Here is a 57,671-nt window from a genome sequence, read left to right on the forward strand (position 1 = left end):
TGCTACAGCAGCTGCTGCTACATATGTCATTGCTGCCGCATTTAATACTTTACGTGCAGAACGTTCTTCCGTATTGTTAATAATCCCTAAAGAAACGACTTCGTTCATAGCTCGTTTCGATGCATCAAACTCGACTGGTAACGTAACTAATTGGAATACAACACCTGCTGCTAATAATGCAATACCTAGCAATAGGAAACCTGATAAAGATGAAAAAATACCAATTAACACGAAAATCCATGACATATTTGAAGAGAAACTAGCCAATGGCACTAATTTTGAACGTAATGTTAAAAACGAATATGCATCCGCATGTTGCATCGCATGACCTACTTCGTGCGCTGCTACAGCTGTACCTGCGATCGAAGAGTTGTAATAGTTGTCTTCTGATAACGCAACTGTTTTAGTTGCGGGATTGTAGTGGTCCGCTAAATAACCTTGTGTTGGTACGACACGCACATCTGTTAAGCCGTGCTGGTCTAAAATGTAACGTGCTACTTGCGCCCCTGTCATACCCTTTTCAGCAGACACTTTTGCAAATTTCTTATACGTACTTTTTACCTTCATTTGTGCGTACAACGGCAATAGCATAATGATGATAAAATAAACGATATACATTCCCATTTCCGAACTCCCTTTCTATATCTTCAATTCTCTTTAATTTTAAAGGCTTTTTACTGTTGTTGCAAATATTCGCGCTTGCGACTTTCTAAAAAAGCGAGCATTATACATGCAATAGATAGCCAAAATGTGAAGTAGCCAATTTCACTTGGATATTGGTTGATCACACGGTAAAACGGCATTTGACCAAATAAATAGTCAATCACGTCATTATGCAGTGTCCAAATGGCCCCAACCATCACGTGCCACATTTTAAAACGATATTTCGGTAAATATAAAACTGCCTGAACAGCCATTAAGAAATGTGATGCTACAAGCATCCACCCAACTGCACCTAATTCCCCGGTTTCAGCCAATGTAAGAAGATTCATTACAACAGCCCATAAGCCATATTTAATGAGCGTAATAAGTGCTAGCACTTCCATTAGTTTGTAGTTTTTCCCTAATAGCCACCCAATAATGGCAAAGCAGAAAAATAAACTCGCAGTTGGAGAATCTGGAACGAAAATGTAATAAATCGGATCTGTAGCTGCAAGCTGCCCTTTATACCAATAGTATCCGTAAATTGTACCGAATAAGTTAACAACAAGCAATAAGCTTAAAAAGGCACGGTGGTTCATTAAATGCCATAATTGCATAATATATGCTTTCATTTTTTCTCCTTCTTTTCATAATAAATCTTCATTTCATATGTATTTTGTGCAACTTACATAAACAATGTACGTCTTTTATTATAAACATGCTTTAGGCGAGAAGCAAAATTTTCCTTTAATTTTGAACATAGAATCTTTGTTGTCAAATAATGAAAATCTTTGACTCTAATTAATATATTTCTAGTAATCTATCAAAAAAAGAGAGTCAGAATTCTGACCCTCTCTAAATTAAATATTATTATTCTGCTTCTTTTAATCCAGCAATAAATTCAGCTAAAACTTGAAGCTCTTCATCAGTACCTGTAAAAGTTCCTGCTGGCATACCACCACGACCATTTACAATTACTTCTTGTACTTCTTCTGCTGTTAATTCATTACCTAAAAGCATTGGACCTGATACACCAGCTAAGTCTCCACCGTGACAGCCAATACATGAAGCTTGTGCTTGGTAAATTTCATAGCCTTCAGAAGTTTCGTCGACTTCAACATCAGGTAATAGTCCTAAGTGTTTATCCGTAATTTCACCTTGTGCATCAACCGCATCCCAATCAGTTGCGTCTACAGATTCCCAAGTTGTATAAATAAGTGCTGCTACTGCTAACAACATGAAAGCTGTCGGTAATGGACGTTTTGACGGACGACGTTCAGGTGTTGTATCTAAAAATGGTATTAATGCTAATGCACCGAATGCAATACCTGGAATAACCATAGCTCCAATTACATTATATGGACCAGATGCATAAGTATATTTTAATAATTGGTACATCGATAAGAAATACCAGTCCGGTAACGGAATATAAGATGCATTAGTTGGATCTGCCGGACCCTCTAGTGGTGAAGGATGTGCGACAGTTAATAGTAAATAACCGATTAAGAAAACTGCTCCTACCATCCACTCTTTTAATAAGAAGTCAGGCCAGAAAGCTTCTGTTTTCCCTGGATATTCGGTATAATCTTTCGGCACGTTCGGCATACGGTTATTCGCTTTAACACGTGAATCCCCTACGAACTTCATACCTTTTCCGCGTTGCATAGTGTCCCCTCCTTAAAAAATCATACAATTAGTTTCAGATCATAGAGGTCCTGAAATACCTTGGCGGCGGATCATAATAAAGTGAACTGCCAATAAAGCAAATAGTGCTGCTGGTAAGAAGAATACATGAATTGCAAAGAAACGAGTTAATGTTTGCGCACCAATAATTGTAGAATCCCCAGCTAAAAGTGTTTTTATTATTTCTCCTAAAAACGGAACAGATGCAGCAATTTCGATACCTACTTTAGTTGCAAATAACGCTTTCATATCCCATGGTAATAAATAACCTGTGAAGCCTAAACCTAACATAATTGCAAAAATACCTACACCAACTAACCAGTTTAACTCACGAGGTTTTTTATACGAACCTGTGAAGAATACACGAAGTGTATGTAAGAACATCATAACGATTACTAGAGATGCCCCCCAATGGTGCATACCACGAACGATTTCACCGAATGCTACTTCGTTTTGTAAATAATAAACTGATTTCCAAGCATTTTCTACGTCTGGTACATAGTACATCGTTAAGAACATACCTGATAGAATTTGAATAACTGTAATGAAGAAAGTTAATCCCCCGAAACAGTAAACGAATGCTGAAAAGTGATGGGCAGGGTTAACGTGCTCTGGCACTTCGTGGTCGGCAATATCACGCCAAATAGGAGTAATATCTAAACGTTCATCGACCCAATCATAAATTTTATTTAGCACTGTGTCGTACCCCCTAACTTATTTAGTTACTGTGTGTGTTTGCGATTTTTTTCCCAAGCATTAAGAAACCATCATTTTCTGACACTTCAAACATATCTAGTGGTCCAAGTGGCGGTGTACCTTTTACGTTTACACCTGATTTCTCATAACGTCCCGCGTGACATGCACAGAAGAACTGATCTGGGTGTGTTGGATCACTTGCCCAGTTTACAGTACAACCTAAATGCTTACATACAGGTGATATTGCGACGATTTGATCGCCTTCTTTGTAAACCCAAGCTGCATCAGAAACTTCTGATTTATACCAACCATCTGTTTGTTCATACGAGAAGTCAACTTTTACTGGAACTTCTGTAATTTCAGCAGCTTTTTGGCTTGTTTGTACAAAATCTCCTTCTTCTTTCGTTTGAAGAATTGGGTCAATCGCAAAACGAACCATTGGCATTAACATACCTGCAGCCATAAATCCACCTACGCCAGTAATCGTATACGTTAAAAATTGACGTCTTGTAACTCGATTCTTACTCATCCTTTTCCCCCCTCTTACTAAAAGGTCAGTCCAACGGACATATACTTTTAAAAATAGTAAATAACTAGGACATATCTATGATATATCAACTGAATAAGTTGGTCAATATAGCATTCATTTCCATATGTGTAGATTGTGAACATTTAATGAAACAAATAGAGTGCAATTATACCCAAATATTTGTCAAAGTTGGAATAACTTGTTTCAATTGATCTTCCAATATACGTTGTTTTACTGATTTATCCATAGATTCAAGGGGGATTGAAGGAAGCCAAATAATATTTAAAAATTCTTTATATTCTGTCCAACTATGGTCACAAGTTACAAAAATGATAGATTTAAATCCCGCATTCTTTAATTCTTGTTCGATTGATGTAGGCAAAGTTTTAGATTTTGTGTTAACCGTATAGGAAAACGGGGGGAAGAGCATAAGACGTCCTTTGAATTGCTGTTCTATAAAATTCGTTAAAGACATTAAATATTCTGCAGCAGAACTGCTTTGTTTCATTCCTTGTTCTGTAAAATCCAATTGTAAAAGAGGAACAATAGCGGTATCAATAAATTGCTTTTGTGCTTGAAATTGTTCTATATCAGTTACTTTAAAATTCATTTTCATTCCTCCTGGGTCTTTTGAATACTACGAAAATAGGCAATAAGTATTTTTTTAATAGTTATATTCACTTCGTATATTTCAACGCCTGCAGTAAATTTGATAACTCAAAAAAGCGGTCTTTATCTCCTGCATCCAGCGCCTCATCAATCTCTTTTAAAAGCTGTTGTTCCTGAAACTCCAATACGCTATTCTCCAGCAATCGCTGCGCTGCTAAACGGTCTTTTTCACTTATAAACAAGTCTTTAGGTACATATGGATTTTCTTCCAGCACCGCCAAATATAAAGGCTCTGGCGGAATGCTAGGAAAATTCAGTTGAAAATAAATAGATTCATGTGCATTAATACGTAAATCATGAAAAGCTTTCTCTGCATCGGATGTCATAATATTTTCTTTATAAAATCTAAAAGGGATACTCGTCGTTTCAATTGTCGACATAACGATAGACCGTGGACAATAGTGTGCTTCATCAACGAAGTGAACATTTTCCAACAATTCATCATTACTTAATAAGTAATTTAAAATCCATACCCCTTCACGCCTTTTTAATTGGAAATTTTTCAAAAACCATCTGATGAATAGCTTTTTATCATTCAGTGGTACGAAATAGGTCAACATGCAATCCTCCCTTTACTCAAAGCGTTCTAATAAATCAGTCCATTGCTGTTCTGAAGGTTGTAATTGTACAAGTCGCTCCACAACTTTTTTTGCTTCCTCACGCTTACCATCCTCAACTAAAAACAGATAATATTTCTCCAAGAATTCAACATCATCTTTAAATTCAGTATATGCCTCTTTATAAATTTCGTATGCTTTTTCAAACTGTTCTTCTTCATTATAGGCATTGGCAACAAACGGATAGAGCGAAACCCACTCAAATTCATTTTGCTGTAGCTGTTCATATAGTGCAATAATTTCTTCAAAGCGCTGTTCTGTACTATAGACAGACATTAATATTAAAATTGCCTCCATATATTCAGGATCCAGCGCAATTGCTTCATGCAGATATTCAGTAGCTTCCTGTATCATACTGTTTTTTATCGCCATCTTTCCGGCAAATAAATACAATGACTTATCATACTCATCACGTTTCAAGCCCTCTTTGATTGCTTTTAGAGCTCGCTCATTGTCTTCAAGCATTGCGTAGCTTTCCGCCAATAATAGGTAGGCGGAGAAATAATCTGGATCAAGCTCTTTTAGATCTTCCAGTTGTTTTATAGCCAGTTCATATTTTTCTGTTTGGAATGCTGAATAAGCTGAACCAAACAGTAAATCTGCAGTTACTTCTTCTTCCAATGCCTCCATATAATAATCTAACGCTCTTTCATACCCCGCTCCGGCACGGTAAACTTCTGCAAGGCGTTGGGCTAATATTATACCAGCAAATTTTTTGTCAACTGTATAGAGTTCTTCATATATACGTACTGCTTCAGAAAATCTCCCAGTTTCGAATAATAATTCTGCTTTTGCAAATTGTAATAAAGGCTCATGAGGCAAAATCTGTAAAGCTTCATTAATACGTTGTTCTGCTACTTCAAATAATCCTTGCATTTGATAGTAATCCGCTAAAACTAAAAGCGCTTGTGGATATTCTGGTGCATCATCTGCAATACCCATTAACAAATCGAGCGCATTATCCTCTTCTCCTATTTCAATTAAAACACTTGCGCGATCAATTGAAATCTGAGCTTCCTCGGGAAATAAAAATTGCAAATGCTCGAAGACTTTGTCTGCTTCATTTAAAAATCCATAATGCATAAGTGCCTCGGCAATTTCATATTGTGCTGCTGGTTCAGCCTCCATTAAAAATGATTCAAGAAGAGTATTTACTTGCTCCAAATTACCTTCTTGAATCGCCTGTAGTAATTGTTCCATAAGTCGTTCACCTTTTTCTTTTGTTTTCAATATTTATGCTACATGACTGATTCGCGGTTCTCAAGGAAAAGCTTTAACATATATCATTATTTATTGAAAACAAGCATTTAAACCTTCCTAAATATCATGTTTGTAAAAAAATTGCCTCTAGCTATGCAACTTAAACTAGAGACAACACAATGTTATTTTAATTATTTTCATATAGTATACACGCCACTTCATGATCCTCTGACAGTTTTGTCATTTCAATGCGTTCTTTCTTGCAGTCTTCCATGGCAAATTGACAGCGTGTATGAAATGGACACCCTTGTGGCGGATTTGATGGATCCGGAATCTCGCCTTTCAATAAAATTCTTTCCACTGTATCATTTGGATGGGTTTTAGGAATAGCAGAAATCAAAGCCCGACTGTATGGATGTTTTGGGTTTGAAAATAATTGCTCTTTAGTGGCCACTTCTACGATATTTCCTAGATACATTACCGCTATTCGGTCACTTACATGTCGAACTACATTTAAATCATGAGATATAAATAAGTACGTTAAATCATACTTTTTCTGAAGATTATCCAATAAATTCAATATTTGCGCCTGAATGGATACATCCAATGCTGAAACAGGTTCATCCAACACGAGAAATTTCGGCTTTAAAACGAGTGCACGTGCAATGCTTATTCGTTGTCTTTGCCCTCCTGAAAATTCATGTGGATATTTTGTTAAACTTTTTTCTGTCAGTCCAACATTTTGAATAATTTCTTTTATCTCCTGCTCCGCTGCTTTTCCATTCATTAGTTTATGTGTCAAAAGTGGCTCCAAAAGTAACTGTCTAACGGTCATACGGGGATTTAGGGAGCTATACGGATCTTGAAAAACAATCTGAATATCGCGACGCAATTCTCTAAATTGAGAGTTAGATAACTCCACAATGTTTTTTCCGTTGTAAATTATCGCTCCATCAGTAGGTTGAATTAATCTCAAAATCATTTTGCCTGTAGTTGATTTTCCGCAGCCACTTTCACCTACTAATGCAATTGTTTCATTTTTGTAAATGGATAACGAAATCCCGTCTACCGCTTTTATATGTCCTACAGTTTGCTTAAAAAGCCCCCCTTTAATAGGAAAGTATTGCTTTATATTTTTTAATTGCAAGATTGGCTGCTCATTCATGATTTTCGACTCCTTCTACAAATAACCAGCATTTCGCAAACTGTGTTTCTGTAATTCGAATTGGTTTAGGGGAGGTACTCCAGCAAGTTTCTAGCACATGAGGACATCTTGATGCAAAGCGACATCCTTTAGGGAACTCATCTGGTGTTGGGACATTGCCAGGTATTGAATATAATTCTGCTGATTGATCACCTATACTGTGAACGGCTTTTAATAGTCCCTTCGTATATGGATGCTTTGGCTGATCGAATATCTCTTGAACCCTACCCTGTTCAACAATTTCACCAGCGTACATGACCGCAACATCTTCACAAATTTCTGCAATAACTCCTAAATCATGTGTAATGAGCAGAATCGTTGTATTATATTGCTGTTTCAAATCTTTCATCAAATCAAGTATTTGCGCTTGAATCGTTACATCCAATGCCGTAGTTGGCTCATCTGCAATCAATAATTTCGGTTTACATATTAATGCCATCGCAATCATGATTCGCTGACGCATTCCCCCGGATAGTTCGTGGGGGTAGTTATTCAGTACCTTTTCAGGTCTGGATATACCAACTGATTTCAGCATTTGCAAAGATTGTTCATACATTTCATCTTTTTTAAGCTTTTGATGAAACTTTAATACTTCAAACAGTTGATACTTTATAGTATACATAGGATCAAGAGCAGTCATAGGCTCTTGGAAAATCATCGAAATTTCATTTCCTCTAATTTTACGTATATGATTTTTTTTTAATTCCAGTAAATTTCCCTTTGATAAAAAATTGATTTCTCCATTAATAACGGATAGCTTATCTGCAAGTAAATTTAATATTGCCAATGAAGTTAAACTTTTACCACTGCCAGATTCCCCCACAATACCGTAAGTTTTTCCTTCCTTCAGTTTTAAACTTATATTTTTAACAAGGGGTTCAATATTATTATGTTTATCCAATGAAATGGTTAAGTTTTCAATTGATAATAGATTCTCCACTGTACTCACCTCTCAATCGTTCAAATCGTTTCCACGGATTTCCATCGGAAAATGCCACTTTTCCCATTACGACTTCCCTTTTTGCCCCCGTAGCGATTGGTAACTGATTTGGTATTCCCAGCATTGTGTTATATCCGAAAATGGCAAAACCAATCGCTTCTTTCCAAACGCCAGGAACACCAATTTCATCTAATCTAGAAACCTTAATATGAGGAAAAGCTTCTTTTAATAGCTGCATCAAACAAGAGTTTAGGCTTCCACCACCATTAATATAGATTTCCTTTAGCTCATCCATTGGGAGGTAACTTTCATAGCTTCGTTTTATTGTTTGCACTGTATAGGCAGTTAAAGTTGCGATACGATCTTCGACAGAATAATTTCCCATCAATTTTAAACAGTCATTTAAGTAATCTTCGGTATAAAGCTCTCTACCCGTTGTTTTTGGCAATGGCATTGAATAGTAAGGGTGTTTCAACCACTTTTCAATAATCTCGTATCTTACCTCTCCTTTACTTGCGATTAACCCATCATCGTCAAAGTTTTTTTGACCATCTGTTAATATTTGAACTGCTCTATCGAGCAAAACATTTCCCGGACCTGTATCAAATGAAATAACTTCACCACTACCGCTTGGAGGCAAGTATGTTACATTTCCAATTCCTCCGATATTTTGAATGGCTCTCCCTACGCGTTCATCCTGTAGAAAAACAAAATCAAAATAAGATAATAATGGTGCCCCCTGCCCGCCTGCTGCCATATCCGCAGTTCTGAAATCACCGATTACAGGTAGTCCCGTTAGTTCAGAAATATATGAAATGTCTCCAATCTGCAATGTAGATGGTATTTCATAAAACTCTGTTCCGCCTACTGGTTCATGAAAAATAGTTTGACCATGTGAACTGATAAATGAAATCAAATTTTTATCGACATTATGACGATTAATAAAGGCATTAATATGCTCACCGATAAATTTCCCTAAATAAGCATTCATCATCGTGATTTTTGATATAGTGGCCGTATTTTCATGACAAATTTCACTTAACTTTCTTTTAAAATAAATCCCATAGTCAACCATATCACTGGCTACTATATGTATCTCTTTCTTTTCATCATATAATTTTAAATCTATCATTACGATGTCTAAACCATCTAGAGAAGTGCCTGACATTACACCAATTCCGTACATAAATCATTCCTCCTTAAGAAGTAAATTGATGGCTTTATCGATTTGTTGATTGGAACTAATCAGTGCTTCCTTACATTTTTCTATTGAAGCATTTGATTTGTAATGAACGATGGATAATCGAATGTTATAATCCGTTTCTTCCAATAATCGTATCCCTTTACTATCATCTATATTTGTGAATTTCTTCAAAATTGTTAAGGCACGTCTACGTAACTTTTCATTTGTCGCCTGTACATCGATCATAATATTACTGTACACTTTATTGTATTTAATCATCGATGCTGTACTTAGCATGTTTAACACCATTTTTTGCGCTGTTCCTGCTTTCATTCTTGTTGATCCAGCAATGACTTCCGGACCCGTATTTACTTCAATTACCGTATTGGCAAATTGAGCAATTTCACTATTGGTGTTACAGGCAAGTGAAACTGTATAGGCACCTAATCTATGGGCATACGATAGTGCAGATTTCACGTAAGGTGTACGGCCACTGGCTGCTATCCCTACCACTACATCTTTAGCCGTCAAACCTTTACTAACTAAATCATTAATGGCCTCCTGTTCACTGTCTTCTATATTTTCGACTGCATTTGTCAAAGCATATGCCCCACCGGCAATAATCCCCTGTACTAGTGTATTTGGTACATTAAATGTAGGCGGGCATTCCGAAGCATCCAAGACACCTAATCTGCCACTCGTCCCTGCCCCAATATAAATTAATCTACCTCCATTTTGAAAAGCTTCAACGATTTTTTCAACCGCCTTACTAATAGAAGGAATTTCGTTCCGTACTGCATTTGCTATAGTCGCATCTGCATCGTTTATCCACTGCAGTATTGTTGTTACGGATTGTTTATCAATCCATTCAGTTGCAGGATTTAATGCTTCTGTAGTAAGAAAATCAGTCATGTCAGCACTCCTTTATTTCATCTTAGGATCTAAAATATCTCGTAAACTATCACCTAACAGGTTGAAACAAAATATTGTAAATACGATTGCAACCGTTGGAAATACTATTGTCCATGGAGCAAATTCCATATATGTTCGACTTTCATTTAACATACTTCCCCAAGATGGATTTGGTGGTTGGACACCTAAACCTAAAAAGCTTAATGCAGCTTCCGTTAAAATGGCACCCGACAATGCTAGTGTCACCTGAACGATAAACGGTGCTAAAATATTCGGTATTACGTGTCTTATTATTATTTGGAACGGCTTTACACCAATAGCAACAGCGCCCTGAATATACTCATTTTCTTTTACCGAAATCGTTGCTGCCCGTACAGTTCTCGTAAATACCGGTGTAAATACTATCCCAATTGCTATCATCGTATTCGTAATATTCGCCCCAAGTACAGCTACAATTGCAAGAGCCAGTAAAATATCCGGAAAAGCAAACAGTATATCCATAATTCGCATAATGATATTATCTACTTTCCCTTGGAAATAGCCACTGAGCAACCCGAAAATCAACCCTAGCGACGCCCCGATTCCTACCGCGATGACACTTACCTTTACAGATACTTGTGCCCCGTACAAAATACGTGAAAATATGTCTCTGCCAAATTCATCCGTTCCAAAAAAGTAAGTACTATTAGGTGACTCTAAAATATGTTTTGTAAACATTTTATCTGGCGGGAAAGGTGCAATAATTGGCGCAAATATACTGATAATAACTACAAGAATGATTCCGATTGCTCCTAATAGCCCGATTCGATCTTTCACTAATCGATTTGCAAATCCTTTCATGTTTTCACCTCAAACCATTATTTGTAATTTATTCGTGGGTCTAAATAAGCGTATAATATATCCACGATTAAATTGACCATAACAAAGACGAATGATATAAATAGTACACTTCCCTGTACAACGGTTAAATCGCGTTGTGTGATGCCTGTTAATACATATTGCCCTAGCCCCGGTAAAGAGAAAATCTGCTCAATAATGACCGCACCACCAAGCAATGTACCGATTTGCATACCGATAATTGTTAAGATAGGAATTAGCGCATTCCTTAATGCATGATTTAAAATGGTTACGCGTTCTTTTGCACCTTTTGCACGGATTGTTCGGATAAAATCCTGTCGTAATACCTCTAAAACTGTGGATCTAGTCATTCTCATAACTGCCGCTGCCATCGTCGTACCAAGTACCAATGCTGGAATAAGCATGATTTCCAAGTTTTTCATTGGGTCTTCGAATAATCCAACATAACCTATAGGCGGACTGTAATTGAAAAATAAAGCCAAAATCAAAATTAATACAGTAGCAAATGCAAAGTTTGGTATCGAAACACCTAATAATGAAATCGTACGCACTGTAATATCTGTCGCACTATTTCGTTTAACCGCTGCCAATAAACCGAGCGGTATTGAAATCAACCAAGATATAATGGCCGCTAAAATTGTTAATTCGAATGTCAATGTAAATCGGCTTAAAATTTCAGGGAACACATCCCGGCCATTTCTCATCGACTCACCGAAATCTCCCGTAAGTACTCCACCCATCCAATTCATATATTGTTTAATGTACGAATCATTAAGTCCAAATTCATTTCGTAATGTTTCTAAAGATTCCGGTGTTGCATCCGTACCTAATATTGTTTGCGCTACATCTCCCGGTACGACACGCATCATTAAGAAAATAAAGATAGAAACACCAAACAACACAGGCACAAGCATGAATAAACGTCTTAAAATATAGCTTGTCATGTATCGATTTCATCTCCTTATTAAAAAATAGAGTGCTAGGGTATTCCCTACCACTCTATTCATAGCTTATTTTATTCTTTTTGTGCTGAATTGAAATCTGATGCATTATGTGGATATGGCGTATAACCCGTAACACCTTTTCGAACAGCTACATAGTTTTTTGGAGAAACTAAAAATAAATTCGGCGATAAATTAATTAACATTTCCTGTGCTTCTGTATAAATGGCTTTTCGCTCTGCTGGATCAGTAGCTTGCAATCCTTTTTCTACAGTTGAATCATAGTCCGCGTTTGCGAAGTTCCATACGTTTGCAGAACCTGTTGAGCTGAAGAAGTAATTCAATGCACGGTCAGGGTCAATACCCGATGAGTTACGCCCAATTAAAATATCAGCAGTTTTATTGCTCCAAGTATCAATATACTCGCCCCACTCAATTTGCTTAATCGTGGCATTTACACCGATTTCTTTCCATTGCTGTTGCAATAATTGTGCTGTATCTACCATATCCGGATAACTTGAAGCCGTTGTAATGGTAATATCAAAGCCATTTGGATGACCTGCTTCAGCCAATAAAGCTTTTGCTTTTTCAATATTTCGTTTATAAAGATCTAGTGATTCCACATCTACAGACCAATCTCCCATCGATGGTGCCACCGGACCTGAGATTAACCCTTCACCACTCCAAACAATATCAAGAATTTCTTGACGATCTGTCGCTAAACTTAGCGCCTGTCTTACTTTTTCATTATCCAATGGTGCCTTTGCGTTATTGAAGCCGACATAGCTATATTCCAAAGATTGATATGGAATAATTGATAAATCCTCATTATTTTCTAGGAGTTTTGTAGATTTGGCTGAAATCGTCGTAAAGTCAATTTCACCTGTACGTATTGCTGATAAACGAGCCGACTCTTCCGTCATTGTATAAAATGCCAATTTCGCAGCTTTTGGTTCGCCTTCTACATGGTAATCTTCATTTTTAACTAATGTGACATTGTTGTCCGGCACCCATTGTTGAAGTTTGAATGCACCTGTTCCATCAGCATTTTGTTGTAAATCTCCATTTGCTTCAACTGTTTCCTTTGGTACTACTACAGCACTTCCATGCGTTAAGTTGGATAGGAACGTAGCTTGTGGTTTATTTAAAGTAAATTTCACTTCATAGTCTCCTACAGTTTCAATGGAAGCTACATCAGCAAAATATGAACGAATATGGGAAGCAGTATTTTCATCCATGATACGCTCAAAACTATATTTCACGTCTTCAGCAGTCATTTCACGGCCATTATGGAATTTTACGCCTTCCTTTAATTTAAATGTATACGTTGTGTCATCTTCTAGATTCCACTCTGTTGCTAAACTTCCGATAATATTCATATCTTTATCAAACGTTAGTAAGCCTTCATAAATTTGTGAATAAATTCGTGAAGATGATGCAGCTGGTACTTTATGTGGATCTAAACCAGCAGGCTCTTGGTCGTTTGCAATTTTCAGTTCACTCTCTGTTGCTGTTTCTGTAGTTGTTCCACCATCAGTAGTAGGTTCTGATGATTCTGTTGAATTATCTGCATCATCGTTTGAGCATGCCACTAAAACGATCGTCAATAACATAGTGACAAAGAAAAATAAGTACTTCTTCATTAAAATTCCTCCATTAACGTACATAATGAATTACTTCGTTTCGAATTTCATACATGTCTTTTGGATTTTCAACATGCAGTCGATTCGCTAAAAATGTAATGACTCTCTTTGTTTTTGGCTCAATGTACAACATAGTTCCGGTAAAACCTGTATGACCCAGCCCGTTCATAAATAATCCACTTTTGCTAAAACCTAATGTTCTCTCATTCTCATTAAGCTCCAGCAAATATTCTACAAGTTCAGCGTCTAAGAGCGAACCACCTCCTTTAATGTATAATTGTCCTAACTTACTAACCGTTTTATAACTTCCAAATAATCCGGCATGTCCAGAAACCCCTTCAAAAAAATAATAGGCATTACCGTCATTAACGTGACCAACTATAGGCTGTTCAGGTGACCGCCAATTTGAGAATGTTAAGCCCCTCTCCTTGCACATCTCATGTTCGATTTGATTCCCATACTCTGTTGCAGCAAATTCGGATTTCGGGCGGTTCAATAAAAAGCCACCATCGTCATCACCAATTTCATTTAGAATAAATTGAATCTGCTGTTCAAAAGTTCTAGCATCAATGCATTCACAGATAAAGCGTAATAGCATAAAATTTAGGTCGCTATAGGTCACTTCATTGCGTTTCGAATCTTTTGTCACATCAATATCATTTAGTATCATTTCAAAGCTTTTGCCATACTGATTATCGTTATAAAATGGATACCAGCTAGTAATACCTGATGTATGAAGCAACAATTCACGAACCTTAACGTTACCAATTACTGGTGGGCCTATCTTAAAATCTCCCAGGCGGTCATCTAAAGACAGTCGCTTATTTGAGATATGATGAAGTACCAGTGTCGCAGTATATAACTTTGTTAAACTAGCTAAATCGAATAGCTTTGTTAAATCCATTGGGATTTCCCTATCTTTATTTGCCCAGCCTAAAGCAATAGTTTCGTAATCTTTTCCATCCTCCCAAATATTACAAATACCGCCTGCATAATATTGTTCGTCAATGCCTCTTTGGATAATTTTATGAAGCAAATAATCACACCCCTTTTTGAATAACTGCTTTAGTCTCTTTAAATAACTGAACAGATTTTTCAAAATCTTTCCGAGCGATACAAGTAAATAAAATATCAATCATATTTAGTTGTGAAATACGTGAAGAAGTTGCTCCTATACGCTCATTGGCTTCAGTAGCTGATACATACAAATTAATATCAGCCAATGATTGAACTGTATTATTAATAAACGTAGTCAAGGCAATAATCGTTGTTCCTTTTTCCTTTGCTAACTTTGCAAATTCAACTATTTCCTTCGTCTCTCCTGAGTATGTCACTAGAAATACGATATCGTTTGGCTTTAAATGAACAGATTTCACAAGCATTTGATGACTGTCCGTCAAAGCTTCGCAACGTTTATCAATCCTTTGGCATTTCAGCATAAAATCCTGTGCTACTAATGCCGATGCCCCTACACCTGCAATAAAAATGGAATCGGATTTATACAGCATTTCAATTGCGTCATTAAGCTTCCCATAATCAATCAGCTTTACCATCTCCAAAATCGCATTTTGATTGTTGTTAGAAATAATGGATACTGATTCCTCCAATGACGAATCTTTTAGTAGTTGCTTGTAAATGCCCTGCTGTTGATGTTCCATTTGCATATTTAAAGATGTTAAGATTCCCATCTTTAAATCCTTGAACCCTTCAAATTCCAATTCTTTGCAAAATCGCACAATTGTTGCTTCACTTTTTTTGCTCGCCTGTGCCACTTGTTGGATGGAATTATTTATTACAAAATTAGGGTTATGCAGAATAAATTTTGCAACTTCTTTTTGAGTAGGTTTTAAATTATTAAAAATCATTTCAATTCTTGTAATGGCATCTTTCATTTCAAACATCCTTTTATGAAACTTTATTTCATAATAAACCAAATAATCAGAAATTTCATTACATTTTTAAAATTTTTCCTTTAAAGGGAAAAATAAAAAGAAAGCGACAATTATGCCGCTTTCCTTTTTATTTCGATAAACTATTAAGATGTTCAAAAAATGTTGGATACGAAACCGCGATACAGTCTGCGTCATCCAGTGTAACTTCTCCGTCTGCAATTAATGCAGCGACAGCCCCCATCATACCGATTCGGTGATCGCCGTATGTTTTTAAGGAAGCACCTGCTAATTTTGTAGGACCTTCAATAATCATTCCATCATCTGTTGCTTCAATATTCGCACCTAGTTTTTTCAGTTCATTCACAACGGCATCGATGCGGTTTGTTTCTTTTACCTTTAGTTCTTCGGCATCCTTAATAATCGTTTTACCTGTTGCTTGTGTTGCCAACAGAGCGATAATTGGGATTTCGTCGATTAGTCGAGGAATAATTGCCCCCTCAATTACTGTGCCTGTAAGTTGAGATGTTCCAATTATAATTGTTGCAGTGGGCTCCGCTGCGTTTGCATCATCAATCTCGATTGTCATATTGGCACCCATATTTTGAAGCACTTGTAGGATGCCATCTCGCGTATCATTTACACCTACGTTTTCCAATACGATGTGACTATTATTAGTAATGGCCCCTGCGACTAAGAAAAAGGCTGCTGATGAAATATCACCTGGTACGTTCACATGTGTTCCCGTTAGCTCTTGTCCACCTTCAAATGATACAACCCCGTCTTTCACCGTTACATTTGCACCAAACTGACGTAGCATACGCTCTGTATGGTCACGTGATACTTCGCTTTCTCTTACAATAGTTGTACCTTGCGCGCGAAGCCCTGCCATTAGGATGGCTGACTTTACTTGTGCACTTGCTACAGGCATAGTGTAATCAATCGCTTGTAGTGGACCACCTTGAATGGCAAGTGGTGTATATTGCCCATTTTCGCGACCAGCAATTTGTGCACCCATTAAACGAAGCGGATCGGCTACACGGCGCATTGGACGCTTGCCAATTGAAGCATCACCCGTCATAACTGTATGTAGCGATGTACCTGATAAAATCCCGAGCATTAAGCGAGTAGTTGTTCCGGAATTCCCTGTGTATAATACTTCTTTTGGTTCCATCCAATTATCAATACCTGGGCTATCAATCGTGACATTTGTTCCGTCCACTTCAATTTCAACACCCAACTTTTTAAAGCAGTCAATCGTGCTTAGGCAATCTTCGCCTAATAAAAATCCAGTTACCGTAGTCCTTCCTTTTGCGATTGAACCAAACATAACCGAGCGATGTGAAATGGACTTATCCCCCGGTACTGTAATATTCCCTTTTAATGCCACCTGTTCGTATTGTAACGTTTTTGAACTCATGCCCGAACCCCTCCTTAGAAAAATACATCCCGCCTTCAAAAAGCGAGATGTGTCCTTTATGAAATATACGTATCGTACTTTGCCTTATGTGCGATACATTGTGCTGCACGCTCACGGTCTTCATTTGTCTGGAAGCTTATCACTAAAATACCGAATACGTCTACCCTTGTTTCGACAATACGTATATTTGTAATACTAATATTATCTTCTGCCAAAAAGCCCGTCACTTCCGAAATAACACCTGGATAATCCGGAATATCTACATATAAATCATAAGGCATATATAATGCGCCGTTAGCGATTGGCAGGCTGTCACGAACATCCCGCGCATCGCTAAAATATGCTTCAATTGCCTTTTCATCACCATTATCCAATAATTGACGAACACGATTCATTTCTTCAAGCCATGTATCGAGCTGACCGACAAGCTCTTTTCGATTTTGCAGTGTAATATCACGCCATAATGCAGGATTGGATGAAGCAATACGCGTAATATCACGGAAACCTCCCGCTGCCAATGAAGATGTCATCGGATAGGCCTTCTTTTCAAAATTCAGTTGATGTACAAGTGAAGCAGCTATGATATGTGGAAAATGGCTAACAACAGCAGTCATATGATCATGGATTTTAGCATCCACAACAACCATTTTCCCTAACGTAAATTTCAGCAAATTATCAAGCATTGCTAGCTTTTCGATTTCTTCGCCTTCATTTGGTGTTAGCATATAATAGGCATTTTCCAATAAATAAGGCTTCGCAGCAGTAATCCCACTTTTATGCGAGCCTGCCATCGGATGACCGCCGATAAACGTAATGCCTAGTTCTTTCAGTTCTTTTGCCTTGTCCATAATTTGTGTCTTCGTACTACCCGTATCAGTAATAATGACACTTTTTTTCAATTCCCATGATTTTAACTGCTCCATAAACTGGAGTGTCACGTTTACTGGTGTACCAAAAATAATAACATCTGCCTCTTTTGCAAATTCAGCTGGATCTTCTACAACTTCGTGTACAACCTTTAATGTGCTAGCTAATTGTCTCGTTTGTTCATGGTAGTCATAGCCATACACTTTCGTACGCGGAGCCTTTTGAAGAGCTAACGCAACTGAACCGCCGATTAGCCCTAGTCCGATTACGAAAACATTACGTGTCATGCAAATACTCCTTGTTCTGTTAATACATCTTCAAGCAACTGTAAAAACTTCGCATTTTGAGCTTCAGTCCCAATCGTAACTCGTATATAACCTTCTAAACCAAGTGCAGCACCACTACGGATAATAAATCCGCGCTTCATCATTTCTTCAAAGACTACGTTACTATCAGCCTTCACTTCAAACATAATAAAGTTCGTTTGAGACGGGAAATAGTTTAATCCATGACGCTCACAAAATGCCACATACTGTTTTTTACCGATTTCATTTGCCACACGACAGCTTTCAATAAACTCCTGATCTTGTAAAGCAATTTGCGCAACCTGTTGGCTTAACACTGTATTGTTAAATGGTGCGCGTACTGGATCCAACTTTGCAATAACTTCCGGCTGTGCAATGCCATATCCCACACGGAATGATGCCAAACCGTAAGCTTTTGAAAACGTGCGAAGTAAAATTAAATTCGGATATTCACGGAAATAATGCAGTGTATCCTTATAAGATGGATCATTGACATACTCAATATAAGCCTCATCCAACACTACAAAAACATCTTCAGGCACTTTTGCTAAAAATGCACTTAGTGCTTCGTCTGACACAATTGTTCCTGTAGGATTATTCGGATTGCATACCCAAACGACTGATGTTTTCTCATCAATGGCCGCCAGCATCGCATCCAAGTCATGCACACCTTCTTTTAAAGGTACTTTACGTACTTCGGCTCCTTCAATATCTGCGTTATGCCAGTATTGGGAAAACGATAAATCCGCCATCACGGTATTAACGCCTGGATATAATAATGCACGCGTTATAATAGCAATTAAATCATCGGAACCATTCCCTAAAATCAATTCATTTTCCGCAACACTATAAAATTTCGCTAAAGATGTGCGTAAGCTTTGTGCATAGCCATCCGGATATATCGCATGATTTGTTTGTTGCTCCTGTAAAAATTGTTGCACCTTTGGGGAACTGCCAAAGGGATTTTCGTTGGAAGCAAGTTTAATAACTTCATCCAATCCGAAAATTTTTTTTACTTCTTCAATCGGTTTTCCCGGTTGATAAGCTTTCATGCCAAATAACTGTTGTTTCCACTTCATCGTTAACGTCTCCTCTAACTGGCGATTATTTCACTAAATCTGGTCTTAACTTTACCGCATCCTCTAAATAAACATGACGGACTTCATGTTGCGGTATATCTGTATTAACATGCAATAAAACACGTATACATAATGGCAATGCACCAGGTACATCCATCTCGTGCATACACATGATCGGTACATACTGCCACCCTGGCATTGTGCGTACTGACTTTGCAGGAAAGGCAGAGTGGATATCGGGTGTTGTTGATATTGTAACGGATGCAATATTTTCCGGTTCAATATTGTTTTGCTTAGCAACTTCTTTTACAAGTCTCGCTGTTTCACCCCATACGTATTCAGCTTTATCTTCAGCAATCGTTATTGCCCCACGTATTCCACGAATCATTTTTGCACCTCCGCCAGTAATGCTCTTAATTGTTGGTCAATTTGTTCACATTTTTCAAGTTCAACTTTCTGAACGAATGGATGACCGATTGTATCAAGTAATACGAACTGTAATTGTCCGTAGTCTGCTTTTTTATCTTTTAATAAATACTCAGTTAACTGTTCGAATGTAAAGTCATGAACCGCTTCAAAAGGATAACCGTTTTCTAGGGCAAAATGTAAAAAGCGCTTCGTAAATTGATGGTTTACCTTACCGTATTGTTCACTTAAAAGTAACGTATACAGAAGACCAATCATGACTGCTTCGCCATGTGCCACTCGACCATAGCCTGCTGCAGCTTCAATTGCGTGCCCATAAGTATGGCCTAAATTTAAAAATTTACGTACAGATTGTTCCGTCTCATCCTGTTCTACAATCGTTGCTTTTACTTGGATGCCGTGCGCTAAATAGTTAACTAACGTCTCCTCTGGAAGTTTCGTTACAAAATCGCCTTCCAAAAGTTCCTCAACCCATTGCGCATCTGAAATTAAAGCATGCTTAATTACTTCTGCCATCCCTGAGCGTACTTCTTTTTCACTCAAACTATGTAAAAACGTAATGTCATAAATGACAGCGTCCGGCTGATAAAATGCACCAATCATATTTTTCCCGAGAGCATGGTTAATGGCTGTTTTCCCGCCAACCGCTGAATCATGCGCCAAAATCGTAGTCGGCACTTGGACAAACGGAATGCCCCGCATATAAGTCGCGGCAACAAATCCTGCCAAATCACCTACTGCACCGCCACCAAAAGCAATTATAAGAGACTTTCGTGTACATTTTTGTTCCAATAAAAATGTTTGTACGGCATTATAGTTTTCAAAGCTTTTGCACGTTTCCCCGGCAGGCATTACATGGAGGTGGTACTCATACGGGAAATTAGCTTCAAAATAATGCTGCTGTGAACTCCAAACATTTTCATCTGTCAGCACTACAATTTTATCTGTTTTTGCAAATAAGTAGTTAAGTGCTGTCACTGCTTCTTTCAATATGCCTTTCCCAATCGTTACATCATACGAATGAGATGCAGCCCGAACTGGAATCTTCATATTAAAACCCCTTTGTATACTGACGCATTTCATCTAATTGTGCTTTTAGCTGTGGCAACTGATCACTATGGAACTGTTCTACAATCGCCTTCGCGATTTCCCAGGCAATAACATGTTCAGCAACAATTGAAGCTGCAGGTACTGCACAGCTGTCAGAGCGCTCTACACTTGCTTTGAAAGGCTCTTTCGTTTCAATATCAACACTTTGCAATGGTTTATATAATGTAGGAATTGGCTTCATTACTCCTCTTACAACAATCGGCATTCCAGTAGACATACCACCTTCAAGACCGCCTAGACGATTTGTTGCACGAGTATAACCTTTTTCTTCATCCCATAAAATTTCATCGTGTACTTCAGATCCCTTTTTACGTGCCATTTCAAAACCGATTCCGAACTCAACACCTTTAAATGCATTGATGCTTAACATAGCTCCTGCAAGCTTTGAATCCAATTTACGGTCATAATGTACATAGGAACCGATACCAGCTGGCAACCCTTCTACGATAACTTCAACGACACCACCAATGGAATCACCTGCTTGTTTTGCCTCATCAATCGCTTCCACCATTTTTGCCGAAGCTTCCGGATCTACACAATAGCATGGATCCTGCTCAACAATTGTGCGTATTTCGTCTGCTGTTTTGCCTTCCAATAAGTTCTGATCCGCTTTAATGCCGACAATTTCAGTTACATGTGCAACAATCGAAATGCCTAGTTCATTTAACAATGCTTTTGCAACAGATCCAACAGCAACGCGCACCGTCGTTTCCCGGGCACTTGAACGTTCTAATACGTTACGCAAATCTCTGTGACCATATTTCATTCCACCTACTAAGTCCGCATGTCCTGGACGTGGACGTGAAATTTGGCGTTTAATTTCGGATGGATCAATATCTTCCGGCAGTTCTTCTGCCCCCATGATTTTCGTCCAATGCTTCCAGTCATCATTCGTTACTACTAATGCAACGGGAGATCCCAACGTCTTTCCGTGACGAACCCCAGATACAATTTCTACAGTATCTGTTTCAATCTGCATGCGGCGTCCACGACCGTGGCCTCCTTGACGACGTTTTAAATCATAATTGATCTTTTCTGCGGTAATCGGTAATAATGAAGGCAACCCCTCAATAATTGTTGTTAGTTGTGGTCCGTGTGACTCACCTGCTGTTAAATAACGCATTAAACACTTTCTCCCTTCAACTCGCTAAAGTATGTATTTTTCACTATAACATATTTTATACTAAATAACAGTACTGATTCACCTAACTAATATGTCATTTTAGAATATTCTGAACGTTCCAACTAAGAAACGGCACAATTATAAGCAAATAAAACAAAAATACACTTTTCGCTATTTTATACGAAAAGCGCATTAGTATGTAGCTTTTAAAGTATTTCACAGCAGTCTTCCTAATTTTTAAAAAGCTATATTATTTTTTGCGGTAAAAGAATGTATCCTCAACTTCAAAGTCATATCTGGCAGGATTAAAGATTTGCTCCGTTGACCCGACAAATAAAATTCCACCAGATCGCAATGATTTACTGAAGTTCGCATAGATTTGATCTTTAGCTTCCTCTGTAAAATAAATCATCACGTTTCTACAAACTATTAAATCAAAATTTGATTCGTAACTATCCTTCAATAAATTATGCTTCTTAAAAGTGACCGTACGTTTAATCTCATCTTTAACTTTATAGAATTGTTCTTCCTGGTTAAAGTACTTAGCTTGTATCGGCTTTGGCACCTCTGCAAGAGAACGTTCAGGATAAAGACCTAATTTTGCTTTTTGGAGTACATTCTCATCCAAGTCCGTTGCCAAAATATTTATTTGGGATAAAGGCAGATGATGGGATAGTACCATTGCTAGGCTATAAGGCTCTTCGCCTGTAGAGCAGGCCGCACTCCATATTTTTAACCGTTTATTCGATTGCAGCAGTAAAGGGAAAATCTTATTTTGTAATACTTCCCAACGCTTTCCATTTCGATAAAATTCAGAAACATTGATTGTCATACGATCTAGAAATTCATTCATCAAATCTCGATCTTTTTCCAGAGCCGAAAGAAAATCAACGAAATTACCGAAACCTTTCTTTTCATATAACGATGTTAACCGGCGTTTCATCTGCGCTTCTTTATATAGAGCTAGATCAATGCCCGTCTTGCGCTTAATGCCATTTATAAATTGAACATAATCTGACATTGTCCATCTTTCCCCTCATCTAACGTATGCCTATTATAGCCGAAAATTTCTGAATCTGAAATAGTTTTTACCTATAAAGGTTATTCAGTGCGTCTGTCCAGCAAAAGCTGTTTTGACTGTTCAAGCTCAAGCTTCATTTTTTCGGTTTCTGAATCATAGCTTTGTAAACGGATTTGTTCAAGCTGTGTCTCTTTTTCCAGCATCTTTATTTGTAATTTTAAACTCGATCGTTTATGGGCAGTTAATATTGCTGTAAGTGCAATAACGGCTCCAGAGCCAAAAATAATAGAGATAATAAGAATATCTTCCATACGGTTTAATACGCTCCCCTGATTAATATTTTACTTGCCTGATTGACTTGTTGATTGTGTATCGAGCAGTAACTGTTTTGTATGTTCCAATTCAAGCTTCATCTTTTCTGTTTCTTTATCGAAATTTTCAAGTCTTAGTTTTTCTAGCTCGATTTCCTTATCAAGACGTTTTAAATCAATTTTTTTATTTCTAGTATACGTATCTGTTAGAATTCCTACTACAGCGATTATTGTAATCATTATCCAAAACATGAATGTCACCCCTTCTAAAAAAAATCGCTATTGGTTAAATAAATACTTACTTTTGTTTATGTTCTAATAATAATTGCTTTGAATGTTCTAATTCCAAACGCATCTTTTCTGTTTCTTTATCATAATTTTCAAGACGCAATTTTTCCAACTCGATTTCTTTCGTTAATTTATTTACATCGATTCGTTTGCTTTCATTGCGCGCATCGGTAATGACTGCAATCGCTCCCACTGCCATTACTGAAATAACGGCTAAAACCCACATAAACATCCCCCTAATTTCACTCAGTATTTTTTATACGTATGTATCCCAAAAATAGTTTCATTATTCGGATTTTATTATACCATTAATAGGTAATATTTTTCGTGTTGAATATAAAAAAAGCTACCACTTTAAAAGTGATAGCTTTTCAAAAATATCAATTATTCAGCTAAGCCTTCTGGGAACCATAAACCGATTTCACGTTCAGCAGAAGCTAAAGAGTCAGAACCGTGGATTACGTTGTGAGATAAAGTTACAGCGTAGTCACCGCGGATTGTACCAGGAGCTGATTCTTCTGGCTTTGTAGCACCCATCATGATACGTGATAATTGGATAACGTTTTCGCCTTCCCAAACCATACCGAATACTGGACCTGAAGTAATGAAGTCTACTAATTCACCGAAGAAAGGACGCTCAGCGTGCTCTGCATAGTGTTTTTCAGCTAATTCACGAGTTGGTGACATTAATTTTGCTCCGCGCATTACGAAACCGCGACGCTCAAAACGATCTACGATATCACCAATCACTTGACGTTCTACGCCATCTGGTTTAACCATTAAAAATGTTTTTTCGATTGCCATTATAAACACTCCCTAAATTTGAGTAAAAGGTTTTACACCTACCGATAAATATTACCAAAATCCTACTCAAACTGCAACAAATATTAGATTTTGCTATATATTGGCTGTTGTAATCAAGATTTTCGCTTACCCATAAAAAGAGCAATATCACGCAATTTTTTCTTCATCGGATGATCGGGTAATGCTTCCACTTCTTTTAAAGCTTTTTTTAAGTATAGATTGCTGATTTTAGTTGCTTCTTTGATGGCATCCGAATTGCGTACGAGTGCCAGCATATTTTGACGTTCCTGCTCCGATAGTCCCGTTGTTGACACTTTTGCTAAGTATGGGGCAAGTAATGGATTGTCCTTCATTAATAAAATCGGCAATGTAACATTTCCTTGCATTAAATCACTTCCAGCCGGTTTTCCAAGCTGCTTGTCTGTTGCTGTGAAATCTAAAATATCATCTACTATTTGAAAGCTCATCCCTACAAAATATCCGTATCGCTTTAAGTGGCGCACTGTTTTTTCATCAGCACCGCTCACTACCGCACCTAATTCACAGCTTGATTCGATTAACAACGCTGTTTTTCGTTTAATACGGCGGAAATAATCTTTCAAATTTTGATCTAAACGAAACTTATCCTCGATTTGAATGACTTCACCATTTACTAGTTCTACCATTGTTTTAGCTAATATTTGATGTGCTCTCGGATTTTCAATGCTTGTTACGTATTCCAGTGCACGTGCAAATATAAAATTCCCTGTATACATCGCCACACGGTTGTTCCACTGGGCTTTTACCGTTTCCCGTCCGCGACGCATATCTGAATCGTCAATCACATCATCATGTACTAATGAACCCATATGAATTAATTCCAGTGGGACGGCGATATTTTTCATTCGCTCAATATTATAGTCACCAAATTTAGCACTTAGTAACGTAAATACTGGTCGAATTCGTTTACCACCAGCTTGCAGTAAATGAATAGAGGCATCATTCAATAAGTGTGAAGATGAATTCAACGCTTGTTCTAATTCGTTTTCGATGATTTCTATATCTGATTTGATATCCGCATATAGCATTTTGATTTTCATCTTTTCCACGCGTCAAAACCTACTCCCACTATTATTTCTTTTTAAAACCCATGTGCATAGCTGCTGCCCCACCGCTATATGGTTTATATGTGACATTTTCATACCCGGCTTCACGGAACATTTGCGCTAGCTTTTTCATACCCGGAAAGTCTTTCGCCGACTCTTGAAGCCATGAATATTCTTTATAGCTTTTTGCAAATAATTTTCCGAACATTGGCATGATATAGTTAAAGTAAAAACGGAAAAGTTGACGATATACCGGAATTTCAGATTGGGATGTTTCAAGACAAACAACCATGCCACCTGGCTTTACAACACGATTCATTTCACGTAATACTTTCATATAATCAGGTACGTTTCGCAAACCAAAGCCAATCGTTACATAATCGAATGTATTATCTTCAAATGGAAGCTCCATTGCATTCCCATGAATTAACTCTATGTTTTGAATATTTTCTGTTTTTTGCTTGCCGACTTTCAGCATGTTCTCACTAAAGTCCAGCCCTTTTACAATACCTTCATCACCTACTGCCTTTGATAGGGCAATAGTCCAGTCAGCAGTACCGCAGCAGACATCCAAACATGCGGAGCCCTTTTTAACGGCCATACGCTTCATCGTATCATCACGCCATCCGACATGCATTTGAAAGCTGATAACGGAGTTCATTTTATCGTAGTTTTCTGAAATGTTTTCAAACACTTCATGAACATGTTCTTCTTTCGATTTTGCCATTTTTTCAAAACCTTTCTAAATTCACTACAAAGTGATGTATTGCTCAATGGAATGTTTTAAATCTTCATGGATATGGCTTCGCTTCACAACTTCCAACACCTGCTGTTGTCGGATAATCAGTTGTTCATGCAACCATTCCATTGTTGAGTCAAGAATAGTTGGATTATCAGCCAATGCCAACGCTTTATATAAGAAACCTCGTTTTGCATCCTGTATCAATCCATATTCTTTTTTCAAACGAATAAATGTCAATGTGTTTTCCATAAGTTCAGAATAGGCATTGTAACCGTATACATCATAGTATTGCGAAATCAATGCGCTTTCAATTACCGTTAAACTATGAATCCATTGCTCAACGGAACGGGTTTGTGTCTCATAAATGCGAATTTGATGCTCACAGCGATTTACAATCCCTTTAGACAGTTTCTGAATTAATCTAATATTTCCGGACTGTGCAAGAAGTTGATAATAGCGGCCGCTATAATAATCTCCCGACAGGACAATGAGTTGTTGCTCCTTACTTGTAGCATCTACTTCCAATACTTTTTCGTGCTCCAGAAGTGATGCATGTACAATTCCAACAGTTATTGCACTTACTTTATGGTCGTCAGTCATTTCAGCCCCATTCAAAAAAGGCAACTGAATAAAAAACAATTGTTCTTCTTGTAACGTAGGTTGTCCAACATTTTGAAGTAATGCTCTATGATGAACATGCTGTAGAATATTTGATTGTAACGTTTGAACCGATTGTATAATAGATGTTGCACTCATAGAAATTACTCCATTTCAATGTTTTAAAGCATTTAATCAAAATTTTTTATGATATATAGCTTGTGCTTTTGTATTCATTATTTTTTACTTTGGATTGTTCCATGGGCAGAATGAATTTTAGCTTTTCCGCGAATTTTCATTGCAGACGTATGCTCAGTAAACTGGGCAATCATTACTTCGCCAGCATCCAACTTTTCAGAGTGGTGAAATTTTGTATCAGTGCCACGAGTTAGACCAATTACATGTACACCATCTTCTTCTGCTTCAATAATAATATAATCTGGTTGTGCCATTTAATAATCCCCCCACCTGTTAATTTCTTTGTTTATAATACCATATTTGTCCGGCTTATTTCATTTGGATGAAAGTAATCACTTCGTTGCGCTTTGTATCATCTTCTTCATAAATACCGCGCGCGACAGCTGTCACCGTTTTAGAACCAGGTTTCTTCAACCCGCGCATTGTCATACACATATGCTCGGCCTCGACAACAACATAAACTCCTTTAGGGTTTAACATTTCCATAATAGTATCTGCTACTGTAGAAGTAATGCGTTCTTGCAGCTGTGGACGGCGTGCAACAGATTCCAGGCAGCGTCCCAGTTTGCTTAAACCGGCTACTCTACCGTCTTTTGGTATGTATGCTATATGTGCTGTGCCATAGAAAGGAACTAAGTGATGCTCGCACATAGAGTAGAACGGAATATCCTTTACTAATACAAATTCTTCGTGGTCTTCATGAAAAACCGTACTAAAATAATCACGTGGATCTTCATTTAAACCACTGAACATTTCTGCATACATTTTTGAAACACGTTTTGGCGTATCAAGTAATCCTTCACGCTCTACATCTTCCCCTACTGCTTCTAAAATCATTTTTACTGCGTCTTCTATCTTTTTCAAATCGACATTTGCCATGGAAATCAGGTCCTCCTACAAACCAAAACGTTTTTATGTATACGTCTATCTATATTTATTCTCATTAAATGCTATTATTTTCGTTATAAAATACACTCTTGAATCGTAGCACATTAAACGCGTAAGTTCAAAAGAGTTCTACTTTTTTTAGCATAGTTATTCAAAAACAAAAAGAAATGAACCAGAGTGCTAAATTCACAGTTCAATTCAGGTACCTTTTCGGTAGTCCAAAGCGATAAAACAGAGGTCTATGCGCTTTAGCCAGGACAAATGCCAAACTTAGTATACGGTTATTAAAAAGCACGCCACCCTATCAGTTTCCAGGCATCAAAAAAGAGCAGCTCTCAGTTAGACTGAGAGCTACTCTATGTACTTCTAGAGGCTGATTTATTTTACAGCGTCTTTAAGTGCTTTACCTGGTTTAAAAGCAGGTACTTTCGAAGCAGCGATTTCGATTTCCTTACCTGTTTGTGGGTTACGACCTTTACGCGCTGCACGCTCACGAACTTCAAAGTTACCAAAACCGATTAATTGTACTTTGTCACCCTTTGCAAGAGCATCTTGAATTGTATCAAATACAGCTTCAACTGCTTTAGAAGCGTCTTTTTTAGAAAGACCTGCAGCTTCAGCAACAGAGTTTACTAATTCTGTTTTATTCACACCATTCACCTCCTCTCAAAGGGTCATGAATCTAAATCCTGTAAAAAGATTAACATACAGAAAACCGCTACGCAACTGAATTCATTCAGGTTTTGCTTATATTTTAACTTTTTTTGCAAAAAAACAGAAATTACAGGACAATTCACCTATAAAAGTGAACGGTCCTGTAATTTTTCAATCATAAATTTATATTGAAATTTAAATAATAAATGTAATTAAACCTCTTTCTCCTTCATTTATTAATCTTTCCAACATTAAACGCATTCTGTTTTTTGCATGAGTTGGAACACCACTCATTTTATAGCGGATACTTTCTGTTAGTACTTCATGTAAAGGTGTACCGAATAATTGAGTTTGCCATAATGCCTGGCGATCATATTCATATGCATGCTTCAGATCCTTCAGCAAATGCTGACTATGAAACTCTGAGCCAATTAATGGCGAAAACTCCGCTTCCATATCAATTCGAATAATATGGTAGGATGGGGCAGTTGCTTTCATTCGTACACCGTAGAAATTATTTTGTTCAATCAATTCAGGCTCACTTGGAGTAAATTCGTCCATTGCAGGCAATGTCACACCATAACCATCTTCTTTCGCCTGTTCAATGGCTTCACGGAATCTGCTTTGCGCCGCTTTGGCTTCTGCTGCCTCCTTTATAAACAAGAGCCATTCTTTTTTCGATTCAACTGGTTTATCGAGCCATTCTGCACATGCTTCTTTATAATAGTCATTGTGGATATTGACACGCAACGTTGCAATACCTTGCCCGGCATCAATATTTTCCACTGTACAGCTTTCTATAAAATCAATTTCACGGAGCAATTGACTTGCTGCTTCTACATCACGAATTTTCATCGCATCATCTTGTAATTGTGACGTAGCAAATGATAATGTTTCATTTAAATGATGATGCTCATCCAACACATCCAACCAATCCGGTTTCTCTACTTGAATCTCATTTACATTGAATTCAAATAAGGCTTCTTGCAAAATCATCATAACATCGTTTAATTGCATCTGTTGAATCGAAGTTGGGATTACAGGTACATCATATTTTTGAACGAGTGCTTGTTGTAGATTCTGTGTTTCAGCCGAATGTGGGGCTGTACTATTCAGCACAATTACGAATGGCTTTCCGATTTCCGTAAGCTGATCTATAATTTGCTGCTCCGCTTTTTCTACAGCAGCCCGTGTCATTCCATTTACCGTTCCATCCGTCGTTACGACAATTCCGATATTGGCATGGTCACGAATAACTTTATCTGTCCCAATTTTCGCAGCTTCCTGAAACGCAATTGCTTCATTATGCCATGGTGTTTGCACATATTTTGGTCCTGACTCGTCTTCATAACCCTTTGCTCCCTCAATTACATATCCGACACAATCAACAAATCGTACACGGAAAGGTATTGCGCTTTCTCCAAATGCAACAGTTGTACCTTGAGCAGGGACAAATTTCGGCTCTGCCGTCATGATCGTAGGTCCAGGAGAACTTTGAGGAAGCTCATCCATCGCACGCATACGGTCTTCCGCATTTTCAATATTAGGCAATATTACGCCTTCCATGACCTTTTTAACAAACGTCGACTTACCAACACGAACTGGTCCTACTACACCAATATAAAGATCACCATTCGTACGTTCCGCCAGTTGCTGAAAAATATGCTCGCTAATCGTATTGCCTCCTTTATATGCCTTAATCTTCTGTTTCCAGTTAAAGTATTCATTATCAAAACACTATATGTATATTCGTTTTTAAATATGAAAAAAGGTGTACTAAAAGTTTCACCTTTTTGTACACCTTTTCTGTTATTTTTCTTTTTTTGTTGGATCATACCAAATGATTGGTTCATTGTTTTCATCTACTGTGTATGGAAGTGAATATGCTGGTACTACCGGAAAATTATCCACTAGTATTTCCCGAATGTCGTCACCAGGCTGCGCGACAATATCGTTATCTTTCATATACGTATATAAATCAATCGAATAATCAACGTATAAATCCCCTTCAGCCGATACAACAATTGGTAATTGATTATTCGAATAAGGACTCTGAACTGTCACATTTTCTTTATAACCAATATTTTCAAAGTTAACTGTATAAACATGCTCTGCCACTTTATCTTTAAACTGTGGATATTTCGTCCCTTTAAATCGAATATTGATTTCACGTATACGTTCAGGCGTACGTAAATCAACAAGCTTCACAGTTGGGTTTTCTTCCGGATTCCAAATAATATACTGAAAAATTCCACCCTTTTCATATGCATTCCCCGGCGGCGAACCAATATATTTCGGAACAAGTTTTTCAAAATCAATTAAATATTTAATAAAAATGTCTGTGTCCTGATCGCGCGTTTTAATTGGCAATACCCCTGTATCTTCACGGTACTCATTAACAGCCCGCTGGACACCCGCAAGCATATCGACATCAGGTCTTAGGCTGGATTGATCGAAGTTAGACGAGGAGCCACACCCTGATAAAAGCAACGTGATGATGGATAAAAGCACAAACCATTTTGAAAATTTCATAATATGTATTCCCCCTACCTTAGTTCGGCCATGTTAATATGACAAGTACCATCAATAATGTGCCGATAAAAAACATTACATAGGCAACAAGTTTAATTAAAAACGATAAAAACGTATTATGTATCCATTTACGGACTGCTGTGATAATTAATAATGATGCTAATAATAAGCCAATTGAATAAAACGAAACCCACATAACATCCAATGCATGCATAGAAGCTAAAGGTCCACGTGCAGAGTTTAATAGTAGATTTGACATCGGATTCATCAATAGTAGAACGTGTTGCAATGCTAAAACCGCCTTCCTATAAATTTTCACGGATATTCCGCTAATAATTATAGCCTTTTCAGGTAAAAAAAAACAGGAGGCATACAAGTATCCCTCCCTATTTGTGACAAATTATTAAATTTTATAGATTTACCGACCTTAAAATAAGCCGATTAGCTCATTTCATCGATTTCGCTTTTTTTCGTTCGTAACATTAAAGACTCTACTAATGCTTTTGGTTCCATATCATTAAATAACACATCGTATAATGCTGATGTAATAGGCATTGAAACTTCGTATTTTTGTGATAATTGATAAGCTGCCTTTGTCGTACGTACACCCTCTACAACCATCCCCATCTCTTCCAGTACTTGATCAAGCTTCATTCCCTTTCCAAGCATATTACCAGCCCGCCAGTTACGTGAATGGACACTTGTACAAGTTACGATTAAGTCGCCCATTCCTGTCAGTCCTGCAAATGTAAAAGGATTACCGCCCATTTTTACACCGAGACGTGTAATTTCTGCTAATCCACGTGTAATAAGAGCTGCCTTTGCATTATCTCCAAAATTAAGACCATCCGTCATACCTGCTGCAAGAGCAATTACATTTTTAAGTGCCCCACCTATTTCAACACCAATCACATCATCATTCGTATACACACGTAAATAATGGTTCATAAACAGATCCTGCACCTTTTCCGCTGCCTTTAGATTTTTGCAAGCTGCGGTTACCGTTGTAGGATGCTGCAACACTACTTCCTCCGCGTGCGAAGGTCCTGATAGAACGACGATGTCACTAACAGCATCAGATGCCAGGCTTTCTTTCATCAACTCAGAAATACGCATTAAAGTATCCGGTTCTATTCCTTTTGAAACATGGACAAATAAAGCCTTGTCTGTAATATAGCTTGAAATTTCTCCGCAAACTTCGCGGATTCCTTTTGTTGGTACAGCCATGACGATTGTTGAGCCATGCTTTGCGGCTGTTTCTAAATTAGCAGTTGCCTTTAAATTCTGCGGCAGTACTGTATTAGGTAAATATTTTTTATTCGTATGTTGCTCATTTATTTCGTTCGCCTGATCTTCACGATGAGACCAAATTAACGTATTGTGTCCGTTTTCCGCCAAAACGATTGCAAGTGCAGTCCCCCAGGAGCCTGCGCCTAAAACTACTACATTTTCCATTAATAAACCCCCAAATCTACTTAAAGTTTCTTAATATCATTTACTTCAAGCTAAATTCCCTTTATGTACAAAAACGCTAGTTCATTTTCATAAACTAGCGCTCTGTACATTTAATTAGTCACGAGCACGTGTAATAAGACGTATTGGAGTACCTTCGAAATCGAATGTCTCACGAATACGGTTTTCTAAGAAGCGCTCATATGAGAAGTGCATCATTTCAGGTTCATTTACGAATACAACGAATGTTGGCGGTTTAATTGCCACTTGTGTTGCGTAGTAAATACGTAAACGACGCCCTTTATCTGTTGGTGCTGGATTACGTGCAATGGAATCTTCAATTACTTCATTTAAAATAGATGATTGAATACGCATCGCATGATTTTCACTAACACGTTTTATAATAGGTAAAATATTGAGTACGCGTTGTTTCGTTTTTGCTGAAACAAAAACGATTGGTGCATAATCCAAGAATAAGAAATGCTCACGAATTTGTTCTGTGAATAAATTCATCGTTTTCTCGTCTTTTTCAATTGCATCCCATTTGTTTACAACAATAATTACCGCTTTACCAGCTTCATGTGCATAGCCTGCGATTTTTTTATCCTGTTCTTGAATGCCTTCATCTGCATTCAGAACAACTAAAACAACGTCAGAACGTTCGATTGCGCGCAGTGCACGTAGCACAGAATACTTTTCTGTTGTTTCATAGACTTTCCCTTTTTTACGCATACCCGCCGTATCAATAATGACATAATCTTGCCCATCATGTGAGTACGGAGAGTCAATTGCATCACGAGTTGTCCCTTGAATTTCACTTACAATAACACGTTCCTGACCTAAAAAGGCATTTACAAGTGATGATTTCCCAACATTTGGTCGACCAATTAATGAGAATTTAATCGTATCTTCATCATATTGCTCTTCATCAGGTTGCGGGAAGTGTTTTGCACATTCATCCAATAAATCCCCTAAACCTAAACCGTGCGAACCTGAAATTGGCCAAGGCTCACCAAAACCTAATGAATAGAAGTCATAAATCATATGACGCATATCCGGGTTGTCGATCTTATTAATTGCCAATACAACCGGTTTTTTTGTTTTATATAAAATTTTTGCTACTTGCTCATCCGCAGCGGTTACACCTTCACGACCATTTGTCATGAAAATAATAACGTCCGCCTCATCAATAGCGATTTCTGCTTGCTGGCGGATTTGCTCTAAAAATGGCTCGTCCCCAATTTCAATACCACCAGTGTCGATAATATTAAATTCATGTGCTAACCAATCAGCCGAACTATAAATACGGTCACGTGTTACACCGGGGATATCTTCCACGATCGATACACGTTCTCCGACAATTCGGTTAAAAATTGTCGATTTACCTACGTTCGGACGTCCTACGATGGCGATTACTGGTTTTGTCATCTGTACTTCATCCTTCCAAACTCTTGTCTTTCCGTATTATACACGAATTTGACTATTATATCATTTTTTCACAACATTCTAAATGGAATTATTGAATAGAAGACATTCTTAGGAAATCAAGTTAATAAAATTAATTTGGAGTTAAATGCAATTACTAGGAAATTATTTCAGAAATATATTGTATTTTCTGAATATTTTGCATACTATAAAACTGAGAGGTGATTCATATGTCAGAAATTATAAATTTGTCTTCTAATAATCCCCAACCACTTACAAAGAAGGGAGAAAAAACACGTCAACATTTACTAAATATTGCTGAAGAAGTTTTTGGTGAAAAAGGTTATTTTAATGCCTCCATTGTTGATATTACGCAAAAGGCAAATGTAGCCCAGGGAACATTTTATAATTACTTCCCTTCTAAGCAGTCCATTTTCGAAGAACTTGTGCGTAACATGAGCCACACATTTAGAAGTGAAATTAGAAATGCTATTAAGGCGGCAGATAGTTTTGAAGAGTCCCAAAGAATTGGCTTCCGTACATTCTTTTCCTGGGTAAAAAATCATCGGAATTTGTACAGTATTATTCAGCAAACTGTTCTTGTGGATGAGAAACTTTATCGCTGGTATTACGAGCGCTTAGCATCGGGATACATTAAAGGATTGGAAGAAGCAATTGGTAAAGAGGAAATAAAGAAATACGATTCCGAAACAATTGCTTATTGTTTAATGGGTATTAGTCAGTTCTTAGGGATGAGGTGGATTTACTGGGAAGATAAAGACGTACCAGAGGATTTGTTAGAAGATGCAATAGCCCTTATTTTCCAAGGTTTACGAAAATAATTGCAGGAGTGATGTCAATTGAAGGGAATATCAAATTGGATTGATCAGCGTTCCATTATTACACCAAGTAGACTAGCTTTAATCGATGTCCAGAGAAAAATTACTTATCTGGAAATGAGCAGCATGGTTAACCGATATGCCGGCGTATTACAATCTACTTACTCTATTAAAAAAGGCGATCGGGTGGGTATATTATCGATGAATAGCATTGATTTTATTATTTTATTATTTTCATTGGCAAAGCTCAATGCTGTTGTTGTTCCACTTAATATCCGCCTAACTGAAGATGAGTTAGAATATCAGCTTAAAGATAGCGGCCTTCAAACACTCATTGTTGACCATGACAACTATGAAAAAGGTAAAGAATTGTTAACCCGAACAAACTTTCTTTTATTAACATTTAAAACGATTAACATCGCACATCCAGAGCCGCTCACACCTATAGAAATAGATTCATCAGCTCCCTATATTATCTGTTACACATCTGGTACAACTGGCAGACCTAAGGGAGCTGTTTTAACCCAGGAAAATATGTTTTGGAATGCAATCAATAATACGTTAAGTCTCGACATCACTTCAAAAGATAAAGTTATAACTTTATTACCACTTTTCCACATTGGTGGAATTGGATTATTCACATTACCCGTTCTGTTAGCTGGAGGAACAGTTATTGTACCGGAGCGATTTAACCCTGAGCAAGCACTGGAGTATATAGAGAAATATAAAATAACCATTATTATGGGCGTTCCAACTATTCATGATACCTTACGGAAAAGCCCTACCTTTGAAAAAACAAATTTGACCTCTGTACGTTTTTTTTATAACGGAGGTGCTCCCTGTCCTGAAGAGCTAATCCATTGGTATATACAAAAAGGCATTAGCTTTGGGCAAGGTTATGGTCTCACTGAAACATCCCCTACTGTATTTTTATTATCAGAGGAAGATTTCCATCATAAAGCTGGCTCCATTGGAAAACCAGTTATGTTTACAGAAATCCGAATTGTGGATGAAGATGCAAAAGATGTTTCACCTGGTCAATATGGTGAATTGCTTGTAAAGGGACCGAATGTCATGAAGGAATACTATAAACTTCCTGATGAAACAGCAAAGGCAATTCAGAATGGTTGGTTTGCAACGGGTGATATTGTCAGACAAGACAAGGAAGGCTTTGTCTACATTGTTGGCAGAAAAAAGGAAATGATTATATCAGGTGGTGAAAATATTTATCCATTAGAGATTGAAAAAGTCATTTATGAGATTAGTGATGTTGTGGAGGCAGCAGTTATCGGAGTTCCTCATAATAAATGGGGCGAAACACCAATTGCTTTTATTGTATTAAAAGAAGAGACAACCTTAACTGACGAAAAGTTAAAAGAACTATGTACTAAAAAGTTAGCAAGTTATAAAGTTCCAAGTCTTTTTAAAATTGTAAGCGCTTTACCAAAGAATGCGACAGGAAAAATCGATAAACCAACATTAAAAAAATATTACGTAGAAGAAGCGGTGAATTAACGATGAATTTTTTTGTTGGGCAGAAAGCGGCTTTTAGCAGAACTGTTACCGAAACGGATATTGTCATGTTCGCTGGTTTAAGTGGTGACTATAACCCTGTTCATGTTGATCAGGAATATGCTGGAGATACAAGATTTGGACAGAGAATTGCGCACGGTTTATTAACTACTTCATTTTTATCCAGGCTCTTAGGCATGGAACTTCCTGGAAAGGGATCGGTTTATTTAGAGCAAACGCTAAAATTTCTAAAACCTGTTTTCATAGGAGATACGATAACTGCTAGTGCCGAAATTTTAGAAATCGATCCAGAACGGGGAATCCTTCGGCTCGAGACGATTTGCCGAAAACAAGATAATACTGTTGTGTTACAAGGAGAAGCAAAAATGATGATGCCAAAGGAGGGTACAAAAATATGATACAAATCGTTCATACAAGCACATATTTTCCACCCGATGTTGAAACAGCTCGGATACTAGAAAAGAAAACAGGTATTCCAGAAGATGTAATAATACAGAAATTCGGTCTCTATGAGAAACATGTGGCGGACTCTTCCACGCATGCTTCCGATATGGCGATTAATGCTGCATTGCCAATACTAGAGAAGGTAAACCCGCTGCTTATAGACGTGGTTATATATTTTGGAAGTCCGTATAAAGACTATGGAGTTTGGTCCAGTGCACCAAAAATTCAACATAAGCTTGGCGCAAAAAATGCTTATGCCTTTGAAATAATGAATGTAAGCTCTTGTTTCCCTATCGCACTTAAAGTTGCAAAGGATATGTTAACTTCTGATACGACTATTAACCAGATTTTACTAGTCGGAGGATGTAAAGAATCACAAATTATAGACTATCAAAATCCTCGATCAAGATTTATGTTCAATTTTGCTGATGGGGGTGCCTCTACCCTTCTATCAAGAGATAATGGCAAATTTGAAATTTTAGAATCATCCATATATACAGACGGTTCATTCCACGACGATATACGTGTACCAGCTGGAGGTTCTGCTCTTCCCGCTTCCCATGAAACAGTTAATAAGAATCTTCATTTCATCGATGTGAAAGACCCTACAGATATGAAAGAACGGCTTGATCCCATATCTGTAGCTAATTTTTTTAAGGTAGTAAAAGAATCGGTAGAAAAAAGCGGATATACGTTGCAAGATATTGATATGCTCCTTCCATTGCATACAAAAAAGTCGATGTTTCTTCAGATTTTAGACGGACTAGAGCTTTCCGAAGAAAAAGCAGTATATCTCGACCATTATGGTCATATGTCATCCCTGGACCCGCTTGTAGGTCTCCATTTGGCTGAGACAGAAAATAGATTAAAAAAAGGGAACATCATTGTTGCGGTCAGTGCTGGAACAGGTTACACATGGGCAGCAACAACATTAAAAAAAATCAAAGACTAAGGAGGAAGAAAGTGAAAATTTTTACTAGAAAATATATATATTTAGGTCTTTTTTTATCACTTCTATTGTTTGTCTTTGGATGCAGTGCTGATGAAAATGAAAATGTAGAAGGGGCAGAAGCGAAAGATGCTGTACCTATTAAAATTGGAGTACTTGCATCTTTAACTGGTGGTTTAGAAGCATACGGAAAACAATCTGTTCAAGGCTTTGAGCTTGGTCTTGAGTATGCTACGAATGGAACAATGGAAGTTGAAGGTCGTAAACTTGAGTTTATTGTAGAGGATACAGAGACAAAAGCTGAGGTAGCAGTACAAAAAGCTACCAAACTATTAGAAGAAGATAAAGTTGATTTTCTTGTAGGTTCTTCTAGCTCCGGTGACACACTAGCTGTTTTACCGCTTGCAGAGGAGTATGAAAAAATAATGGTTGTAGAGCCAGCTGCTGCAGATAGTATTACGGGTGCAGAATTCAATAAGTATATTTTCCGTACAGCACGAAATTCATCTCAAGATGCGGTTGCGGGTGCAGCTGCTATCGCTAAAAAAGGAGTCAAAATAGCAACTCTTGCCCCTGATTACTCGTTCGGACAAGATGGGGTTGCTGCATTTAAAGAGGCAGCGATCAAGTTAGGAGCAGATATTGTTCATGAAGAATATGTGGATCCTGCCGCTACAGATTTCACTTCTAATATTCAAAAGATTATCGGTCTAAAGCCTGATTATTTATATGTTATCTGGGCTGGCTCCAATACGCCTTGGGGGCAAATCAGTGATATGAAAGTTCAGGAAAAAGGGATTAAAATCTCTACTGGCGTTGCAGATATAGCGACTTTCCCTATCATGAAACCTCTTGTGGGAATGGAAGGCTTTACAGTGTATTATCATGAGTTACCAGACAACCAAGTAAATACTTGGCTTGTAGAGGAGCACAAACAACGCTTTAATGGGGAGGTACCAGACCTTTTCACACCAGGTGGAATGAGTGCAGCTTTAGCAATAGTTGAAGCATTAAAGAAAACAGAGGGAAATACCGATACAGACAAACTTATTGAGACAATGGAAGGAATGAGCTTTGAATCTCCAAAGGGTACTATGACCTTCCGCCCAGAAGATCATCAAGCACTCCAATCACTGTATGCTGTAAGACTTGAAAATAAAGAAGGTTTTGACTACCCAGTTCCCGTATTAATTAGAGAGCTAACTCCACAGGAAACTGCTCCTCCGATTCGAAATAACTAGAAAATATTAATCGCAGCCCTTCGACTGTCGACCTAGTGAAATGAGTGGTTGGCAGTCCTTTATTTTTTTCACTCAATTTTAACTATTCATAAACAAAAACAAAAAATGCCCACATAAGCGTTTGCTTACATGGGCATTCTTTGTGTTATTGTTTTTTAAAGCCCTTCAGCTGGTCACCGATAACGTCGCTGAATGAGAATCCTTTATTTTCTTCAGGAAGCTCGTAATCGAAATCCTCTTCTGCATCTGAATCTTCCTGTAATGCTTTAATACTTAATGCAAGACGTTTTTCATCTGCATTCACTTCTAGCACCTTAACTTCCACTTCTTGCCCATCTTTCAATGCCTCATGTGGTGTATTAATATGCTTATGTGAAATTTGAGAGATATGAACTAGACCTTCAACTCCCGGGAATACTTCAACAAACGCACCAAATGTAACAAGACGTTTAACAATACCCGTTAAAACAGTGCCCTTTGCAGCCTTTTCCGTAATGTTTGTCCACGGACCAGGCAATGTATCCTTAATTGATAGCGATACACGCTCATTATCAATATCAACTGAAAGGACTTTTACCGTTACGGCTTGTCCTTCCTGTAAAACGGTAGAAATATCTTCTACATGCTCATGAGCCACTTGCGAAATATGAACTAACCCATCAATGCCGCCTAAATCAATAAAAGCACCGAATTTCGCCAAACGTTGAACCGTACCTTCCAATACATCGCCTTGATTGATGTTTTGGATAACCTGTTGCTTTTTCGAAGCTTTTTCTTCATCAAGCACTGCACGATGAGATAAAATAAGTCGACCTTTGTCTTTATCTAATTCTGTAATTTTTAATCGTAAAGTCTTTCCTTTATAGTCTTCAAAATCTTCTACAAAGTAGTCCTCTACCAGTGATGCGGGAACGAAACCACGAACGCCTAAATCTACGACAAGTCCGCCTTTTACAACATCTTTAATTTCCGCTTCGAAAATTTCACCGGATTCGAATTTTTCTTTTAGCTTATCCCATGCTTGAAGTGCATCGACTTTTCGCTTTGATAAAACAAAATTTTCTTCCTCAACTTTTGTAATGATTAGCTCAAGCTGATCTCCAACTGAAACTATATCGGAAGCTTTTTCAATGTGTAAGCTTGAAAGTTCGCTAATAGGTATAATTCCATCAAAAGGTGCCCCCTCGATAGAAACTGTCACTGACTTCTCTTCAACTTGTGCAGCAACACCTTTCACAATATCTCCTTCTTGAAATTTTTGGTTTAACCCTAAATTCATTTCCTCAGACATATGTAGCCCTCCTTCGCATTATCCACCTTTATTTTATTCCAAATGATCGACAAAGACAAAAAATAACCCTTTATTTTCAGAAATTTCATGCGTTACATAGGATAACCATAGAAATTAGCTCATTTTTTGCTGTGCTAATTCTATAATTTCCTGTGCAGCTTCTTCAATTGTTAAATGTGTTGTATCCAAAAATAGTGCATCATCTGCTTGGATAAGTGGTGAAGCTTCACGTTCGCTGTCAAGCTTGTCCCGGAGTGCAATCTCCTGCTGCAATGTTGCAATTGTAGAAGGAATTCCGCGTCGTTCATTATCAAGGAAGCGACGACGTGCCCGTTCTTCAACAGTTGCCGACATGAATATTTTAAGTTCCGCATCTTTTAATACATGTGTTGCGATATCTCGTCCATCCATCACAACTCCACCATCCGCTGCCAACTTTTGTTGCATTGAAACTAGTATTTCGCGAATATTTGCATGTGCTGCGACTTCCGAAACATTTGCAGTTACCTCATTTGAACGGATTGCTTCAGACACATTTTGTCCATCTACAAAAACAATTTGCCCCTGCTCTGATGGCTTTAATGTAATTGTTGTATTTTGCAGCATTGTTTCTATAGACTTTGCGTCATGTAATTGTATGTTTTCATTCAATGCTTTATACGTAACAGCACGATACATTGCTCCTGTATCTATATACGTAAATTGAAGCGCTTCGGCCACTATTTTTGCAATTGTACTTTTACCTGCCCCGGCTGGACCATCAATTGCAATTTGAATTTTTTTAACCATAATTAAATCCCTACTTTCCGTAGTTATTGTATCATAACCTGAAAAATATTAACTTCATTTCAATCTAATTTTTACTTGGATATTTTTGTAGATACTTTTAATTATCTATCTAAAAAAGATCTAAAAAGTGGGTACTTTTCAGATCTTCATGTTTTTATATTTCGTTCATTTCTTTTTTTCGAATTAACACTTGACGCTCAAAGCAGAAGCGCACAATTTGTTGTTTATCAAAATCCTCAGTGTCGGCAAATTGTAATGACGCAACTTGAATTCCATCCCGCTCGAAAACTCTAACTACTTCGGAGTTTGTCTCAACGTATCGAATCTCTCCATTTGCAAACGGCAATACTATTAAAGTATTCACCATGTCACCTTCAATAAAATTCACCGGAGTTTTTAAACGTATTAAAATACCGCCAGCACTAATATCTTCAGCCACAAACTGAAATTTCTGTCCTTCATGTTCAACCGCAATATCTACAGGTGTTTCTACACGGACAAACTTTCGACGTTGTATTTTTATGAATTCATCAGAAGCAGGATGTGAGAGGATGATCATCTGAACATCCCCGCCTTTACGCCCTAAAACTTCGGTATTAAAAGAATAGGTATCCTTTGCATCCGTACTGAATGTCACTCGAAATTGTGCACCATCTATTAAAAAAGCTGTTTTCTTCGTTGCTAAATTAATCGGATAATCGATAAAAATCATATTGTTGTGTTTTTCCACTACACGACATTTGAACTTTTCTGTTCTTTCCGTATATGTTGGCTCTAATGTTAATTGTGTTCCAATCTTAAGTTCCATTTGTCTCTCTCCGTTACAAATATTATGATAATCTATTATCTCACGGGAAAGGGAATTTAGCTATATTTTTACAATTAGTTCACTAATTTAACTTTTCATTCTTAATTACTTCATGTGTTTCTGCATCAATTACAATACGGAAAGAATCGTTGGATTTATTATTTAATCTTGCAATTACTTCATAGCATTTACGTAGCTCCAGACTTTTGTTAGCTGTATAGATTTTTTTCGTTTCTTCTACAGATACTTGATCGGAAAAGAATTTTTCCCAATCGATTGGTACTTCACCTTGAGTCGGTATTTTTTCTTCCTGTATATATTCCATTGCATTGACACCTAAAATTTCAGCATTGTCTTTTGCAACTTTCACCTGGATACTATCTGGATATACAAGCGCTTCATCTTCACCATGAACTCTTGAAAATACGAAATGCCATGCCTCGTGATTTTCTCTTGATTCGGCAATTTTTACGTCAGAATAGCCGACCTTTTTCATAAATTTTTCGGCAGTACTCAAAATTTCTTCATGTGATAATGGATGTTTTTTCACCGGTCTTTCCAATAAAAACGAAAGAAGATGACCGCCATTTTCTGTTATATCAGCATAACCAATTTTCGATCCATGGATAAACTGGATATGATAAAAAGGATATGGGGCATCATCGCTACTTTTTGTGACAGTAACAAGGGCATCATCAATATTTGGGAAGAAATTTTTAAATTTCTTTATTGCCTCACTTTTTGTGATTTTCTCATCCTTTATATGTTGTAAGTCTCGCTTTTTTTCATAATCAGACTCACTGGCAGTTAAAGGAAAATCAGTTTCATTATATGTTTTTAATTGTTTCGAAACATTCATAAATGGTGATTCACTTAGATCAGTTGTATGGTTATTCGACCATTTTTTCATATCGCCATCATTTTCATAAAATGCTACTGTTGCGGTGTTCCATTCTTCTGCAAACGCATGTAAATTAGCTGCAACAGTATTCATCTTTTTTTGCCAATTTTCATAATCACCTGTTACTGCCGCTTGCTTTGCATTATCACCGATTTTCCCTAAATAGCGCATCCATTCGTTTTGAACTTCCGGCTGTATCGGCAAATTGGCTACAGACTTCCTTAAATCACTACTCATGCGCCAAATTGAATCTAATTCATTATTTAACGCTTTTTCATCTTGAAATATTAAAGATTGCTCGACTGTTGAATGTAACGTTGACAATTTTTCTGTTGCCGCTGATAAATCTCTTGTTTGAGCGGCAAAAACCGAGCGTTCAAGCTGTTTGTTTTGAGTAAATAAGTCAAACGATACAAATCCTAATATGACAACGAATAACCCTAATAAATACGCAAAGTTTCTCATGATTCACACCCTTTTATAAGCAAAATATATGTTCGCCGATTTGTTTGATTTGAGGTCTTGACCATATCCATTTACTTGTTGCTGTTACAGGATTGAAATAGTAAAGAGCGTTCTCAGACGGATCCCAGCCATTAATAGCATCGAGAACAGCCTGCTTAGCACGCTCGTTCGGAGTAAGCCAAATTTGACCATCTGCTACTGCTGTAAAAGCTAAAGGCTGGAATATAATTTCCGAAATAGTATCCGGAAATTCAGGAGATTCTAAGCGATTTAAAATTACCGCTGCTACAGCAACTTGTCCTTCATAAGGTTCACCACGTGCTTCTCCGTAAACAGCATTTGCTAGTATTTGCAAATCCTGTTCCGAATACCCTGGTGGTAATTGCATAGAATCCGTCAAATTAGCACCTGTTCCAGATCCTTTGTTCGCTCCCGATCCTGAGCCTGTGCTTGCAGTTGAGTTATTCTTTTTCACTTGGTCTTTTAAAGGCATACCTCCATAGTACGTAAACTGATTACCTGCATTAATTTGCTCATGTACAAAGGCCCTATCAAAATCAGAGTTATTTACAAGCTTTTCTTTCGTTTTTTGACCCGCGATTCCGTCTACCGGAAGTCCGTATTGTTCCTGGAAATTACGCAGAGCCCAATACGTTCCATATCCAAATTTGCCGTCAATTTTGCCATGATAAAAGCTTAAATATTGTAATCGTGCCTGTAGTTCAACCACATCATCCCCAAAAGCACCACGCTGCACTTCTTGATCTGAAAATGCAATTGTATGACTTGCAAAGCTACCTGACAAAATGAGTATGAATAATACAATCTTTTTCAATGTCATTTCCACTCCTTTTTTAGTAGGATGGAGTTAATTAAAAAGTTTATACATCCGAAAAATACATTTCGTTCATAAAATAGTGAACAATTTACTTTTAAACAAATTGCATTTTTTTACGCAACAAAAAAGGTCTGATACAAAAAATTCTGTATCAAACCTATTATGTATCCCCGCCTTGGGATAAATGATCTATTAAATGCTCATGCGCCTGTTTGACTTTGCGAAGTGCAAACGTCCAAAGGAATAACATAAACGGCAACATTGCATACATGAAGTACTCTTCCAACAATAGAATGGAGTTATATATAATGTGAAGTCCAATTGGGGCAAATAAAGCGAGCGCAATATATTTTTTCATAATTGTTTCGCTCGAAAACTTACCTTTCCCGTAATAATATCCCATAACCACGCCAAACAAAGCATGACTTGAAACTGGTAAAAGTGCCCGCATGAACGCCTGGTCAAGTCCAAACGATAACAGAAAAATCACATTTTCCACAGTAGCAAACCCTAGTGACACAGCTGCGCCATATAAAATACCATCGTAAGGATCATCAAATTCGACGTGCCGTAAAATAACAGCCAGAATGATGAGCCATTTTACCAATTCTTCAATCGAACTCGTAAAAATGACATTAATAAAAAAAGGGTTCGAAAATGTTTCCTCTTCCTTTAAAACGAATTGCAAAAATAAAACGGGGAACGTAATAATAGCGCCAAAAATGAACGCTTGAAATAATGTACGCCTTGGCTCTGTATCCATTTGATTTCTCAGATAAAAATAGCTTAAAAGGGCTAGACCCGGCGCAATTGCTGCAGATAAAACTATAAACATGTGGCCGGCTCCTTTCGATTCTCAAGTTCTAAATAGTATATCACTATTTATTTAATCACAGTTACCAGTATCCAATATTTGTATAAAAATAATTAAAACTCGGTAATTTCTAACCGAGTTTTTAGATATCATTGCATAAAAGAAGCATAATTCGTATCGCCATTTGCCAGCATTAACAGGAGTTTTAAACGGGCTTTTTTCGGATCAAAGTCGCCCCCCATAATAACACCAGTATCTTTTAGATTATTAGCGCTACTATAATAATCATATGTAGGGAATACGCGCCCTTCCTCTGTCGATGTTGTCAAAACGACCTTTGTCCCTTTTTGACAAAGCTTTTCGATTGCACCCATCATTTGAGGCGCCACCTGACCTCGTCCTGCACCTACAAGAATTATCCCTTCAATATCAGCTTCATAAAGAGCATCTAAAATAATTGAGCCAGCTCCTAAATAAGCAAAAACAATTTCTACTGTAGGATAACTTTCTTTTATTGGATACACTTCTTTATGCGTTGGCTTTTGATAGATAACAACCTCATCGTTATCAATAAAACCTAGCATACCGTAACCAATAGCACCAAACCCGTTAATACTTGATGAGTGTGTTTTCTTTACATACTTTGAATGCAGAATCTTTTCATTAAATACTACGCAAATGCCTATATTTTTTGCCTCATCACTTGATGCCACTAATAAGGAATTACGTAGATTAGAATAGACATCCGTTCCGATGTCTTCAGGAGATTTTTGTGAACCTGTCACAATAACCGGGCGTTCATCATATAATGTCAACTCTAAAAAATAGGCAGTTTCCTCTAGACTGTCTGTCCCGTGTGTCACCACAATTCCGCTTACAGATGGATCTTGAAAGACTTTTGTGATGGTTTTGTTCAAGTGATTTAAATTTTCAAATGTCATATGCATCGACGGAATTTGATATAAATCAATTAATTCAATATCGATATCATTTTCAAGCTGGCACATCGATAAAATTGCCTGTCCATCAAGCTTACCGGATTCCAGCTTATTTTTATCGTTTCGCGTACTGGCAATAGTACCGCCTGTGGTGATTAGCACTACTTTTTTCTTCAAAAAATTCACCCCTTATGTAGTTTTTTCATTTGCGATATTTTTTGCGATTAACCCTCCATGGAAGCGACCATTTTCAATAAAAATTTCATTTGCATTATTGCCTGCTGCTATCACTCCGGCAATGAACAAATTTTCGATATTCGTTTCCATCGTTTCGGGATTAAAAGCCGGTCTTCCTGTTTCATTATCAATATGAACACCCATTGCACTTATAAATCGGTGGTCCGGATGATAGCCAGTCATTGCAAAGACAATATCGTTGCCTACTGTTTCGGTAACTCCTTCTATCTCTAAAATTACTTCTTTCTCACGGATTTCCTTTACTTCTGTATTAAAGTGCATCGTAATTTCACCTTCGCGTACAAGTCCCAAAAATTCTGGAAGTACCCATGGCTTAATGCTTGGAGAATAATCATTGCCTCTATAAATGACCGTTACATGTGCCCCAGCTTTGTTAAGCTCCAGCGCAGCATCGATCGCCGAATTTTTGCCTCCAATAACGAGAACGTCTAAATCAAAAAAAGGATGGCCTTCTTTAAAATAATGATGAACTTTCGGCAAGTCCTCACCCGGAATATTCAAATAGTTTGGATGATCATAATATCCTGTAGCAATAACTACATAAGGTGTTTCATAAATATCTTTATCAGTTTGTACGATAAATAAACCGTTCGTTTTTTCTACACTTTTCACCATTTCAAAACGATTGACTTGAATTTTTTTCGCTTTCACTACTTCACGATAATAGACAAGAGCCTGATTACGCTTTGGCTTTCGTTCTTCAATAATAAATGGCACATCACCAATGGCTAATTTTTCGCTCGTACTGAAAAATGTTTGATGTGTTGGATAATTGTATATCGCATTGACGATATTTCCCTTTTCAATGACAAGTGGTGACAATCCGATATTTTGTAGTTCAATCGCTGCTGATAATCCACATGGACCTCCACCGACAATGATTGCGTCTACCTTTTGCATAGTAACAGCTCCTTAATCAAATACAATAACCTTATTATACTGCTCTTTTCTATTTTACAAAGACTTCTCTTTGAAATTTATTTCTATTAAATGACACTCGGGCTTTGCGCCGAATCGTAATGGTAAGAGGGTTGTGCCATAGCCGTTGCTTACTAGTTCATAGCGGTTTTGAACCTTTTTGAAATACCCATGCGGTTGGACACCCAATTTTCCCAGCCGAATCTGTCCTCCGTGCAAATGTCCTGCAATACTAAGTATTGGTTGAAATTTTTGATGTACTTTTTTAAATAACTCAGGGTTGTGAGCAATAAATACTGTTTGAGATTCCACGCAATAATCGATTGCACGTTGAATATTCCCTTCACCTGGACGATACGAAACTGCACTGATCGTTAAGCCATTTTCGCTAGCCAGCTTAATCGACTCATTTTCAAGTATTCTAATTTCGTGCTTCTTTAATAGTTGGCGAAGCTTATGTTCTCCAAATTCAACATCATTATTCCCCCATACAAAATAGGTTGGTCCGAGTTGCTTAACAACCCGTATATTATGAAGGAAAGTTTCTTCTGTTGTACGGCGATCTACGAAGTCTCCACCAATTATGACAGCACTTACTCTTTTATTTATTGATGTAATCATCGTTTCATCAATTTTACGAGCATGTGTATCGGAAATAAAAAACAAATGTACCTTCTCCTGTTGTTTACCTATTGTATGTACTTCATGCATACGAAGGTTATTTTCATGTGCCTGCATATACATAAAAAGCAACAATATAATACAAACACTCCCGATAATCCCAATAAAAACCATGCGCAATCCTCCAATATAAAAGCAAATACTGTTTATACAATATCCATTTTTAACGTTTTCTTAACAAACAAAAAGACGAGCACCAAAACGGATCGTCTTTTTTACATATCGATATACGAAATGTTTTACTGCTTTTATGGAACGATTACTAAAACTTGCCCAGCTGTAATACTATCAGATGATAAATTATTGGCAGCTTTTATTTTTTCAATATATGCAGGGCTACCGTTACCGTAGTACTTTAACGCAATTCGATATAAATTGTCCGATGAAGAAACGGTATGTGTTTTTTGCTCCGCTTTAGCTGCTGCTTTTTTCTTTTCCTCAAGCTCTTTTGCTTTTTCAGCTGCAACCTTTTGTGCTTCTTCGGCTTTTTTTGCCTCTGCAGCATCTTTTTCAGCTCTTGCTTTAGCCAATTTTTCTTCAGCCTTTTTGGCTTCTTCAGCAGCTAAACGTTCTTTTTCTGCCTTTTCGTCATCGACTTTGGCATTTTCAGTTGCTTGATCTTCGTCTGTGTCTTTTTTGTCCTCATCGCTGTTAATAGATGCCGGACTTTGTGGATTTTGCTTTTGAATTTCCACTAAATTTTCTTCCCCACCGCTTGCACTTTCTCTTGCAGACGTGCTCGGTTCATATATAAGCCAGACGTACCCTAAAATTGTTAGGGGAATAAATATTAAGACAACCGTTAAGATTGTCATCATTGGGTTTGATTGTTTTTTTGCACTCTTTTTTCGATGTCTGCTAACACGAGACACTTTTGAACCTGACTCGTTATGTAGGTCAATCTCTTGGCGATGCTCTTCTACCTTCTCCCGGTAATCCTCTTTTGCCATGTTCTGCACCCCTCCAACTACTAAAAATATAATTTTATTATGACGAATTTCTCCAAAAAAGTAAACGGTTCGCGAGTAGATTACAAGTTTCGTAGTAGTAATTTGTCCAAGCGTTGTTGCCAATTTGTCATTTTAACTGTTCCTTTCGATAAATCTCTCTTTTGAACAAGGTTAGATAATTCTATTCCACAATTTGTACAGCAATTTTCCTGCTGCTCTATTAAGTGCTGTCCAAAATAACGAACTACTTGTCTTCGCATACATTCTTCAAGGGAAATGAGCTTTAGAACAAGCTCCACTTCTTCAAACTTTTTCAGCTGCATATTCTGCATTCTACTTTTCACTTTTTCAGGAGATTCCCGCGCCAGCCAATAACTTAAAACACGAAATACGACTTCCGACAATTCCCCATTTGTAAGTAAGGATTCTGGCTGTTGACCTGCAGCGACGGTTTGCATAAATCGCTCAATATGCACTTCTTTCGGCAAATCTTCAGTGGCGATAAATTTAGCAAATTGTTCATCCCCATCACAATACAGCAAAAATGCGACAGCGGAATCCCCATCTCGCCCTGCCCGACCGATTTCCTGCATGTAATTGGACAAAGTAGCCGGCATTGTTTCATGAATTACCTGTCGTACATTTTCTTTATGAATCCCCATCCCAAATGCATTTGTTGCGACAATCCACTCGAGTTTCCCTGCCAAAAACTGCTGTTGGATAAATTGGCGATCCTGTGCTTCCTTTCCGGCATGATAGGCAGCAGCGGCAACATTTTGCTGAATGAGCTGCAAACTAATTGCTTCGGCTTTTGCCCTAGATTGTGTATAAATGATTCCAGGTCCCGCTGTACTTTTCACATGTTCAATAATCCATTCAATCTTTTCTTCTCTATGTGTAAACACTTTTTTTACTAAATGAATGTTTTCCCTGTTTACCGTGTGCATATATTGAAAAGGTTCATCCATCTTTAAATACGATTTTATGTCTCGGAGCACCGTGTCAGTAGCTGTTGCCGACAATGCAAGTATTGGCGGGCGGTTTGATTGTGGGAGCACTTCTCCAATACGTAAATAATCAGGACGGAAATCAAAACCCCATTGTGAAATACAGTGTGCTTCATCCGCTACAATGAGTGATAGCTCTATCTCCTGGATACGTGCTTTCACTTGAGGTTGTAGAAGCATTTCAGGAGAGATAAAAATAAAGCGATACTCCTGCAAAAAATGAAGGGCGTATTTTTTTTGTTCCATTGTTAAGAAAGAATTGAGGGCTACGACCCGTTTTTCCCCCATTTGTTTCAACTGGTCCACTTGGTCCTGCATAAGTGATAAAAGTGGCGATACAATTAAAACAGGTTTTTGAAATAAATACCCCGGCAGTTGATAACAAAGAGATTTCCCCATACCAGTCGGCAAAATGGCAACAACATCTTTACCCTTTAAAATATTTCCGATAATTTCTTCTTGCCCTGGTCGAAATGCATCATATCCAAAATATTGTTTTAAAGCGGCTTGTAAATTCATGTTGTAACAGCTCCTTTCGCCAATGTTAGTCTCAATTGAAAATAACTTAGATGCGGTAATATTTCCTTCAATGTTTTTAAACGTTTCGTTCCGTAATCTTCGACTGCCGCTAGAATTTGCTGCTGTTCTTCAATTGTTACAAATGGCTCAATTGAAAAATCCATTACGTTCATCGCCATTTCAACAATGTGATCTTCAATCGTATTGATTTTCAAACGACGGATATGGCTAATTTCCTCAATAGTTTTTCCTACTTTGTAAAGCTTTGCAGTTGCATTGGCTGAAGAAGTCAACAGTACTTCGACACGAATATTTTGCATGATCTCATGCAATAATGGATAAAGGGTTGTTTTTTGATACAGCTCATTTAGCCATGCATGTAGTCCGCTTATATAAAGAAGTTGGACATCCATTTCCTGCATTTCATAACCAAATGCCAGCTGTTGCCACGTAAAACCAGGTTCGTTATAGCCTGATAATCGGTAAATCATTAAATCTTTAATATTTTCTTCTATTGCCAGCTGGGATAGGCTTGCTGATATTTCACTATGTAAAGACTGCTGTAGCATTCGTTTTTGGTAATGATGGCGCAGTAAAAATTGACGGACCCATTGCTGTGTTTGTTCATTTCTTTCAATAGGGATAAACGTGTTTTTTTGATGTAGCTGATGCGACAGACTTTGTACAATAAGTGAGACCCGACTAAAAAATAGATGCTCATTCCCGCGATAATGCCAACTATCGAAAGAGATTGGCAACGATTGCGCAGCAAGTTGTTTTCCATGTTCTGTGATGCTATAATACCCATTCTCCTCAATTAAAATAGCATTTTTAGCAAACATTAAATCAATCTGCTCATCGAATTTTTGACGTGTCAGCTTTGGTAGCAGACCAAAAAAAGGATAGAGATTATATAGCCCTACATCATGAATCGTCTGCCCTGATCTCTTGCCTTTTAACAGATGGTAAGCAGCCGAAATTGTTCTTTCTTGCTGGAATGTATATAATATTTTCAAAAGAATTTGTTGGATTAGCATATCAAATCCCTCATTTTCGTAGTATTAGGTTGAAAAGTGCTGAAAACACATTTAGAATAAATAAGAGCTTTATGGAAACGAACGGATAAAGGAGAGGTAACAATGCCAAAATATACAATCGTAGATAAAGATACATGTATCGCTTGTGGCGCTTGTGGCGCTGCTGCACCAGATATTTATGACTATGATGATGAAGGTATCGCTTTCGTTATTTTAGATGATAACATGGGTACAGCTGAAGTTCCAGAGGATCTACTAGAAGACATGCAAGATGCATTTGAAGGCTGCCCAACAGATTCTATTAAAGTAGCTGAAGAAACGTTTGATGGCGATTCTTTAAAATTTGAATAATACGTAAGCAAACGAAGTGATTCTTTAATTTTTATTAAAGAATCACTTTTTATTTTTCTTTTTTTCATATTGCGCATCATTATTAGAGATGTTATAGTTATTATTAGTAGCAGGTACTAATAATAACTAACTATTTTAGGGGTGTCGTTATGGATTTATTGGAGTTAAAAGGCAAGAATATAGTTGTAATGGGTGTAGCCAATGAAAGAAGTATCGCCTGGGGTATCGCGAAAAAGCTTTTTGAAGTAGGCGCAAATGTTATTTTTACATATCGCAAAGAACGTTCTAAAGGGAAAATCGAAAAACTTTTAACAGGTTATGCGGAGCACCAAACAGCTGTTTTTGAATGTGATGTTAATAGTGATGAGAGCATCGAAAAGGCCTTTACTCAAATTGGGGAACAATATAAAGTCATTCATGGAATCGTTCATTCAGTGGCATTCGCACACGCAGAAGATCTGCACAATCGTTTTGTTGAAACTACGCGTGAAGGATATGCTTTTGCACAGGATACGAGTGCATACTCTTTAATCGCTGTAACAAAAGCAGCCAAGCCTTACATGACGGATGGCGGATCTGTTGTGACGATGACTTATTTAGGTGCTGAGCGAGTTCTTGATGGCTATAATGTAATGGGTGTAGCAAAAGCAGCACTTGAAGCTTCTATGCGTTACTTAGCAGCAGATGTTGGTGCAGATAATATCCGTGTAAATGCCATTTCAGCAGGCGCCATTCGTACATTAGCAGCAAAAGGTGTACCAAGCTTCAATCAAATTTTACACAAAATCGAAGAAACAGCTCCGTTAAAACGCAACACGAACCAAGAGGAAGTTGCTGATATGACAATCGTTATGTTAAGCAAGTTATCTCGTGGCGTGACAGGCGAAACGATTTATATCGATAGCGGTTATCATATTATGGGTTAGTCATAAGCGAATTCACAGCCTCCCTTGTGAATTCGCTTATTTATTTGGTAAAATGTAGAAAAATGATTTTTTAGGAGGATTTTTCTGTGAAAAAATATATTTCAGTAGTTTTACTAAGTGCTTCCGTTATGGTGGCCCTACCGTTTAACACAATTGAAGCCGAAGCAAACACGAAAAGCAAAGTAAAATTAGTCGAATACAAAAACTGTTCAGAGCTTAATGCCGTTTATAAAGGTGGCGTTGCTAAAGCGGCAAATATCAAGAATAAAGGTGGCAAAACGAAATATCAGCCTTTCACCTCTGCTGAATTATATAAATTAAACATCAAAAGCGACCGAGATAAAGATGGCATTGCCTGTGAAAAATAGGAAAGTGGGTAAATAGATGAATATAGTTGCTCATCGAGGATATAGTGAAAATTATCCTGAAAATACACTCATTGCATTTCAGGAAGCGGCAAAGTTAGATGTTTGGGGTGTGGAGTTTGATGTTCATTTAACGAAAGACAATCAATTAGTTGTGATTCATGATGAGAAAATCAATCGCACGTCCAATGGCAAAGGTTTTGTAAAAGATATGACATTGCAGGAACTTCGTACTTTTGATTTTGGTGCTTCGTTTGCTCCTGAATTTGCAGGCCAAACAATCCCTACCCTTACTGAAGTGTTAAATGTATTCAAGCCTACACATCACATTATTAATATCGAGATAAAATCAGATATTTTTGAATATCCAGGTATTGAGGCACTTATCGCAAACGAAATTCATGCTTTTGATTTAGAAAAGCGTGTAATCATCTCTTCATTCAACCATGAAAGCATTGCACGTTTTCAGCAAATTATGCCTAACGTCAAAACCGCGCTGCTATTTGCTTCGCTCGTAGTAAATCTGGAGGAATATGTGAAGAATTTTAACAGTGAAGCCATTCATATCCCCTACTACTATGGCATGCGATCAATTATACAGCGAGCTATTAAAAACGGTGTTATTGTAAGAGCCTACACAGTCAACGATCACAAAATAGCCCGTCAGATGGAGACTCTGGGGGTTGAGGCAGTGTTCTCCGATGTAGTGAAAATATAAAATAACGAAAAGTCTGCTTCAAATGATGTGTTTTGAAGCAGACTTTTCATTTGTAATATTTTGATTATTTTTAGAAAAACGCTTTCAAAGAGCTAATATTAGTTAAGTTCATTTTATCGTCAAATTATTAACAAATCCTCGCATTTTTCAACCATTTCCTTTGAGGTCAGACGTCTATTTGCTGTATATTTAGAGTAACAACTAACACCGATTCGGAGATGAAATATATGAATACAGAAATTTTAACATTTGTTGAAAAGATGGAAGCAGCCGTATTGAACGATTTAGTCACTACAGACACTTCTGATTTATATGAAATTGCAGTTGAAATGATTGCTGAGCACAAAGAGGCTTACTTAAATATTTGTCAGGCATATGAAGTAGTTAAGCACAACCTACTTGGATAAACACGAACTAACAAAGTCATTCACTTAGCGGTTCCCCTCCGCAACATAAAAAACGCCCATTTTGCAACATTGAAATGGGCGTTTTTTATATGCGGGTAGTTTTCCTTACCGTAAATCATTCATACACTATAAATAAAAGAAAGAGGTGATATTAAATTAAATCAATTTTAGTGATTGTTAATATTATTTTAAGCGGTATTGTGGCATTAATTATTGCTTGGTTTTTTGCAGACGGGGCATTGGGTGATGGTAATTCTTTTACACCGGAATTTTTTCTTATCTTACCGATCTGGTTTATTGGGGTACTATTGAGATTAAAAATGACATCCAATGGGAAATTGGAAAATACCTCTTACTTCCATCTACTTTTTAATAATCTTTTACTGTGGGTAACAATACCGATTGGCTATTTCTGCTCACTTCTTTTTGTTTAAAATAGGAAGCCACCTACATGGTGAAAATTTATTAGAGACGAAAAAAGAGGTCTCCTACTGAAAGGAAACCTCTTCTATGGTTACATCATTAAAATTAAAGTTTTACGATGTTTGTAGCTTGTGGGCCACGTTGACCGTCTTCAACTGAAAATTCAACTTTTTGACCTTCTTCAAGTGATTTGAAACCTTCACCTTGAATAGCTGAGAAATGTGCGAATACGTCAGAACCGCCTTCAACTTCGATAAAGCCGAAACCTTTTTCTGCGTTAAACCATTTTACTGTACCTTGTGTCATAATAAATGACCTCCATTTAATTAAATTTAATAAGATCGCAATTTTCCCAAAAGAAAAAAATTCACATATTACAAAAAGCACAAAATAAAACACTAATACTCTTTGTAATAGGTGAATTTATTATTGTCTTGTAACCAATCTCATTACACTGAGTATACAATAAAAAAACTCATCTGTCTATTACAAAGTTTAAATTCACTTCCCTTTAATAATTTATTTTAATACTTTATTACGGCATACCGTAATTCTGGCCCATAAGCTCAAATATAATTAAGTTGTGCTTTCTTTATTAAATAAAATTAAAAAAGTCGCATATCTCACCTTTTCAGGGAGATACACGACTTCTTATAATAAACGATGTAGATAGCTAATTTTTTACGAGTGGCTTTTTAAGCATCTCCAACAGCATTTCATATTCCTTGTCCCCTATTGTTTCCCTTACCATCTTTTCTATTTCTAACTCCATTTTTTTACTCCTATTAATAATATCTATTCCTTCTACCGTTAAATGGGAGACTTTTTGAACTTTCGATTCTTTTTTTAATTCGGTAGTTATCAATCCCTTATCTTGAAGAGAAATTATGAATTTATGAACCCCCTGCTTAGAAATATCCAACTGTTTCACTAACTCAGGAACTGTTACATATCCTTCATATATATTTTTAAGGACAAACCATTCCGAGCTTGTTAAACGTAGTTCATTGTTTTCATTCCACATTATTTCTGCCCGCTGACGTAACTGTTTATGTTGTCTATATAATAATTCTATAAAATCAATCATTCAAATACCCTTCTTTCTATCTACCAATTAATTAAATATCATGAAGCATCATACTAAAGGAAAAAAATTAATTCAAGTTGACAACTCTGAACGCTTAAGTCAACTAAGTTGACTTAAGTGTTTATATGCTATAAGATTAAAATTATAATTATCTTTGGAGGCGTATGTATGTATAAAATTGGTGATTTAACGTTTTATAAATCGCATGGTATTTGTCGGATCGATGGCATTACGGAACAAAATTTCACAGGAGAAACTATGCTTTACTATGTTATGCAATCAAAAATCAAACCTGGCGTAACTTTATATCACCCTGTAGAAAGCAGTAACTCACAACTTGAGAAACTTTTAAATCATAGCGAAGCAATGGAAATTATGAATTGTTTTTCGAGTGAACCTACCGAATGGAATGACCGTAATACGAATCGTCAAAGAAACCACGCAATCATTTTAAATACGAGTAATCATCTTGAAGCTGCCCAACTAATGAACACGCTCCTACGTAAAGATATTGAATTACAAAAAAACGAAAAGAAAATAACTTCCCAAGATTCTCAAATTTTACAGCAAATTTCAACAATTATTTTGGATGTATTGGAAATTGCTTTAAAACAGCCAAAAGATAAAATCGAGAAGGAAATATACAAAAGAGTTCACGGAGTGCCAGCTTAAATAAAGTTGGTTTTTACATATTGTAAAATAAATTAGTTTAAAAATAATTATTTATGTACGCCAGCTCCCGCCTATGTGAGCTGGCTTTTTCTTTCTAATGAATTTGATATATCTTCTTTGGCACTTCATTTCTTTAATTACATATGAATTGAATTTCTTTTATTGTCTCATACTAACGTTGTTATGAAATTCACCTAATTTTGAAAGGAAGTGTTATTGTGGGTATATTTACCGGCAATCCAAAAGATGAACCTTTACATTATGGAGAGGTTTTCAGCATTTGGACAAGTTTAGCTACAGGTTACGGAATGATTGCGGGATATCAAACTTTCTATAATCACGCAGGTGACCAAGATCTGAAAAAAATTATTGAGGATTTTATTCAATGCGCTAGAGATGAAGTGAAGCAATTGGAAAAAATACTTAAAACAAATGGTGTTGCCCTTCCACCAGCTCCACCAGAACGTCCTGAAGCACGAATCGAAAATATTCCACCTGGCGCAAGATTTAACGATCCGGAAATTAGTGCAGCCTTATCAATGGATGCCGCTGCCGGTTTAGTAAGCTGCAGTCAAGTAATGGGTATGGCGATGAGAGAAGATATTGGCTTACTGTTTGCTCAATTCCATACAGCTAAAGCACAACTTGGAGCTAAGCTATTACGCCTAAATAAAGAAAAAGGCTGGCTAGTCCTTCCACCATTACATGTACACCATCCCCTTCATTAATAAAATGACCAATATACTACAGAAGTATGTTCGAATTAAATAGCAGAGTAATGGATTTCCGTTAAATACCTATTTTATTTCGAAAAAAAGCCTTCGTCGTATTGAAATGACGAAGGCTTTTACTTTATACAACTTCGTGATAATAAAGTGCGTATAAATCATTTAATGTCACTTTACCAAATGCAAAGTCCATTACATTATTCTCAACTAAAAAAGCAGTTAAATCACTTAATAGTTGCTGTTCCGAACTTGGAAGATGCAGTAAAGTCATTTCCGTAACCAATGTTTGATGCTTTATTAATGGATACTTTGTTTTCAGCAGCGCTTTAACAGACTCATCCATATTTTTCACACGGATCGTTTTAATTTTTGCCTGACTAAACCCTTCAATAATTTCATTCGTATTGACGAGCTTACCTTCATTAAATAAGAAAATCCTGTCCGCATACTTTTCCAGGTTATCTAATAAATGAGAAGCAATAATAATCATTTTTCCCTCGGCTTTTTTCTTCAATAAAATCTTTGAAATAATTTCCACGTTGTTTGGATCTAGGCCGTTCATTACTTCATCCATCATCATAATGTCTGTATTTGCAACAATTTGCATGGCAAAGCATAGCCTCTGACGCATTCCAAGTGAGTAAGTCCCTGTTTTTTTATTCACATAATGCCCCATATTCAATGCTTCTATTGTTTCATCAATTAGATTTGGATCCGACTTCCACATCGCAGCATACATTTTCAAATGTGTCCGTCCGCTTAAATGGTTGTACAAGTCGCTTTGGTCCGGCATCATGGACACAAACTGATGAATTTTCACTTCGTTTGATTTGCTTGAATA

Annotated in this window: 67 protein-coding genes (2 of these 67 cut by a window edge); 13 read left to right on the forward strand and 54 right to left on the reverse strand. The window is 37.2% G+C overall.

What is annotated here, in order from left to right:
- From H9635_RS00265 to der, 39 genes are all read right to left on the reverse strand, one after another.
- Positions 1-624, reverse strand: the 5' portion of a protein-coding gene (locus tag H9635_RS00265; protein WP_191698141.1) for a zinc metallopeptidase. It extends 57 nt beyond the left edge of the window; only the first 624 of its 681 coding nucleotides appear in the window; its start codon is at positions 622-624; its stop codon lies off the left edge, out of view.
- A gap of 50 nt (positions 625-674) precedes the next feature.
- Complete coding sequence (locus tag H9635_RS00270) at positions 675-1,274, reverse strand: DUF1405 domain-containing protein (protein WP_191698142.1); 600 nt, start codon at positions 1,272-1,274, stop codon at positions 675-677.
- Positions 1,275-1,512: 238 nt separating this feature from the next.
- The gene (locus H9635_RS00275; protein ID WP_191698143.1) at positions 1,513-2,307 is read right to left on the reverse strand and encodes a menaquinol-cytochrome c reductase cytochrome b/c subunit; all 795 of its coding nucleotides are present in this window, start codon (positions 2,305-2,307) and stop codon (positions 1,513-1,515) included.
- Between the two features lie 39 nt (positions 2,308-2,346).
- Positions 2,347-3,021, reverse strand: a complete 675-nt coding sequence (gene qcrB / locus H9635_RS00280) for a menaquinol-cytochrome c reductase cytochrome b subunit (protein ID WP_191698144.1) — start codon at positions 3,019-3,021, stop codon at positions 2,347-2,349.
- 22 nt (positions 3,022-3,043) lie between these two features.
- Positions 3,044-3,550, reverse strand: coding sequence for a QcrA and Rieske domain-containing protein (locus tag H9635_RS00285; protein WP_191698145.1), 507 nt, complete (start codon positions 3,548-3,550; stop codon positions 3,044-3,046).
- Between the two features lie 166 nt (positions 3,551-3,716).
- Positions 3,717-4,160, reverse strand: coding sequence for a YpiF family protein (locus H9635_RS00290; protein WP_191698146.1), 444 nt, complete (start codon positions 4,158-4,160; stop codon positions 3,717-3,719).
- Between the two features lie 67 nt (positions 4,161-4,227).
- Positions 4,228-4,776, reverse strand: coding sequence for a ReoY family proteolytic degradation factor (locus tag H9635_RS00295; RefSeq protein ID WP_191698147.1), 549 nt, complete (start codon positions 4,774-4,776; stop codon positions 4,228-4,230).
- Positions 4,777-4,791: 15 nt separating this feature from the next.
- A complete protein-coding gene (locus H9635_RS00300; RefSeq protein WP_191698148.1) occupies positions 4,792-6,036 on the reverse strand; it encodes a tetratricopeptide repeat protein in 1,245 nt (414 codons plus the stop codon).
- Positions 6,037-6,223: 187 nt separating this feature from the next.
- On the reverse strand, positions 6,224-7,201 hold the full coding sequence (locus H9635_RS00305; protein WP_191698149.1) for an ABC transporter ATP-binding protein: 978 nt from the start codon (positions 7,199-7,201) through the stop codon (positions 6,224-6,226).
- Complete coding sequence (locus H9635_RS00310) at positions 7,194-8,180, reverse strand: ABC transporter ATP-binding protein (protein WP_191698150.1); 987 nt, start codon at positions 8,178-8,180, stop codon at positions 7,194-7,196. Before H9635_RS00310 ends, H9635_RS00305 begins: the two co-directional genes overlap by 8 nt.
- Positions 8,158-9,366 carry an anhydro-N-acetylmuramic acid kinase gene (locus H9635_RS00315; protein ID WP_191698151.1) on the reverse strand — a complete coding sequence of 403 codons (1,209 nt, stop codon included), beginning with the start codon at positions 9,364-9,366 and terminating at the stop codon, positions 8,158-8,160. The genes H9635_RS00310 and H9635_RS00315 overlap by 23 nt, the downstream gene beginning before the upstream one ends.
- Positions 9,367-9,369: 3 nt before the next feature.
- Positions 9,370-10,275: an N-acetylmuramic acid 6-phosphate etherase gene (gene murQ / locus H9635_RS00320; protein WP_191698152.1), complete on the reverse strand. Its 906-nt coding sequence runs from the start codon at positions 10,273-10,275 to the stop codon at positions 9,370-9,372.
- Between the two features lie 12 nt (positions 10,276-10,287).
- Positions 10,288-11,115, reverse strand: coding sequence for an ABC transporter permease (locus H9635_RS00325; protein WP_191698153.1), 828 nt, complete (start codon positions 11,113-11,115; stop codon positions 10,288-10,290).
- Positions 11,116-11,132: 17 nt separating this feature from the next.
- The gene (locus H9635_RS00330) at positions 11,133-12,077 is read right to left on the reverse strand and encodes an ABC transporter permease (protein ID WP_191698154.1); all 945 of its coding nucleotides are present in this window, start codon (positions 12,075-12,077) and stop codon (positions 11,133-11,135) included.
- A 71-nt stretch (positions 12,078-12,148) separates the two neighbouring features.
- Positions 12,149-13,717 carry an ABC transporter substrate-binding protein gene (locus H9635_RS00335; RefSeq protein WP_191698155.1) on the reverse strand — a complete coding sequence of 523 codons (1,569 nt, stop codon included), beginning with the start codon at positions 13,715-13,717 and terminating at the stop codon, positions 12,149-12,151.
- A 13-nt stretch (positions 13,718-13,730) separates the two neighbouring features.
- Positions 13,731-14,753: a serine hydrolase domain-containing protein gene (locus tag H9635_RS00340; RefSeq protein WP_191698156.1), complete on the reverse strand. Its 1,023-nt coding sequence runs from the start codon at positions 14,751-14,753 to the stop codon at positions 13,731-13,733.
- Between the two features lie 4 nt (positions 14,754-14,757).
- Positions 14,758-15,609, reverse strand: coding sequence for a MurR/RpiR family transcriptional regulator (locus H9635_RS00345; RefSeq protein ID WP_191698157.1), 852 nt, complete (start codon positions 15,607-15,609; stop codon positions 14,758-14,760).
- Between the two features lie 127 nt (positions 15,610-15,736).
- Positions 15,737-17,026, reverse strand: a complete 1,290-nt coding sequence (gene aroA, locus H9635_RS00350) for a 3-phosphoshikimate 1-carboxyvinyltransferase (RefSeq protein ID WP_191698158.1) — start codon at positions 17,024-17,026, stop codon at positions 15,737-15,739.
- A gap of 56 nt (positions 17,027-17,082) precedes the next feature.
- The gene (locus H9635_RS00355; protein ID WP_191698159.1) at positions 17,083-18,180 is read right to left on the reverse strand and encodes a prephenate dehydrogenase; all 1,098 of its coding nucleotides are present in this window, start codon (positions 18,178-18,180) and stop codon (positions 17,083-17,085) included.
- Positions 18,177-19,277 carry a histidinol-phosphate transaminase gene (gene hisC, locus H9635_RS00360; protein WP_191698160.1) on the reverse strand — a complete coding sequence of 367 codons (1,101 nt, stop codon included), beginning with the start codon at positions 19,275-19,277 and terminating at the stop codon, positions 18,177-18,179. Before hisC ends, H9635_RS00355 begins: the two co-directional genes overlap by 4 nt.
- Positions 19,278-19,302: 25 nt before the next feature.
- Positions 19,303-19,665, reverse strand: coding sequence for a chorismate mutase (gene aroH, locus H9635_RS00365; RefSeq protein WP_191698161.1), 363 nt, complete (start codon positions 19,663-19,665; stop codon positions 19,303-19,305).
- Positions 19,662-20,753, reverse strand: coding sequence for a 3-dehydroquinate synthase (aroB, locus tag H9635_RS00370; RefSeq protein ID WP_191698162.1), 1,092 nt, complete (start codon positions 20,751-20,753; stop codon positions 19,662-19,664). Before aroB ends, aroH begins: the two co-directional genes overlap by 4 nt.
- A gap of 1 nt (position 20,754) precedes the next feature.
- Positions 20,755-21,936, reverse strand: a complete 1,182-nt coding sequence (aroC, locus tag H9635_RS00375; RefSeq protein WP_191698163.1) for a chorismate synthase — start codon at positions 21,934-21,936, stop codon at positions 20,755-20,757.
- Positions 21,937-22,186: 250 nt separating this feature from the next.
- The gene (locus tag H9635_RS00380) at positions 22,187-22,957 is read right to left on the reverse strand and encodes a CheR family methyltransferase (RefSeq protein ID WP_191698164.1); all 771 of its coding nucleotides are present in this window, start codon (positions 22,955-22,957) and stop codon (positions 22,187-22,189) included.
- Positions 22,958-23,037: 80 nt separating this feature from the next.
- Complete coding sequence (locus tag H9635_RS00385; protein ID WP_191698165.1) at positions 23,038-23,268, reverse strand: hypothetical protein; 231 nt, start codon at positions 23,266-23,268, stop codon at positions 23,038-23,040.
- 30 nt (positions 23,269-23,298) lie between these two features.
- Positions 23,299-23,508 (reverse strand): hypothetical protein, encoded by a 210-nt coding sequence (locus H9635_RS00390; RefSeq protein WP_225231048.1) that lies wholly within the window; start codon positions 23,506-23,508, stop codon positions 23,299-23,301.
- A 58-nt stretch (positions 23,509-23,566) separates the two neighbouring features.
- Positions 23,567-23,782 carry a hypothetical protein gene (locus H9635_RS00395; RefSeq protein WP_191698167.1) on the reverse strand — a complete coding sequence of 72 codons (216 nt, stop codon included), beginning with the start codon at positions 23,780-23,782 and terminating at the stop codon, positions 23,567-23,569.
- A 158-nt stretch (positions 23,783-23,940) separates the two neighbouring features.
- Positions 23,941-24,360, reverse strand: coding sequence for a nucleoside-diphosphate kinase (gene ndk / locus H9635_RS00400; RefSeq protein ID WP_191698168.1), 420 nt, complete (start codon positions 24,358-24,360; stop codon positions 23,941-23,943).
- Positions 24,361-24,473: 113 nt separating this feature from the next.
- On the reverse strand, positions 24,474-25,448 hold the full coding sequence (gene hepT / locus H9635_RS00405) for a heptaprenyl diphosphate synthase component II (protein WP_191698169.1): 975 nt from the start codon (positions 25,446-25,448) through the stop codon (positions 24,474-24,476).
- A 22-nt stretch (positions 25,449-25,470) separates the two neighbouring features.
- A complete protein-coding gene (locus H9635_RS00410) occupies positions 25,471-26,172 on the reverse strand; it encodes a demethylmenaquinone methyltransferase (protein WP_191698170.1) in 702 nt (233 codons plus the stop codon).
- A gap of 24 nt (positions 26,173-26,196) precedes the next feature.
- On the reverse strand, positions 26,197-26,943 hold the full coding sequence (locus H9635_RS00415; RefSeq protein ID WP_191698171.1) for a heptaprenyl diphosphate synthase component 1: 747 nt from the start codon (positions 26,941-26,943) through the stop codon (positions 26,197-26,199).
- A 77-nt stretch (positions 26,944-27,020) separates the two neighbouring features.
- Positions 27,021-27,236, reverse strand: a complete 216-nt coding sequence (gene mtrB / locus H9635_RS00420) for a trp RNA-binding attenuation protein MtrB (RefSeq protein WP_191698172.1) — start codon at positions 27,234-27,236, stop codon at positions 27,021-27,023.
- A 55-nt stretch (positions 27,237-27,291) separates the two neighbouring features.
- Entirely contained in the window at positions 27,292-27,861 is a 570-nt protein-coding gene (folE, locus tag H9635_RS00425) for a GTP cyclohydrolase I FolE (protein WP_191698173.1), read from the reverse strand.
- 387 nt (positions 27,862-28,248) lie between these two features.
- On the reverse strand, positions 28,249-28,521 hold the full coding sequence (locus H9635_RS00430) for an HU family DNA-binding protein (RefSeq protein WP_004232618.1): 273 nt from the start codon (positions 28,519-28,521) through the stop codon (positions 28,249-28,251).
- Positions 28,522-28,719: 198 nt separating this feature from the next.
- Entirely contained in the window at positions 28,720-30,225 is a 1,506-nt protein-coding gene (spoIVA, locus tag H9635_RS00435) for a stage IV sporulation protein A (RefSeq protein ID WP_318245171.1), read from the reverse strand.
- Between the two features lie 108 nt (positions 30,226-30,333).
- Positions 30,334-31,056, reverse strand: coding sequence for a hypothetical protein (locus H9635_RS00440; RefSeq protein WP_191698174.1), 723 nt, complete (start codon positions 31,054-31,056; stop codon positions 30,334-30,336).
- Positions 31,057-31,075: 19 nt separating this feature from the next.
- Positions 31,076-31,324, reverse strand: a complete 249-nt coding sequence (locus H9635_RS00445) for a DUF2768 domain-containing protein (RefSeq protein ID WP_191698175.1) — start codon at positions 31,322-31,324, stop codon at positions 31,076-31,078.
- Between the two features lie 173 nt (positions 31,325-31,497).
- Entirely contained in the window at positions 31,498-32,511 is a 1,014-nt protein-coding gene (locus tag H9635_RS00450) for an NAD(P)H-dependent glycerol-3-phosphate dehydrogenase (RefSeq protein ID WP_191698176.1), read from the reverse strand.
- Between the two features lie 114 nt (positions 32,512-32,625).
- Positions 32,626-33,936: a ribosome biogenesis GTPase Der gene (gene der / locus H9635_RS00455; RefSeq protein WP_191698177.1), complete on the reverse strand. Its 1,311-nt coding sequence runs from the start codon at positions 33,934-33,936 to the stop codon at positions 32,626-32,628.
- Positions 33,937-34,163: 227 nt separating this feature from the next.
- On the opposite strand from der, the gene H9635_RS00460 reads away from it, so the two are divergent.
- From H9635_RS00460 to H9635_RS00480, 5 genes are read left to right on the forward strand one after another with little or no spacing between them, the layout of a single operon-like run.
- The gene (locus H9635_RS00460; protein WP_191698178.1) at positions 34,164-34,775 is read left to right on the forward strand and encodes a TetR/AcrR family transcriptional regulator; all 612 of its coding nucleotides are present in this window, start codon (positions 34,164-34,166) and stop codon (positions 34,773-34,775) included.
- 18 nt (positions 34,776-34,793) lie between these two features.
- A complete protein-coding gene (menE, locus tag H9635_RS00465) occupies positions 34,794-36,287 on the forward strand; it encodes an o-succinylbenzoate--CoA ligase (RefSeq protein WP_191698179.1) in 1,494 nt (497 codons plus the stop codon).
- A gap of 2 nt (positions 36,288-36,289) precedes the next feature.
- Positions 36,290-36,703, forward strand: coding sequence for a MaoC family dehydratase (locus tag H9635_RS00470; RefSeq protein ID WP_191698180.1), 414 nt, complete (start codon positions 36,290-36,292; stop codon positions 36,701-36,703).
- Positions 36,700-37,701 (forward strand): 3-oxoacyl-ACP synthase, encoded by a 1,002-nt coding sequence (locus H9635_RS00475; protein ID WP_191698181.1) that lies wholly within the window; start codon positions 36,700-36,702, stop codon positions 37,699-37,701. The genes H9635_RS00470 and H9635_RS00475 overlap by 4 nt, the downstream gene beginning before the upstream one ends.
- Positions 37,702-37,712: 11 nt before the next feature.
- Positions 37,713-38,939 (forward strand): substrate-binding domain-containing protein, encoded by a 1,227-nt coding sequence (locus tag H9635_RS00480; protein WP_318245163.1) that lies wholly within the window; start codon positions 37,713-37,715, stop codon positions 38,937-38,939.
- Positions 38,940-39,084: 145 nt separating this feature from the next.
- Here H9635_RS00480 and rpsA read toward each other — a convergent pair whose 3' ends face one another.
- The 12 genes from rpsA to H9635_RS00540 form a co-directional block, all read right to left on the reverse strand.
- Complete coding sequence (rpsA, locus tag H9635_RS00485) at positions 39,085-40,230, reverse strand: 30S ribosomal protein S1 (RefSeq protein ID WP_191698183.1); 1,146 nt, start codon at positions 40,228-40,230, stop codon at positions 39,085-39,087.
- A 114-nt stretch (positions 40,231-40,344) separates the two neighbouring features.
- The gene (gene cmk / locus H9635_RS00490) at positions 40,345-41,019 is read right to left on the reverse strand and encodes a (d)CMP kinase (RefSeq protein WP_191698184.1); all 675 of its coding nucleotides are present in this window, start codon (positions 41,017-41,019) and stop codon (positions 40,345-40,347) included.
- 154 nt (positions 41,020-41,173) lie between these two features.
- On the reverse strand, positions 41,174-41,827 hold the full coding sequence (locus H9635_RS00495; protein ID WP_191698185.1) for a flagellar brake protein: 654 nt from the start codon (positions 41,825-41,827) through the stop codon (positions 41,174-41,176).
- 82 nt (positions 41,828-41,909) lie between these two features.
- On the reverse strand, positions 41,910-43,193 hold the full coding sequence (locus H9635_RS00500) for a PepSY1/2 domain-containing protein (protein ID WP_191698186.1): 1,284 nt from the start codon (positions 43,191-43,193) through the stop codon (positions 41,910-41,912).
- Between the two features lie 13 nt (positions 43,194-43,206).
- Complete coding sequence (sleB, locus tag H9635_RS00505) at positions 43,207-44,034, reverse strand: spore cortex-lytic enzyme (RefSeq protein ID WP_191698187.1); 828 nt, start codon at positions 44,032-44,034, stop codon at positions 43,207-43,209.
- 157 nt (positions 44,035-44,191) lie between these two features.
- A complete protein-coding gene (prsW, locus tag H9635_RS00510; protein ID WP_191698188.1) occupies positions 44,192-44,866 on the reverse strand; it encodes a glutamic-type intramembrane protease PrsW in 675 nt (224 codons plus the stop codon).
- 128 nt (positions 44,867-44,994) lie between these two features.
- Entirely contained in the window at positions 44,995-45,960 is a 966-nt protein-coding gene (locus H9635_RS00515) for an asparaginase (RefSeq protein ID WP_191698189.1), read from the reverse strand.
- Between the two features lie 12 nt (positions 45,961-45,972).
- Positions 45,973-46,941, reverse strand: coding sequence for a YpdA family putative bacillithiol disulfide reductase (locus H9635_RS00520; protein ID WP_191698190.1), 969 nt, complete (start codon positions 46,939-46,941; stop codon positions 45,973-45,975).
- 54 nt (positions 46,942-46,995) lie between these two features.
- Complete coding sequence (locus H9635_RS00525) at positions 46,996-47,754, reverse strand: metallophosphoesterase (protein WP_191698191.1); 759 nt, start codon at positions 47,752-47,754, stop codon at positions 46,996-46,998.
- 134 nt (positions 47,755-47,888) lie between these two features.
- Positions 47,889-48,590, reverse strand: a complete 702-nt coding sequence (locus H9635_RS00530) for a LysM peptidoglycan-binding domain-containing protein (protein ID WP_191698192.1) — start codon at positions 48,588-48,590, stop codon at positions 47,889-47,891.
- Between the two features lie 80 nt (positions 48,591-48,670).
- Positions 48,671-50,116: a RecQ family ATP-dependent DNA helicase gene (locus H9635_RS00535; RefSeq protein ID WP_191698193.1), complete on the reverse strand. Its 1,446-nt coding sequence runs from the start codon at positions 50,114-50,116 to the stop codon at positions 48,671-48,673.
- The gene (locus tag H9635_RS00540; protein ID WP_191698194.1) at positions 50,113-51,153 is read right to left on the reverse strand and encodes a helix-turn-helix domain-containing protein; all 1,041 of its coding nucleotides are present in this window, start codon (positions 51,151-51,153) and stop codon (positions 50,113-50,115) included. Before H9635_RS00540 ends, H9635_RS00535 begins: the two co-directional genes overlap by 4 nt.
- A 102-nt stretch (positions 51,154-51,255) precedes the next feature.
- Between H9635_RS00540 and H9635_RS00545 the strand changes: the two genes are divergently transcribed.
- From H9635_RS00545 to H9635_RS00570, 6 genes are all read left to right on the forward strand, one after another.
- Entirely contained in the window at positions 51,256-51,504 is a 249-nt protein-coding gene (locus H9635_RS00545) for a ferredoxin (RefSeq protein ID WP_191698195.1), read from the forward strand.
- Positions 51,505-51,653: 149 nt separating this feature from the next.
- Positions 51,654-52,430, forward strand: a complete 777-nt coding sequence (locus tag H9635_RS00550) for an enoyl-ACP reductase FabI (protein WP_191698196.1) — start codon at positions 51,654-51,656, stop codon at positions 52,428-52,430.
- A gap of 128 nt (positions 52,431-52,558) precedes the next feature.
- Positions 52,559-52,798 (forward strand): excalibur calcium-binding domain-containing protein, encoded by a 240-nt coding sequence (locus H9635_RS00555; protein WP_191698734.1) that lies wholly within the window; start codon positions 52,559-52,561, stop codon positions 52,796-52,798.
- A 16-nt stretch (positions 52,799-52,814) separates the two neighbouring features.
- A complete protein-coding gene (locus tag H9635_RS00560) occupies positions 52,815-53,513 on the forward strand; it encodes a glycerophosphodiester phosphodiesterase (protein ID WP_191698197.1) in 699 nt (232 codons plus the stop codon).
- Positions 53,514-53,740: 227 nt separating this feature from the next.
- Positions 53,741-53,920 carry a hypothetical protein gene (locus tag H9635_RS00565; protein WP_191698198.1) on the forward strand — a complete coding sequence of 60 codons (180 nt, stop codon included), beginning with the start codon at positions 53,741-53,743 and terminating at the stop codon, positions 53,918-53,920.
- A gap of 170 nt (positions 53,921-54,090) precedes the next feature.
- Positions 54,091-54,354, forward strand: coding sequence for a hypothetical protein (locus H9635_RS00570; RefSeq protein WP_191698199.1), 264 nt, complete (start codon positions 54,091-54,093; stop codon positions 54,352-54,354).
- 94 nt (positions 54,355-54,448) lie between these two features.
- On the opposite strand, the gene H9635_RS00575 is transcribed toward H9635_RS00570, so the two are convergent.
- Together H9635_RS00575 and H9635_RS00580 are read right to left on the reverse strand one after the other, a co-directional pair.
- Complete coding sequence (locus H9635_RS00575) at positions 54,449-54,649, reverse strand: cold-shock protein (protein ID WP_191698200.1); 201 nt, start codon at positions 54,647-54,649, stop codon at positions 54,449-54,451.
- Positions 54,650-55,016: 367 nt separating this feature from the next.
- Positions 55,017-55,430: a MarR family winged helix-turn-helix transcriptional regulator gene (locus H9635_RS00580; protein ID WP_191698201.1), complete on the reverse strand. Its 414-nt coding sequence runs from the start codon at positions 55,428-55,430 to the stop codon at positions 55,017-55,019.
- A 168-nt stretch (positions 55,431-55,598) separates the two neighbouring features.
- Between H9635_RS00580 and H9635_RS00585 the strand changes: the two genes are divergently transcribed.
- Both H9635_RS00585 and H9635_RS00590 read left to right on the forward strand, forming a co-directional pair.
- The gene (locus H9635_RS00585; RefSeq protein WP_191698202.1) at positions 55,599-56,102 is read left to right on the forward strand and encodes a CarD family transcriptional regulator; all 504 of its coding nucleotides are present in this window, start codon (positions 55,599-55,601) and stop codon (positions 56,100-56,102) included.
- Positions 56,103-56,320: 218 nt separating this feature from the next.
- Positions 56,321-56,830 (forward strand): DUF3231 family protein, encoded by a 510-nt coding sequence (locus H9635_RS00590; protein WP_191698203.1) that lies wholly within the window; start codon positions 56,321-56,323, stop codon positions 56,828-56,830.
- 124 nt (positions 56,831-56,954) lie between these two features.
- Here H9635_RS00590 and H9635_RS00595 read toward each other — a convergent pair whose 3' ends face one another.
- Positions 56,955-57,671: the 3' portion of an ABC transporter ATP-binding protein gene (locus H9635_RS00595; protein WP_191698204.1), read on the reverse strand. 195 nt of this gene lie beyond the right edge of the window; the window shows 717 of its 912 coding nt (coding positions 196-912); the start codon falls outside the window, past its right edge — the gene reads right to left on this strand; the stop codon is at positions 56,955-56,957.

The organism is Solibacillus faecavium (genome assembly GCF_014836905.1).
Classification (GTDB): domain Bacteria; phylum Bacillota; class Bacilli; order Bacillales_A; family Planococcaceae; genus Solibacillus; species Solibacillus faecavium.

Bases quoted from the DNA above. Each gene is read 5' to 3' on its own strand.
- H9635_RS00270 (WP_191698142.1), bottom strand. From the start codon at position 1,274: ATGAAAGCATATATTATGCAATTATGGCATTTAATGAACCACCGTGCC.
- H9635_RS00275 (WP_191698143.1), bottom strand. From the start codon at position 2,307: ATGCAACGCGGAAAAGGTATGAAGTTCGTAGGGGATTCACGTGTTAAA.
- H9635_RS00285 (WP_191698145.1), bottom strand. From the start codon at position 3,550: ATGAGTAAGAATCGAGTTACAAGACGTCAATTTTTAACGTATACGATT.
- H9635_RS00290 (WP_191698146.1), bottom strand. From the start codon at position 4,160: ATGAATTTTAAAGTAACTGATATAGAACAATTTCAAGCACAAAAGCAA.
- H9635_RS00300 (WP_191698148.1), bottom strand. From the start codon at position 6,036: ATGGAACAATTACTACAGGCGATTCAAGAAGGTAATTTGGAGCAAGTA.
- H9635_RS00305 (WP_191698149.1), bottom strand. From the start codon at position 7,201: ATGAATGAGCAGCCAATCTTGCAATTAAAAAATATAAAGCAATACTTT.
- H9635_RS00315 (WP_191698151.1), bottom strand. From the start codon at position 9,366: ATGTACGGAATTGGTGTAATGTCAGGCACTTCTCTAGATGGTTTAGAC.
- murQ (WP_191698152.1), bottom strand. From the start codon at position 10,275: ATGACTGATTTTCTTACTACAGAAGCATTAAATCCTGCAACTGAATGG.
- H9635_RS00325 (WP_191698153.1), bottom strand. From the start codon at position 11,115: ATGAAAGGATTTGCAAATCGATTAGTGAAAGATCGAATCGGGCTATTA.
- H9635_RS00330 (WP_191698154.1), bottom strand. From the start codon at position 12,077: ATGACAAGCTATATTTTAAGACGTTTATTCATGCTTGTGCCTGTGTTG.
- H9635_RS00335 (WP_191698155.1), bottom strand. From the start codon at position 13,717: ATGAAGAAGTACTTATTTTTCTTTGTCACTATGTTATTGACGATCGTT.
- H9635_RS00345 (WP_191698157.1), bottom strand. From the start codon at position 15,609: ATGAAAGATGCCATTACAAGAATTGAAATGATTTTTAATAATTTAAAA.
- aroA (WP_191698158.1), bottom strand. From the start codon at position 17,026: ATGAGTTCAAAAACGTTACAATACGAACAGGTGGCATTAAAAGGGAAT.
- H9635_RS00355 (WP_191698159.1), bottom strand. From the start codon at position 18,180: ATGACACGTAATGTTTTCGTAATCGGACTAGGGCTAATCGGCGGTTCA.
- hisC (WP_191698160.1), bottom strand. From the start codon at position 19,277: ATGAAGTGGAAACAACAGTTATTTGGCATGAAAGCTTATCAACCGGGA.
- aroH (WP_191698161.1), bottom strand. From the start codon at position 19,665: ATGATTCGTGGAATACGTGGGGCAATAACGATTGCTGAAGATAAAGCT.
- aroB (WP_191698162.1), bottom strand. From the start codon at position 20,753: ATGAAGATTCCAGTTCGGGCTGCATCTCATTCGTATGATGTAACGATT.
- aroC (WP_191698163.1), bottom strand. From the start codon at position 21,936: ATGCGTTATTTAACAGCAGGTGAGTCACACGGACCACAACTAACAACA.
- H9635_RS00380 (WP_191698164.1), bottom strand. From the start codon at position 22,957: ATGTCAGATTATGTTCAATTTATAAATGGCATTAAGCGCAAGACGGGC.
- H9635_RS00385 (WP_191698165.1), bottom strand. From the start codon at position 23,268: ATGGAAGATATTCTTATTATCTCTATTATTTTTGGCTCTGGAGCCGTT.
- H9635_RS00390 (WP_225231048.1), bottom strand. From the start codon at position 23,508: ATGATTACAATAATCGCTGTAGTAGGAATTCTAACAGATACGTATACT.
- H9635_RS00395 (WP_191698167.1), bottom strand. From the start codon at position 23,782: ATGTGGGTTTTAGCCGTTATTTCAGTAATGGCAGTGGGAGCGATTGCA.
- ndk (WP_191698168.1), bottom strand. From the start codon at position 24,360: ATGGCAATCGAAAAAACATTTTTAATGGTTAAACCAGATGGCGTAGAA.
- H9635_RS00410 (WP_191698170.1), bottom strand. From the start codon at position 26,172: ATGGCAAAATCGAAAGAAGAACATGTTCATGAAGTGTTTGAAAACATT.
- H9635_RS00415 (WP_191698171.1), bottom strand. From the start codon at position 26,943: ATGAGTGCAACATCTATTATACAATCGGTTCAAACGTTACAATCAAAT.
- mtrB (WP_191698172.1), bottom strand. From the start codon at position 27,236: ATGGCACAACCAGATTATATTATTATTGAAGCAGAAGAAGATGGTGTA.
- folE (WP_191698173.1), bottom strand. From the start codon at position 27,861: ATGGCAAATGTCGATTTGAAAAAGATAGAAGACGCAGTAAAAATGATT.
- H9635_RS00440 (WP_191698174.1), bottom strand. From the start codon at position 31,056: ATGAAATTTTCAAAATGGTTTGTGCTTTTATCCATCATCACGTTGCTT.
- H9635_RS00445 (WP_191698175.1), bottom strand. From the start codon at position 31,324: ATGAATCCGATGTCAAATCTACTATTAAACTCTGCACGTGGACCTTTA.
- H9635_RS00450 (WP_191698176.1), bottom strand. From the start codon at position 32,511: ATGGAAAATGTAGTAGTTTTAGGCGCAGGCTCCTGGGGGACTGCACTT.
- der (WP_191698177.1), bottom strand. From the start codon at position 33,936: ATGACAAAACCAGTAATCGCCATCGTAGGACGTCCGAACGTAGGTAAA.
- H9635_RS00460 (WP_191698178.1), top strand. From the start codon at position 34,164: ATGTCAGAAATTATAAATTTGTCTTCTAATAATCCCCAACCACTTACA.
- H9635_RS00470 (WP_191698180.1), top strand. From the start codon at position 36,290: ATGAATTTTTTTGTTGGGCAGAAAGCGGCTTTTAGCAGAACTGTTACC.
- H9635_RS00475 (WP_191698181.1), top strand. From the start codon at position 36,700: ATGATACAAATCGTTCATACAAGCACATATTTTCCACCCGATGTTGAA.
- rpsA (WP_191698183.1), bottom strand. From the start codon at position 40,230: ATGTCTGAGGAAATGAATTTAGGGTTAAACCAAAAATTTCAAGAAGGA.
- cmk (WP_191698184.1), bottom strand. From the start codon at position 41,019: ATGGTTAAAAAAATTCAAATTGCAATTGATGGTCCAGCCGGGGCAGGT.
- H9635_RS00495 (WP_191698185.1), bottom strand. From the start codon at position 41,827: ATGGAACTTAAGATTGGAACACAATTAACATTAGAGCCAACATATACG.
- H9635_RS00500 (WP_191698186.1), bottom strand. From the start codon at position 43,193: ATGAGAAACTTTGCGTATTTATTAGGGTTATTCGTTGTCATATTAGGA.
- sleB (WP_191698187.1), bottom strand. From the start codon at position 44,034: ATGACATTGAAAAAGATTGTATTATTCATACTCATTTTGTCAGGTAGC.
- prsW (WP_191698188.1), bottom strand. From the start codon at position 44,866: ATGTTTATAGTTTTATCTGCAGCAATTGCGCCGGGTCTAGCCCTTTTA.
- H9635_RS00520 (WP_191698190.1), bottom strand. From the start codon at position 46,941: ATGCAAAAGGTAGACGCAATCATTGTCGGTGGAGGTCCATGTGGATTA.
- H9635_RS00525 (WP_191698191.1), bottom strand. From the start codon at position 47,754: ATGGTTTTTATTGGGATTATCGGGAGTGTTTGTATTATATTGTTGCTT.
- H9635_RS00530 (WP_191698192.1), bottom strand. From the start codon at position 48,590: ATGGCAAAAGAGGATTACCGGGAGAAGGTAGAAGAGCATCGCCAAGAG.
- H9635_RS00535 (WP_191698193.1), bottom strand. From the start codon at position 50,116: ATGAATTTACAAGCCGCTTTAAAACAATATTTTGGATATGATGCATTT.
- H9635_RS00540 (WP_191698194.1), bottom strand. From the start codon at position 51,153: ATGCTAATCCAACAAATTCTTTTGAAAATATTATATACATTCCAGCAA.
- H9635_RS00545 (WP_191698195.1), top strand. From the start codon at position 51,256: ATGCCAAAATATACAATCGTAGATAAAGATACATGTATCGCTTGTGGC.
- H9635_RS00550 (WP_191698196.1), top strand. From the start codon at position 51,654: ATGGATTTATTGGAGTTAAAAGGCAAGAATATAGTTGTAATGGGTGTA.
- H9635_RS00555 (WP_191698734.1), top strand. From the start codon at position 52,559: ATGGTGGCCCTACCGTTTAACACAATTGAAGCCGAAGCAAACACGAAA.
- H9635_RS00560 (WP_191698197.1), top strand. From the start codon at position 52,815: ATGAATATAGTTGCTCATCGAGGATATAGTGAAAATTATCCTGAAAAT.
- H9635_RS00565 (WP_191698198.1), top strand. From the start codon at position 53,741: ATGAATACAGAAATTTTAACATTTGTTGAAAAGATGGAAGCAGCCGTA.
- H9635_RS00575 (WP_191698200.1), bottom strand. From the start codon at position 54,649: ATGACACAAGGTACAGTAAAATGGTTTAACGCAGAAAAAGGTTTCGGC.
- H9635_RS00580 (WP_191698201.1), bottom strand. From the start codon at position 55,430: ATGATTGATTTTATAGAATTATTATATAGACAACATAAACAGTTACGT.
- H9635_RS00585 (WP_191698202.1), top strand. From the start codon at position 55,599: ATGTATAAAATTGGTGATTTAACGTTTTATAAATCGCATGGTATTTGT.